55 protein-coding genes (1 of these 55 running past the window's edge) are annotated in these 57671 nt (G+C 55.3%); 46 read left to right on the forward strand and 9 right to left on the reverse strand.

The features are described from left to right. Positions 1-143: 143 nt before the first annotated feature. Positions 144-623 (forward strand): GNAT family N-acetyltransferase, encoded by a 480-nt coding sequence (locus WA429_RS13765; protein ID WP_287464598.1) that lies wholly within the window; start codon positions 144-146, stop codon positions 621-623. 17 nt (positions 624-640) lie between these two features. Here the strand turns inward: WA429_RS13765 and WA429_RS13770 are convergent, their stop codons facing one another. Together WA429_RS13770 and WA429_RS13775 are read right to left on the reverse strand one after the other, a co-directional pair. Beyond that, positions 641-2050, reverse strand: a complete 1410-nt coding sequence (locus WA429_RS13770) for an ATP-binding protein (protein WP_114112151.1) — start codon at positions 2048-2050, stop codon at positions 641-643. Between the two features lie 249 nt (positions 2051-2299). Beyond that, complete coding sequence (locus tag WA429_RS13775) at positions 2300-2881, reverse strand: malonic semialdehyde reductase (RefSeq protein ID WP_114112152.1); 582 nt, start codon at positions 2879-2881, stop codon at positions 2300-2302. 240 nt (positions 2882-3121) lie between these two features. On the opposite strand from WA429_RS13775, the gene WA429_RS13780 reads away from it, so the two are divergent. The 7 genes from WA429_RS13780 to WA429_RS13810 all read left to right on the forward strand — a co-directional run bounded on the left by WA429_RS13780 (position 3122) and on the right by WA429_RS13810 (position 9613). After that, the gene (locus WA429_RS13780; RefSeq protein WP_287464599.1) at positions 3122-4408 is read left to right on the forward strand and encodes a polysaccharide deacetylase family protein; all 1287 of its coding nucleotides are present in this window, start codon (positions 3122-3124) and stop codon (positions 4406-4408) included. A gap of 165 nt (positions 4409-4573) precedes the next feature. Continuing rightward, complete coding sequence (gene coaBC, locus WA429_RS13785) at positions 4574-5791, forward strand: bifunctional phosphopantothenoylcysteine decarboxylase/phosphopantothenate--cysteine ligase CoaBC (RefSeq protein ID WP_287464600.1); 1218 nt, start codon at positions 4574-4576, stop codon at positions 5789-5791. A gap of 69 nt (positions 5792-5860) precedes the next feature. After that, on the forward strand, positions 5861-6325 hold the full coding sequence (gene dut, locus WA429_RS13790) for a dUTP diphosphatase (protein ID WP_101246738.1): 465 nt from the start codon (positions 5861-5863) through the stop codon (positions 6323-6325). 167 nt (positions 6326-6492) lie between these two features. Then, positions 6493-6948, forward strand: a complete 456-nt coding sequence (locus WA429_RS13795) for an RrF2 family transcriptional regulator (RefSeq protein WP_008888834.1) — start codon at positions 6493-6495, stop codon at positions 6946-6948. 202 nt (positions 6949-7150) lie between these two features. Continuing rightward, positions 7151-8101 (forward strand): cysteine synthase A, encoded by a 951-nt coding sequence (gene cysK / locus WA429_RS13800; RefSeq protein ID WP_101247025.1) that lies wholly within the window; start codon positions 7151-7153, stop codon positions 8099-8101. 287 nt (positions 8102-8388) lie between these two features. Continuing rightward, positions 8389-9192, forward strand: a complete 804-nt coding sequence (locus tag WA429_RS13805; protein WP_287464601.1) for a HesA/MoeB/ThiF family protein — start codon at positions 8389-8391, stop codon at positions 9190-9192. After that, positions 9182-9613, forward strand: coding sequence for a DsrE/DsrF/DrsH-like family protein (locus WA429_RS13810; RefSeq protein ID WP_287464602.1), 432 nt, complete (start codon positions 9182-9184; stop codon positions 9611-9613). Before WA429_RS13805 ends, WA429_RS13810 begins: the two co-directional genes overlap by 11 nt. A 47-nt stretch (positions 9614-9660) precedes the next feature. Here WA429_RS13810 and WA429_RS13815 read toward each other — a convergent pair whose 3' ends face one another. Further along, entirely contained in the window at positions 9661-10353 is a 693-nt protein-coding gene (locus tag WA429_RS13815; RefSeq protein WP_287464603.1) for a LysE family translocator, read from the reverse strand. A 102-nt stretch (positions 10354-10455) separates the two neighbouring features. On the opposite strand from WA429_RS13815, the gene WA429_RS13820 reads away from it, so the two are divergent. Continuing rightward, positions 10456-11394, forward strand: coding sequence for a LysR substrate-binding domain-containing protein (locus WA429_RS13820; RefSeq protein ID WP_287464604.1), 939 nt, complete (start codon positions 10456-10458; stop codon positions 11392-11394). A 49-nt stretch (positions 11395-11443) separates the two neighbouring features. Continuing rightward, positions 11444-11989 carry an MgtC/SapB family protein gene (locus WA429_RS13825; RefSeq protein ID WP_101246743.1) on the forward strand — a complete coding sequence of 182 codons (546 nt, stop codon included), beginning with the start codon at positions 11444-11446 and terminating at the stop codon, positions 11987-11989. A 56-nt stretch (positions 11990-12045) separates the two neighbouring features. Here the strand turns inward: WA429_RS13825 and WA429_RS13830 are convergent, their stop codons facing one another. Both WA429_RS13830 and WA429_RS13835 read right to left on the reverse strand, forming a co-directional pair. Next, positions 12046-13086 (reverse strand): LacI family DNA-binding transcriptional regulator, encoded by a 1041-nt coding sequence (locus WA429_RS13830; protein ID WP_101246744.1) that lies wholly within the window; start codon positions 13084-13086, stop codon positions 12046-12048. A 50-nt stretch (positions 13087-13136) separates the two neighbouring features. Further along, positions 13137-14468 carry a GH1 family beta-glucosidase gene (locus WA429_RS13835; protein WP_287464605.1) on the reverse strand — a complete coding sequence of 444 codons (1332 nt, stop codon included), beginning with the start codon at positions 14466-14468 and terminating at the stop codon, positions 13137-13139. 228 nt (positions 14469-14696) lie between these two features. On the opposite strand from WA429_RS13835, the gene WA429_RS13840 reads away from it, so the two are divergent. The 4 genes from WA429_RS13840 (at position 14697) to WA429_RS13855 (ending at position 18924) form a co-directional block, all read left to right on the forward strand. Further along, positions 14697-15941: an ABC transporter substrate-binding protein gene (locus WA429_RS13840; protein ID WP_206926435.1), complete on the forward strand. Its 1245-nt coding sequence runs from the start codon at positions 14697-14699 to the stop codon at positions 15939-15941. Positions 15942-16025: 84 nt separating this feature from the next. Continuing rightward, complete coding sequence (locus WA429_RS13845; RefSeq protein WP_242512671.1) at positions 16026-16982, forward strand: carbohydrate ABC transporter permease; 957 nt, start codon at positions 16026-16028, stop codon at positions 16980-16982. Positions 16983-16984: 2 nt separating this feature from the next. Beyond that, complete coding sequence (locus WA429_RS13850; RefSeq protein WP_101246746.1) at positions 16985-17839, forward strand: carbohydrate ABC transporter permease; 855 nt, start codon at positions 16985-16987, stop codon at positions 17837-17839. 5 nt (positions 17840-17844) lie between these two features. Next, positions 17845-18924 carry an ABC transporter ATP-binding protein gene (locus WA429_RS13855; RefSeq protein ID WP_101246747.1) on the forward strand — a complete coding sequence of 360 codons (1080 nt, stop codon included), beginning with the start codon at positions 17845-17847 and terminating at the stop codon, positions 18922-18924. Between the two features lie 133 nt (positions 18925-19057). Here WA429_RS13855 and ddpX read toward each other — a convergent pair whose 3' ends face one another. Next, positions 19058-19618, reverse strand: a complete 561-nt coding sequence (ddpX, locus tag WA429_RS13860) for a D-alanyl-D-alanine dipeptidase (RefSeq protein ID WP_101246748.1) — start codon at positions 19616-19618, stop codon at positions 19058-19060. Between the two features lie 46 nt (positions 19619-19664). Here ddpX and tsaB point away from each other — a divergent pair, with 46 nt between their 5' ends. After that, positions 19665-20435 (forward strand): tRNA (adenosine(37)-N6)-threonylcarbamoyltransferase complex dimerization subunit type 1 TsaB, encoded by a 771-nt coding sequence (tsaB, locus tag WA429_RS13865; protein WP_287464606.1) that lies wholly within the window; start codon positions 19665-19667, stop codon positions 20433-20435. Continuing rightward, on the forward strand, positions 20435-20965 hold the full coding sequence (gene rimI / locus WA429_RS13870; RefSeq protein ID WP_287464607.1) for a ribosomal protein S18-alanine N-acetyltransferase: 531 nt from the start codon (positions 20435-20437) through the stop codon (positions 20963-20965). The genes tsaB and rimI overlap by 1 nt, the downstream gene beginning before the upstream one ends. 147 nt (positions 20966-21112) lie before the next feature. Here the strand turns inward: rimI and WA429_RS13875 are convergent, their stop codons facing one another. Continuing rightward, positions 21113-21358 carry a sulfurtransferase TusA family protein gene (locus WA429_RS13875; RefSeq protein WP_101246751.1) on the reverse strand — a complete coding sequence of 82 codons (246 nt, stop codon included), beginning with the start codon at positions 21356-21358 and terminating at the stop codon, positions 21113-21115. Between the two features lie 254 nt (positions 21359-21612). Here WA429_RS13875 and WA429_RS13880 point away from each other — a divergent pair, with 254 nt between their 5' ends. From WA429_RS13880 to WA429_RS14025, 30 genes are all read left to right on the forward strand, one after another. Then, positions 21613-22035: a Fur family transcriptional regulator gene (locus WA429_RS13880; protein WP_101246752.1), complete on the forward strand. Its 423-nt coding sequence runs from the start codon at positions 21613-21615 to the stop codon at positions 22033-22035. A gap of 162 nt (positions 22036-22197) precedes the next feature. Beyond that, positions 22198-22992: a GNAT family N-acetyltransferase gene (locus WA429_RS13885; protein ID WP_101247028.1), complete on the forward strand. Its 795-nt coding sequence runs from the start codon at positions 22198-22200 to the stop codon at positions 22990-22992. Continuing rightward, positions 22989-23894 (forward strand): lysophospholipid acyltransferase family protein, encoded by a 906-nt coding sequence (locus WA429_RS13890; protein WP_101246753.1) that lies wholly within the window; start codon positions 22989-22991, stop codon positions 23892-23894. The genes WA429_RS13885 and WA429_RS13890 overlap by 4 nt, the downstream gene beginning before the upstream one ends. Positions 23895-24064: 170 nt before the next feature. Beyond that, positions 24065-25456 carry a tRNA (N6-isopentenyl adenosine(37)-C2)-methylthiotransferase MiaB gene (miaB, locus tag WA429_RS13895; RefSeq protein ID WP_228194926.1) on the forward strand — a complete coding sequence of 464 codons (1392 nt, stop codon included), beginning with the start codon at positions 24065-24067 and terminating at the stop codon, positions 25454-25456. Continuing rightward, complete coding sequence (locus WA429_RS13900) at positions 25453-26556, forward strand: PhoH family protein (RefSeq protein WP_287464608.1); 1104 nt, start codon at positions 25453-25455, stop codon at positions 26554-26556. Before miaB ends, WA429_RS13900 begins: the two co-directional genes overlap by 4 nt. Further along, positions 26540-27130: an rRNA maturation RNase YbeY gene (ybeY, locus tag WA429_RS13905; RefSeq protein ID WP_101246756.1), complete on the forward strand. Its 591-nt coding sequence runs from the start codon at positions 26540-26542 to the stop codon at positions 27128-27130. The genes WA429_RS13900 and ybeY overlap by 17 nt, the downstream gene beginning before the upstream one ends. Positions 27131-27172: 42 nt before the next feature. Beyond that, positions 27173-28153, forward strand: a complete 981-nt coding sequence (locus WA429_RS13910; protein WP_101246757.1) for a hemolysin family protein — start codon at positions 27173-27175, stop codon at positions 28151-28153. Continuing rightward, the gene (gene lnt / locus WA429_RS13915; RefSeq protein ID WP_287464609.1) at positions 28146-29723 is read left to right on the forward strand and encodes an apolipoprotein N-acyltransferase; all 1578 of its coding nucleotides are present in this window, start codon (positions 28146-28148) and stop codon (positions 29721-29723) included. Before WA429_RS13910 ends, lnt begins: the two co-directional genes overlap by 8 nt. Before the next feature lie 107 nt (positions 29724-29830). Beyond that, positions 29831-30301 carry a helix-turn-helix domain-containing protein gene (locus tag WA429_RS13920; protein ID WP_101247029.1) on the forward strand — a complete coding sequence of 157 codons (471 nt, stop codon included), beginning with the start codon at positions 29831-29833 and terminating at the stop codon, positions 30299-30301. Between the two features lie 305 nt (positions 30302-30606). Then, complete coding sequence (gene metK / locus WA429_RS13925; protein WP_101246759.1) at positions 30607-31779, forward strand: methionine adenosyltransferase; 1173 nt, start codon at positions 30607-30609, stop codon at positions 31777-31779. A gap of 170 nt (positions 31780-31949) precedes the next feature. Further along, entirely contained in the window at positions 31950-32669 is a 720-nt protein-coding gene (gene trmB, locus WA429_RS13930) for a tRNA (guanine(46)-N(7))-methyltransferase TrmB (protein ID WP_206926425.1), read from the forward strand. Positions 32670-32962: 293 nt separating this feature from the next. Then, entirely contained in the window at positions 32963-33487 is a 525-nt protein-coding gene (locus tag WA429_RS13935) for an RNA polymerase sigma factor (protein WP_286889065.1), read from the forward strand. A 96-nt stretch (positions 33488-33583) separates the two neighbouring features. Beyond that, positions 33584-34504 (forward strand): FecR family protein, encoded by a 921-nt coding sequence (locus WA429_RS13940; RefSeq protein ID WP_206926424.1) that lies wholly within the window; start codon positions 33584-33586, stop codon positions 34502-34504. A 173-nt stretch (positions 34505-34677) separates the two neighbouring features. Next, a complete protein-coding gene (locus WA429_RS13945; protein ID WP_287464610.1) occupies positions 34678-37425 on the forward strand; it encodes a TonB-dependent receptor in 2748 nt (915 codons plus the stop codon). 179 nt (positions 37426-37604) lie between these two features. Then, positions 37605-38342: a calcium-binding protein gene (locus WA429_RS13950; RefSeq protein ID WP_287464611.1), complete on the forward strand. Its 738-nt coding sequence runs from the start codon at positions 37605-37607 to the stop codon at positions 38340-38342. Between the two features lie 188 nt (positions 38343-38530). Further along, positions 38531-40195, forward strand: a complete 1665-nt coding sequence (locus WA429_RS13955; RefSeq protein ID WP_287464612.1) for a type I secretion system permease/ATPase — start codon at positions 38531-38533, stop codon at positions 40193-40195. Next, complete coding sequence (locus WA429_RS13960; protein WP_287464613.1) at positions 40192-41556, forward strand: HlyD family type I secretion periplasmic adaptor subunit; 1365 nt, start codon at positions 40192-40194, stop codon at positions 41554-41556. Before WA429_RS13955 ends, WA429_RS13960 begins: the two co-directional genes overlap by 4 nt. 105 nt (positions 41557-41661) lie before the next feature. Next, entirely contained in the window at positions 41662-42258 is a 597-nt protein-coding gene (locus tag WA429_RS13965; protein ID WP_287464614.1) for a biliverdin-producing heme oxygenase, read from the forward strand. A 161-nt stretch (positions 42259-42419) separates the two neighbouring features. Further along, a complete protein-coding gene (rimP, locus tag WA429_RS13970; protein WP_228194935.1) occupies positions 42420-42959 on the forward strand; it encodes a ribosome maturation factor RimP in 540 nt (179 codons plus the stop codon). Between the two features lie 9 nt (positions 42960-42968). Beyond that, positions 42969-44525 carry a transcription termination factor NusA gene (nusA, locus tag WA429_RS13975; protein ID WP_101246766.1) on the forward strand — a complete coding sequence of 519 codons (1557 nt, stop codon included), beginning with the start codon at positions 42969-42971 and terminating at the stop codon, positions 44523-44525. An 18-nt stretch (positions 44526-44543) separates the two neighbouring features. After that, positions 44544-45134, forward strand: coding sequence for an RNA-binding protein (locus WA429_RS13980; protein ID WP_101246767.1), 591 nt, complete (start codon positions 44544-44546; stop codon positions 45132-45134). 80 nt (positions 45135-45214) lie between these two features. Beyond that, complete coding sequence (gene infB, locus WA429_RS13985) at positions 45215-47884, forward strand: translation initiation factor IF-2 (RefSeq protein WP_101246768.1); 2670 nt, start codon at positions 45215-45217, stop codon at positions 47882-47884. A gap of 17 nt (positions 47885-47901) precedes the next feature. Then, positions 47902-48321 (forward strand): 30S ribosome-binding factor RbfA, encoded by a 420-nt coding sequence (gene rbfA, locus WA429_RS13990; protein ID WP_101246769.1) that lies wholly within the window; start codon positions 47902-47904, stop codon positions 48319-48321. Then, positions 48321-49247: a tRNA pseudouridine(55) synthase TruB gene (gene truB, locus WA429_RS13995; protein WP_286888937.1), complete on the forward strand. Its 927-nt coding sequence runs from the start codon at positions 48321-48323 to the stop codon at positions 49245-49247. Before rbfA ends, truB begins: the two co-directional genes overlap by 1 nt. Positions 49248-49264: 17 nt before the next feature. After that, entirely contained in the window at positions 49265-49534 is a 270-nt protein-coding gene (rpsO, locus tag WA429_RS14000; protein ID WP_101246771.1) for a 30S ribosomal protein S15, read from the forward strand. A gap of 208 nt (positions 49535-49742) precedes the next feature. Beyond that, entirely contained in the window at positions 49743-51866 is a 2124-nt protein-coding gene (gene pnp / locus WA429_RS14005) for a polyribonucleotide nucleotidyltransferase (RefSeq protein WP_114112169.1), read from the forward strand. Positions 51867-51965: 99 nt separating this feature from the next. Continuing rightward, a complete protein-coding gene (locus WA429_RS14010; protein ID WP_101246773.1) occupies positions 51966-53360 on the forward strand; it encodes an NAD(P)H-dependent flavin oxidoreductase in 1395 nt (464 codons plus the stop codon). Between the two features lie 159 nt (positions 53361-53519). Continuing rightward, positions 53520-55307, forward strand: coding sequence for an SPFH domain-containing protein (locus tag WA429_RS14015; RefSeq protein WP_287464616.1), 1788 nt, complete (start codon positions 53520-53522; stop codon positions 55305-55307). 184 nt (positions 55308-55491) lie between these two features. Further along, positions 55492-55932 (forward strand): iron response transcriptional regulator IrrA, encoded by a 441-nt coding sequence (gene irrA, locus WA429_RS14020; RefSeq protein ID WP_101246775.1) that lies wholly within the window; start codon positions 55492-55494, stop codon positions 55930-55932. A 227-nt stretch (positions 55933-56159) separates the two neighbouring features. Further along, positions 56160-56588, forward strand: a complete 429-nt coding sequence (locus WA429_RS14025) for a rubrerythrin family protein (protein WP_228194937.1) — start codon at positions 56160-56162, stop codon at positions 56586-56588. Between the two features lie 27 nt (positions 56589-56615). On the opposite strand, the gene eutC is transcribed toward WA429_RS14025, so the two are convergent. Beyond that, positions 56616-57389, reverse strand: coding sequence for an ethanolamine ammonia-lyase subunit EutC (gene eutC, locus WA429_RS14030; protein ID WP_287464619.1), 774 nt, complete (start codon positions 57387-57389; stop codon positions 56616-56618). Further along, positions 57389-57671, reverse strand: the 3' portion of a protein-coding gene (locus WA429_RS14035) for an ethanolamine ammonia-lyase subunit EutB (protein ID WP_287464621.1). 1109 nt of this gene lie beyond the right edge of the window; only the last 283 of its 1392 coding nucleotides appear in the window; its start codon lies beyond the right edge, outside the window — the gene reads right to left on this strand; its stop codon occupies positions 57389-57391. The genes eutC and WA429_RS14035 overlap by 1 nt, the downstream gene beginning before the upstream one ends.

Genomic DNA, 57671 nt, shown 5'->3' on the forward strand with positions numbered 1-57671 from the left:
GAAGCCGTGCATCAAAAAGCCAGCGGTATGATCCCGCTGGCTCCATGAAAACTGTCAACGTATTTTAGGACGGCACAAACCCTCGGCCGCCGCAATCTGGCCTATGGTCGTGCCTTGGGAATGTATCGATTTCGGGGGCGCCCATGCCTTATGACGTTGTTTATCTGGCAGACAGACCTGATTGCGTAGACGCCTGTGCAGCTTGGGCATATGGGCGTTGGGGCGTGCAAAAGCCTGACAGCAGCCTTGAAAAAGCCAGAGCGTACTTCGCTCAATGCTGTCAAAAGGATGATCTTCCCCTAACGCTTTTGGCAATCAACAAAGATACCAATTTGCCGATAGGGATGATCAGCCTTTGGCCTCGGGACGGTGAAGGATGGCCGGATAAAACCCCTTGGGTTGCTGCCGTCTATACGCTTTATCGATATCGTGGACTTGGCATTGCAAAAAAGCTTGTAGAAAGCATCCTGCAAGAAGCAAAACGTTTTGGTATCGATATTATTTACCTGCAAGCCGGAAGCGCGGCCGAGATGTATCGAAAATTCGGTTTCCGCGAAATTGATCGAAGAGACACGGATACCGCGGCAGCAGGTCATGAAATCCTGTTTTGCAAGGATATCTGACTGCTATCCAAAGCAGATCAGGCGGAATGCAGTTTCCGCACATTATCGCCGGTTTTGGCCGGCAGATAGACAGTAAAGACCGAACCGACGCCCTGTTCGCTTTCGATCTGCATGGTGCCGCGGTGGCGCTGGACAAGGTGCTTGACGATGGCAAGACCAAGACCGGTACCGCCAACTGCGCGCGATCGTGCGGTATCAACCCGATAGAACCGTTCGGTCAGACGCGGCAGATGTTCGCGCGCAATGCCGTCGGAATGATCGCGGATGGCAACAGCCATGATCCGGTCATGGCGGAACCGGGCCAGTGCGCCGGGCGGGTTTTTGACCAGGCTGATCGAGACTTCGACATCGGTATTGGCATGGCCATATTTGATGGCGTTTTCGACCAGATTGACAAAGACCTGGGTCAGTTCCTTTTCCTCGCCGACCATTTCGGTGTTGTCGAGTTCGCTGGTCACACGGATGTTCATGCCCTTTGCCTGCGCCTTCATGGTCAGACTTTCGGCAACCTTGCCGATGATCTTGCCAACGTCGCATTCTTCGGATGGCGGGGTATGTTCATTCAGTTCGATCCGCGCCAGCGACAGCAAATCTTCGATCAGATGCTGCATGCGCTGGGCCTGATCGCGCATGACCGGCAGGAACTGGTTCAGCGCATCGGGGTCATCCTTGGCCGGGCCTTCAAGCGTTTCGATAAAGCCCAGCAACACCGAAAGCGGGGTACGCAATTCATGACCGGCGTCGGTCGCGAAATCGGCACGCATCTGTTCAAGTTTGCGAAGCTCGGTCAGGTCCGAGAAGCTCAGCACAAAGTTCCGGTCCCCGGTTGCGGCGGGCAGTCGTGCGGTGAGCACGTCGTAATGACGGTGCGCGTCGCTGGCCAGAACAAATTCGGCATGCTTCATGGTTTCGCGGGCATTGGCGACGTCATCAAATGCGTCCAGAAGGATCGGGTCACGGATAAACCGTGTCAGATCGCGCCCGGTTTCAAGATTGTGAAACAGCCCCTTGGCCGCCTGGTTGAAGCCGGTCACAACCCGGTGCCGGTTGACCATCACCACCGGGTTTGGCAGGTGATCAAGGATTTCGGCATCGGTGCTGGTTTGTGCTTCAAGAAGGGCGATACGATCGCGGAAGGCCGCAGCAATCTGGGTATAAAGCGATGAAAGTTCAGCCGCAGCACCAAACGAAATATGTTGCGGCGGGGTACCCTTGAACCGGTCGCGCAAATCCGTGGCATAGCGTGCCACCCGGCGCAGATCCCCGAAATAGATGCGCAGCATTGCGGTGATGCCAAGCCAGGACAGCGTGGCAGACAGGATCGCCGTGCCCCAGCCAAGCAGCTCCATCGCCGCAAGGACGACAAAGACGATGCCCGCCGGAAAGGCGATGGCCAAAGCTGTAAGTATCAATTGGCGGAAGCCCAATTAACGCTCCTGTTTACGGGGGTTGCGGTGATCCGGTGCACGCGTTTGTAAAAGTGGACCTAAAATGGTTATGGGCCAGTAAAGATCAAATAAAAGTTTGATGACAGTTTTCAAGTTGCTCAGCCGATTGAAAAAATCCGTCGAAGCATGGCCCGGCCGTGCCTTATCAGAAAATCACAACCCTGAAATATAAAAAAGGCCCCCGACTGTCGGAGGCCTTCTGGAAGATCGAGGACGGGTTTTGCGAAATCAGATGATTTCAGCCCCCTGATCAAAGGCAAGCCGCGGGCTGCGCGGTGGCAATTTGTCGCGATCGCCATAACCGATATTGATCAGAAGGTTGGTCTTAAGCGGTGTACCGGCAAAAAATTCGCCATCCAGTCCCGCCGCATCAAATCCCGACATCGGACCGCAATCAAGCCCAAGACCACGAAGGGCAAGAATGAAATAACCGGCCTGAAGCGAACTGTTGCGAAAAGCGGTGGCTTTGATCGCGTCATCCTTGCCGGCAAACCATGACCGTGCATCGGTATGGGGAAACAGATCAGGAAGCTTTTCGTAAAATTCCATGTCCTGGGCCACGATCGCGGTCACCGGGGCGTTCATTGTCTTGTCGACATTGCCTTCGGAAAGGAACGGTTTAAGGCGCTTTTTGGCGGCATCCGATTTGACAAAGGTAATGCGCATCGGTTCGCAATTGGCGCTGGTCGGGCCCAGCACCGTCAGATCCCATGCCTGTTTGAGCAAGCCGGTATCGACATCACGGTCCTGCCAGTTATTGAAGGTGCGCGCATTGTGGAACAGAAGACCAAAAGCATCAGAATCAAGCATGGGGCCTCATCAGTTTGGGTTATACGTCTGTTTCAAAGGTAACCCTGATGAACCAATTCGCAACCATCTATATGAAATATGGAAAAACAATTGGTTCGCTGGTATTTTTGCTTTTGCAAAACGATCCCGGCAAACGGGACGCTGCACCCGGACGACGGTGAAAACAGCATGTCCGGTGCACAGGGCCGACCCCCATATGTCGCCCTGATTGGAGTGGTTGGTAGAAGACTGGAAACAATTATGAAATTCGAGACCAAAGGGCAAAGGTCATCATCGGTAACCGATCTGCTTTCCCCCGGCTCCATGCTGCGCGGTATGGTTTTCGGGATGTCGTTTGCTGTTGGGTTAACATTCGGTGTCGGTCAGGGCAGCGCCCAGTCGGTTGAAACCGAAACCACTGCACCGGCCACCATGCCGGTTGCCGAGCCGTCTGCGCAAAGCGACAGTGCGGCTGATCCCGACATGTCGGCACAATCAGCAGCACCCGGGGCACCAGCATCCGAAACAGCGGCTCCTGACGTGCCGCAACCCGAAGCACCGGCCGTTGATCCCATTGTTGCCGAAAAACCGGCAGCAGCACCGGCACCGGCGGGTGATGCCACCTCAGCGGTTGTTTTCATGTATCATCGGTTTGGCGAAGATGAATACCCGTCGACCAACATCAAGATCGACCAGTTCAAGGAACATATCGCCGAACTGACCAGCGGCGGATACACGGTTATGGGGTTGCCACAGATCGTCACGGCGATTGAAAATGGTGGCGGTTTGCCCGATCGTACCATCGGCATCACCATCGATGATGCCTATCGTTCTGTGTATGAACAGGCCTGGCCGATCTTCAAGGCCCACAATATGCCCTTTACGGTCTTTGTTTCGACCCAACAGATCGATGACGGCTTTTCCAATTACATGACCTGGGACATGGTGCGTGATCTGGTAAAGGCCGGGGTGACCATTGGGGGTCACAGCCAGCATCATTCCCACCTGCCTGATCTTGATATCGCCGCCGTCAAGGCCGAGCTGGATCATTCGGCCAAACGGTTCAAGGAAGAGCTTGGCTTTGTGCCTGATATCTTTGCCTATCCCTATGGCGAGGCAAATGCAGACGTGATCAATGCGGTCAAGGAGGCCGGATACAAGGCCGCGTTTGGTCAGCAAAGCGGTGCCATGAGCACGGAATCCGATTTCATGTATCTGCCGCGCTTTGCGCTGAACGAGCATTATGGCGCAATGGACCGCTTCAAATTGGCGGCAAATTCGTTGCCATTGCGGGTCAGCGACGTGACCCCGGGGGACTATACCCTGACGCGCAATCCGCCTGCATTCGGCTTTACCCTTAAGGAGCCGACAGCCAATATTGCCTGTTATCCGTCCGATGGTGACGCAACCATGAGCCGCCTTGGCGATGAGCGCGTTGAAATTCGCCTCGACGGGCCGGTCGCATCGGGACGCTGGCGCATCAATTGCACGGCGATGGGCCCGGATTCCCGTTGGCAATGGTTCGGGATGCTTTACACCGTCCCGTGAAACCTTTGATGCCGTTGCTTTTTGGGATTTCAAAGCACACAAAACACTACGCCGCGATCCTTTCCGGACCGCGGCGTTTGCCATTTCGGTTATGGGCGCTTGCGTCCCATAATGAGACAATGTAGGTTAACCACACTTTTAAACCGTAATTAATTGGTAATCACAGTGTCGGCAGGCAAGAATATCCTTCTGATCATCTCGGGCGGCATTGCGGCCTATAAGGTTCTTGAGGTGATCCGTCGGCTCAGAGACCGCGAAATCAATATCCGCGCAATCCTGACCAAGGGTGGCGAACAGTTCGTGACACCGTTGTCTGTGGCGGCATTGACGGAAAACAAGGTCTATCAGGATCTGTTTTCCCTGACCGACGAAGCCGAGATGGGCCATATCCGTCTGTCGCGTGAGGCCGACCTAGTTCTGGTCGCCCCGGCAAGTGCCGATATCCTTGCAAAAATGGCAACCGGACAGGCCGGTGATCTGGCGACAACCGCGCTGTTAGCGACCAACAAGCCGGTGATGATTGCGCCTGCCATGAATGTGGAAATGTGGAACCATCCGGCGACACAGGCCAATATCGCAACGCTTGAAAGCCGCGGTGTGATCCGGGTGGGGCCATCTGCCGGTGATCTTGCCTGTGGCGAAACCGGTTCGGGGCGTCTGGCCGAACCGGCCGAGATTATCGCAAGCGTGCTTGATTTCCTTGAAGGTCAGTCTGCGCCCAAGCCGCTTGCCGGCAAGAAGGCGGTCGTGACCAGCGGCCCGACCCACGAGCCGATTGATCCGGTGCGCTACATCGCCAACCGGTCATCGGGCAAACAGGGCCATGCAATTGCCCAGGCACTTGCCAATGCCGGTGCGGATGTGACGCTGGTGTCCGGTCCTGTGACCCTGCCCGATCCGGTCGGGGTGACGGTTGTACGGGTTGAAACAGCGCGCGATATGCTTGCCGCGGTTCAAAATGCCCTGCCGGCGGATATTGCGGTTTGTGCGGCTGCTGTTGCTGACTGGCGCACTGCCGATGAAGCCGGTCAGAAGCTTAAAAAGGATGGATCGGGGATTATTCCCGATCTTAAACTTGCGGAAAATCCCGACATTCTGGCAACCATCAGCCAGTCCGGGGCATCGCGCCCGGGGCTTGTGATCGGCTTTGCCGCAGAAACCGAAAAAGTCACCGAACATGCCCGTGCCAAGCGCGCGCGCAAGGGATGCGACTGGATCCTTGCCAATGATGTGGCGCCCGATACCGGGACCTTTGGCGGGGATCTGAACGAGGTCTTCCTGATTTCAGGGGATGATGCGGGCGCTGACGAACATTGGTCACGTCAAAGCAAAACCGGCATCGCCGGGGCACTTTGTGCCCGGATCATCAAACATTTTTCCTGATGTGTCGCGGACACACGGATTGCAAGAACAAACCCGGTCTGACGAGCGGGAAGAAGACAAGGATGGAATATGTCGGCTCTGAGTGTTGATTTGAAACAGCTTCCGCATGGGGCGGATTTGCCGTTGCCTGAATATGCCACCGCCCAGTCGGCGGCGGTCGATTTGCAGGCGGCAATTGACGGCAAGCTGGTTCTTGAACCTGGCAAACGTGCGCTGGTTGAAACCGGCATTGCCATTGCCCTGCCCGCCGGGTTCGAAGCCCAGGTACGCCCGCGTTCGGGGTTGGCTGCCAAGAACGGTGTCACGGTTCTGAACAGCCCGGGCACGATCGATGCCGATTATCGCGGCGAGATCAAAGTTATCCTGATCAATCACGGCGACGTGGCGTTTGAAATTGAACGCGGCATGCGCATTGCCCAGCTTGTGGTTGCGCCGGTAACCCAGGTTTCCTGGCGTGCGGTGGATGATCTGGACGAGACTGCGCGCGGTGCGGGCGGGTTCGGATCGACCGGGACAGCAAGCCCGGTCAAATAAGTTTTTGCCATCAGATCGCAACGCGATCTGATGGTCACATGACGGTTATGGCGGGTGGTTGCCGTGACGGTCATGATTTTGGTTACGAGATTTGATTGCTCTGGCGAAACCAGGTTTGCATGCCGTCTGGGGGGATGGCCGAACCAAGAGGGGAGTAAGATGAAACGATGTTAAAGCTTTCAAAAAAGATGCTGTTTGCGATCGAGGCGGTCGTCGATATTGCCTATAACGCAGCAGGCGAGCCGGTCCAAAGCCGCGATATCACCGCGCGTCAGGGAATCCCGAAACGGTACCTTGAACAAACCCTTCAGCAGTTGGTGCGTGCCGATATTCTGGTTGGTGTGCGCGGCCCGCGGGGCGGGTATCGTTTGGCGCGTGAACGCCGTCGGATCACGCTTGCCGATATTGTTTCGGTCATCCGGTCGATGGAAACATCCGATGATCCGATCGAAGATCCGGCCGGATCGCCGCTGGGCAAGGAAGTCGTGCGTCCCCTTTGGCGGGAATTGCAGGATGAAATGATGAAACAGCTTGAAAAGATCACGGTCGAAGACCTGTGCAACCGGGCACGCGATGCGGGCCTGCGCAGTGGTATCGAAGAGTCCCCGGATTTCATTATTTAGTCTTCTGGGCTGGTGGCGGAGTGATGTATCCTTATTCAACATGATTCCGCTGCAATTTGAATTAAACTACAGGCATCACGAATGCCGCAGGCACCATTGCTTGTAAAAATTTGCGCTATCCATTTGATCTTGTGGGATCGCAGGATAAATACAGGTAGATCATGTGCTTGATGGCAAAAATACAGAAACGTGCGAGGAAAACATGACTGAGTTTCGCGGCAAGATTTACGACAGCATCATCGACACCATTGGCGCAACGCCGCTGGTGCGCCTTTCGCGTCTGGCCGAAGCCGAAGGTGTCAAAGCCGACCTGATCGGCAAGCTTGAATTCTTCAACCCGCTGGCCTCGGTCAAGGACCGTATTGGTCTGGCGATGATTGAAACCGCCGAAAAAGCCGGCAAGATCAAGCCGGGCGCAACCCTGGTCGAGCCGACATCGGGCAATACCGGCATTGCGCTGGCCTTTGTTGCTGCTGCCAAAGGCTACAAGCTGATTTTGACCATGCCTGAAAGCATGTCGCTTGAACGTCGCAAGATGCTGATGCTTCTGGGCGCACAGATCGACCTGACCCCCGCCGCCAAGGGCATGAAGGGCGCGGTTGCCCGCGCAGAGGAGCTGGTTGCCGAAATCGACGGTGCAATCATGCTTCAGCAGTTTGACAACCCGGCCAACCCGGAAGTTCATCGCAACACCACGGCTGAGGAAATCCTCAAGGATACCGCTGGTCAGGTTGATATCTTTGTTGCCGGTGTCGGTACGGGCGGGACGCTGACCGGTGTGGGTGAAGTGCTTAAAAAGCATAACCCGAACATCCAGATCGTTGCCGTTGAACCCGAAGACAGCCCGGTTATTTCCGGCGGCGCGCCGGGTCCGCACAAAATCCAGGGCATTGGTGCCGGTTTCATTCCGGGCAACCTTAATACCGATGTCATCGACACCGTCATGACCATCGGCAACGAGACGGCCTTTGCCACCGCGCGCAAACTGGCAAGCATCGAAGGTCTTCCGACCGGCATTTCGTCGGGTGCTGCGGTTGCCGCCGGTATCGAACTTGGCCAGAAACCGGAAAATGCCGGCAAACGCATCGTTGTCATCGTCCCGAGCTTTGCCGAACGTTATCTGTCGACCGCGCTGTTCGAAGGCCTGCAATAAGCCTTGGTCAGCAGTCCGGATATCCAGACGATCCGTGCAAAAGGTCCGGTGCATTGCGCCGGGCCTTTTTATGTGCGCTGATTTCATTGCGATATCGAAATTTATAAGGCATGCGGCGGGAAAGATCAGCATTCCGATCGCACTTCGGTCCGGATTGATTTTTGTTCGGACGGTGCATCACCCGGACAATTCGGTGGAAAATCAAATCTTTTCCTTGAGAGATCAGACCCGCAAGCTATATCCAGAAGCCAGCACCCTTGTTCCGTTCTGACAGGAAACCCGCCCGCGTGAGTGATTTCGATTTCAGCGAAAATGAAGTACAGCGCTATGTCCGCCATATCGTCCTTAAGGATGTTGGCGGTACCGGCCAGATGAAGCTTAAGCGCGGGCGTGTCTTGATTGTCGGTGCCGGCGGGCTTGGCTCGCCGCTTGCGATGTATCTGGCCGCCGCCGGGGTTGGCACCATCGGGATTGTTGATGCCGATACGGTGGAATTGTCCAATCTTCAGCGCCAGATCGCGCATGGTATGAAGGATCTTGGAACCGCCAAGGTCGATAGTGCAAAATCGACCATGCTTGATATGAACCCGGAAATTACGGTGCACGCCCACAATGACCGCCTTGATGCATCCAATGTGATGGATCTGATTGCCGGGTATGACGTGATTGCCGACGGTTCGGACAATTTCGAGACGCGCTTTTTGCTTAACGATGCCTGCTATCTTGCGGGCAAGACGTTGGTATCGGGGGCTGCACTGCGTTTTGATGGTCAGGTATCGACTTTCAAGGCCCATCTGGGGGCGCCCAATCCGTGCTATCGCTGTATTTATCATGCCCCGCCGCCCGAAGATGCCATCCCGTCCTGTGCACAGGGGGGGGTTCTGGGATCGGTTGTTGGCATGATTGGTGGCATCCAGGCGACCGAGGTGCTCAAGGAATTGATGGGCATTGGTGACGGTCTTTCCGGGCAACTTTTAATCATCGATGCCCTGTCGGCATCGTTCCGCAAAATCCGGGTGCCGCGCGACCCCGGCTGCCCGACCTGTTCCGAAAATGCGACCATAAAGGATCTTTCAATCCATGAGCACTGAGACGGAAAGCCCGAAAAAACTGTCGCTGGTGATCTTTTCCGGCAGCTTTGAAAAGGTTCATTACGCACTCGTAATGGCATCGGCGGCTTTGGCGACCGGGCGCGAAGTCACCCTGTTTTTTACCATGGATGCCAGTCGGGCGCTTTTGGCGCCATCGGGCTGGAGGCATTTGCGCACCGAGGCCGAGGGGGCAACGGCAACGTCAATCGATCTGAGCTTTTCCACCCGCGGTATTGGCAGCTTTGAAGAACTTCTGTCGGCCTGTGCGTCGCTTGGCGCGAAATTCATGGTCTGCGAAATGGGCCTGCGCGCACTTGGTTTGGAAAACGAAGCCACCCGGGATGAACTTTCCATCGAAACCGGCGGCGTTGTGACGTTCCTGAACGATGCCAGACAGAATGGCGAGATGCTGTTTATCTGATCTGCTATCCCGGTTGCCTGTTCGTTCCATTGCCGGGCCATGCAGCCTTAACTTGCCAGAAGTTTGATGCCAAGACCGGCAAGGCACAGCCCGACAGCCCGTTCGATCCAGACCTTGATCGCGGCAATCCGGGCCTGCACGGCCGGAAGCGTAAGTGCAACCGCAACCAGCCCAAACCAGCCCATGTGGCAGGCCGCAATATAGATGCCGTATCCGATTTCCTGAAGGATCGGGGTGCCAGGTGAAATCACCTGACTGAACAGCGATACGATAAACAGCATTGTTTTCGGGTTAAGCGCATTGCAGGCAAAGCCGATCCAGAATGCATTGCGATCAGGGGCGTTCCTGTTTTGATCCGCGCCCGAAGCGGTGCTGACCATGTTAGCGCTAACACCCATTTCTTTCAGAAGTTTACGCCGCGTCATCATGGTACGGATATCCGGCCACAGGGCCGAGATGCCAAGCCAGATAAGATAAGCCGCCCCAAGATAACGCAACGCCGTCAGCACCCAGACATTGCTGGCAAACACCACGCCCAGACCGATCAGGGTATAGGTCAGATGGACGGAAACCCCGCTTCCGATACCGATTGCACATAAAATGCCGGCCCGTCTGCCCCGTGACAGGGCGATGCGCGTGACCATGGCAAAGTCCGGCCCCGGGCTGATAACTGCCAGAATGGTGATAATGGCAACGGCAATGATTTCCATTGATGGCAGATGGGGGGATATTTCCGGCATGGTCTGTGATCCTGAAAGCTGAAAAAAACCGATTGATCTGTGAGCTGATTGAGTATCAAACTGGATCCGTTGCCAGAAAATCGAAAAATTCCGGGAAATATTGTGAGTAATATTCACAAAAAACGCAGCCTGCCCCCATTGGCAGCCCTTCCGGCCTTTGAAGCCGCTGCCCGCCATCAAAGTTTTTCACGCGCGGCCGAGGAATTGCACCTGACCCACGGGGCCATCAGCCGGGCGGTGGCCCAGATCGAAGACCGCCTGGGCGTTGATCTGTTTGTGCGGCGTAACCGCCGGGTCTGGCTGACATCGGCGGGCGAACGGTTGCTTAAGGCAACGACCGGGGCGCTGGACGGTCTTGATCAGGCGATCGAGGATATTCACCGTCACGCCGGAACGTCGCCGATCCTGACGGTGTCGTGCGAGCCAAGTCTTGCCATGCGCTGGCTGATGCCGCGTCTTGGTGATTTCCGGCAAGCCAATCCTGATTTGAATATTGACATGCGCCTTGCCGGCGGGCCGGTTGATTTGCTTTCGGATGGCTGTGATGTGGCCATTCGCCGGGCCGATTACGGCATTTCCGAAGATTACGTTACCACCCGTCTTTGGGCCGAACTTGCGGGACCGGTATGTGATCCGGATTGCTGGGAAAATATCCTTGATCGCGATTTGTCAAAGGCACGCTGGCTGCATAGTCGCACCCGACCTGACGCGTGGGATGACTGGAAACGGGCCAGCGGGCTGGATGTGAGCCCGGCAAGCGAACAATATTTCGACCATTTCTTTTTCGCCCTTCAGGCAGCCGTCAACCGGCTGGGCACAGCGATTGGTCCGTTGCCGCTGGTTTGTGATGATCTGGCCGCCGGGCGGCTGATCGCCCCGCACGGGATGGCGCCGACCGGATGCGATTATGTCCTGATCACGCTTGATCGGCCGGATCGTGATCCGCGCATTGCCCTGTTTTTTGACTGGCTGATGATGATGGCACAGGGGATGGAAAGCCATCTTGGTTCCGGGTCTGTGGTGCGAGAACCGGAACATTGATCGAATGTCGGGCGTTCTGGGAGTCCCTGAAACCTTAAAGGCACCCAGCATGCTGACCGATCTGCCCTATTTCGCGACGGCCGAAAAATATTTCGATATCGGAATTATCGATATGGTGGCGCGTCTGTGTGCAGCCACGGTCATTGGCATGATGATCGGGCTTAACCGGGATGTGAATGGTAAGCCGACGGGGATGCGGACCCTGGCCCTTGTCGCATTGGGGGCGGCCGTCGTTTCAGTGGTGGCGGTTCATTTTCAGGACATGATTGATCATCCCGATGCCCTGTCACGTGTGGTTCAGGGCATTTTGCAGGGCGTTTTGACCGGGATCGGCTTTATCGGTGCCGGGGTGATCTTGCGTCAGCCCAAAAGCATGTCGGTTTCGGGCCTGACAACGGCGGCGACGGTCTGGATAACAGCCGCACTTGGTATTGCCTGCGCACTTGCGGCCTGGCATATCGTGGTGATTGCCACGGTGCTGACCTTTATCGTTTTGATCGTGCTTAAGCCGATCGAGGTGCTTCTGGTCCGGTTGATCGGGGCCGGGGATGCCGAAAACGGTGACAATCCCGAACATCGCAAGGCGCAGGGTTAAGGATCGGTGCCGCGCGTGATCGATCCCGGATTTGTATTGCCGGGGTTTTGGGTGGGCTAAAAGTCCTCCCCCTCGCGGAAGGCAGCCAAATCATCAATCCGCCGATAGGGCAGCAAGGTTTGCAGCTGTTCGACGTCTGATCCGTTCATCAGATCGTGCAGATGGCGGGCAAGGACTTCGCCGACGTGACGCTGGGGCTGATAATAATAGGCCAGCTTCTGTTTGGACAGCATGCGAAACGGCATCCCGCCAAATCCGACAACCCCGATGCCATCGCGGATGGTATCCATACCAAGTTCCATCAAGGCTTCGAGTGCGCCGATCATGGTCATCTGACTGGCGCACACAATGGCGGTCGCATCATGCTGATCGCCAAAAAGCCGGTTGGTTGCGTCACGCGCAGCCCGCACCGAAACGTCCGAGGGCATCAGAACAAGGCTGTCGGGATCAAGCCCGGCATCGACCATGGCGCGGCGCGCCCCGCGTTTGCGATAGCCAAAAAAGGTCAGGTTTTCGGGCGGATCGATCATGGCGATCTTGCGATGGCCGTCTTCGATCAGGCGCGTAATCGCATCATAGGCGGCCTGTTCATCATCGTGATCGACAAAGGCATGTGGCGTCAAAAGTTCTGTCCGGCCAAAACTGACGAACGGAAAATCGTGCTGAAGGCAGTATTTGGCGCGCTTGTCCTGAAGCGTGGTGCGTGAAAACACCACCGCATCGGCCATGCGCTGGGTATGGACCTTGCGCACCGGTTCAAGCGGATCTTCGGCACTGGTCTGGGCCAGCACCACTAGCGAATAATGATCGGCTTCAAGCCCCTGTGCCAGGCTTTCGACCTGGGCAAGGAAGCCCGGATCACCGTAATCGCCGACTTCGGGGGAATACAGGATCGAACAGACCTGCATGGTTTTGCCGGTGCGCAGCATGACGCCCCGTGCATCCGGGCGATAGCCGATTTCCGCTGCTGCTGCCTTGACCTTGGCGACCGTGTCGGGTTTGACCTCGGGTCCGTCTTTAAGGGCGCGCGACACAGTTGTAACCGACAGGCCAAGCCGGTCGGCAATCGTGCGCAAGTTGGGGCGAGAAGCAGGCATGTCAGGTCCGTTCTTATGTTCTTTCGGACAATGTAAGCGTCCGCAGCGTCCTATGGCAATGCGTTCTGTGCAATCACCTTGCGCATGAATTCATAGGATGCCTTCGGGGTGCGTTTTTGGGTGGTGTAATCGACATGGACAAGCCCGAACCGCTTTTCATAGCCATAAGCCCATTCGAAATTGTCCAGAAGCGACCAGGGCATGTATCCCTGCACATTGGCACCTTCGGAAACGGCACGCAAAAGCGCACCAAGATATTCGCGGTAATAGGAAATGCGATCCTGATCATCAATATAGCCGTTATGGCCCGGAATATCGGTAAAGGCACCCCCGTTTTCAGTGACGAAAACCGGCGGATTGCCGTAATTGTCCTGAAGGATTTTCATGGTGCGATAGAAGCAATCCCCGTCAATGGCCCAACCCATTTCCGTCCTGCGGAAATATTTTGGCGGTTCGGCATGCTGGAACGGCCATGCCTTGCCTTCGGCGGCCTGGATATAGCTTGGGAAATACTGGTTCAGCCCCTGAAAATCGACATCGGTTCGGATTGCTTCAAGGTCGCCTGCCCGGATATGGGGTTCCATCCGGTCCATGATCAGTTCCGGATAGTGCCCGTAATAAACCGGATCGAGAAACGCGCCATTCCACTTGGCTTCGAAAAGATCGATCAGATGGGCGTCCTGTTCGCGGCGATGGGGCAATGTGTATCCCTTGTGCATCGGCAAAACGAATCCGACCGGGGCCTTTGGATGGTGCTGTTTGATGATGCGGGTGGCGCGCGCATGACAAAGATTAAGATGATGGGTCACCCGCATGGCGGCACGCGGGTCGGTAATGCCCGGCGCATGGCGGCCTTCTTCGTGGCCGACCCAGGCCACCACATTGGGTTCATTGAATGTGACCCAGGCCTTGACCCGGTCGCCCAGACGGCTGACCAGAAGGTCGGTATAGTCGCCAAACCAGTCGACAATATCGCGATTGGTCCAGCCGCCGCGATCCTGAAGCGCCTGCGGAAGGTCCCAGTGATACAGGCACAGCCACGGATCAATTCCACGTTCAAGCATGCCATCAACCAGGCGGCTATAAAAATCAATGCCGGCCTCGTTAACCCGACCGGTGCCGTCGGGCAAAACCCGCGGCCACATGACAGAAAAGCGGTAATGTTGCGCGCCCAGCCCCTTGATCAGGTCAAGGTCTTCGGCCCAGCGATGATAATGGTCACAGGCAACACGACCATTGTCGCCATTGGCGACACGCCCCGGTGTGGCACAATAGGTGTCCCAGATGCTGTCGCCGCGTCCGTCATCATCTGCGCCGCCTTCGATCTGATAGCTTGAGGTGGAGACACCCCATCGAAACCCGTCGGGGAATGATTTCGTCATGTTTGCTTCCTTACCCTGATCGGATGTTCTTGTTGAATGCATCCAAAATCGTAACGTTTCGAAAATTTTGGCAAAAAAATATATTCGCCACCTGTTTCCCCTATTATCATTGGGTTTTGTTGATTGACAAGGGTGAATAAAGCGCTTATCAAAAAAATCGTAACGTTACAATTTTCCATTCAAGAAGAAGTCGGGCGTGAAGGTATCCATTAGGGAGGAACATCGGTTATGACGAAATTATCCAAAGTCGCAGCCCTTGCGGCGTTTCTGAGCGCAGGTGTCTCTGCCGGTGCGCTTCATGCCCAGACCGCAGAGGTTCTGCATTGGTGGACATCGGGCAGCGAACAGGCCGCCCTTGCCGAGGTTCGCAAGGTGTTCGAGGCAAGCGGTGGCGAATGGGTTGATACCCCGATTGCCGGGGGTGGCAATGCCCGTGCTGCGGCAGTCAACCGGATGCTTGGTGGTGATCCGGCGGCTGTTTTCCAGTTCTCGATCGGTCAGCAATTGCGTGAATTGGCAGATCAGGGACTGCTTGCCAATGTCGATAAGGTCGCAAGCGAAGAAAACTGGGACCAAAAGCTGCCGCCGCTGATCGTCAAGGCAGCGAAATATGATGGTGACTACATCGCCGCCCCGATCAACATCCATGGCGAAAACTGGATGTTCTATAACAAGGCAGCCCTTGAAAAGGCCGGTGTGGACGTGCCTAAAAGCTGGGATGACTTTGTGGTCGCAGCCCAGAAGCTTAAAGATGCCGGTATTATTCCGATCGGTCTGGGCGGGCAGCCCTGGCAGGAACGCATCATGTTCAACAGTGTGCTTCTGGGCGTTGCCGGTCGCGAGTTTTATGCCAAGCTTTACAGCACGCTTGATGATGATCTGCTGGATTCCGATACCATGCGCAAAGTGTTCGAAACCTTTGCCGCGCTTAAGCCCTTTGTTGATGAAGGAAGCCCGGGCCGCAACTGGAACGAGGCCACCAGCATGGTGATCAAGGGCGATGCTGCGTTCCAGTTCATGGGTGACTGGGCCAAGGGTGAAATCATTGCCGCCGGGATCGAGCCGGGAACCACGGTTGGATGCGCCTTCGCCCCGGCGATCGATACCGCCTATATCATGACTGTTGATGCCTTTGCCTTTTCGGCGATGGATGGCGAGGAAGCCACCCCAGCACAGGCCAAAATGGCGCATGTGATGCTTGAACCTGATGTGCAGATTGCCTTTAACAAGAAAAAGGGATCCATCCCGGCCCGTCTGGACGTGCCTGCTGACAGTTTTGACAGCTGTGCACAGACTGCGATCAGGACCCTTCAGGACGAAAAGACCCACCTTGTCAGCACCGGACTTTTCGGTGTGCCAAGTGCGGTTTCGGGGGCAATTGATGACAGCATCTCGAATTTCTGGAACAGTACGGATATGAGCCCGGCAGAGGGCCAGGCGCAGTTCCATCAAGCGATCTCCAACGCCAAATAAGGCGAAATTCCAGAGACTTTGCAGGGATGCGCCGCTGCGGGCCGCTTTGTGCGGTGGCAGCGGCGCCTTTACAAAGAAGCGAGTATGTTCATGCCCGATCCGGCACAAGACGTGTTGCATTATTCCGCGACACCGCAAGATGCGCGTCAAAAAGGCAGGCGGCGCTGGCGTCCGCAATGGACCGCCAGAATGGCGCTGATCCCTGCCATGGCGATCACGATTTTCTGTTTTTATGGCTTTATCATCTGGACCTTTGTGATTTCGCTGACCCGGTCGCGATTGTTGCCGGTCTATAAATTCACCGGGTTTGATCAATATGGCCGGCTGTTTGCCAATGAACGCTGGTGGACAGCGATGCAGAATCTGGCAATTCACGGATTTCTGTTTATCGGCGGCTGTATCGTTTTGGGCTATTTGCTGGCGATTTTGATTGATCGCGGTGTGAAGGCAGAAGGCCTGTTTCGTACTGTTTTCATGCTGCCGCTTTCGATGTCATTCATTGTGACAGGTGTCATCTGGCAATGGGTGATGAATCCGGGGCTCGGTCTTCAGGAAGCGGTGCGTGCGCTGGGATGGGCCGGGTTTGAATTTAACTGGATCGTGCGCCCCGACCGGTCGATTTACACGCTTGCCATTGCCGGGATCTGGCAGCAGGTCGGGTTGTGCATGGCGCTGTTTCTGGCCGGTCTGCGCAATATTGATCCCAATATCTGGAAGGCCGCGCGTGTCGACGGCATTCCGGTCTGGCGGGTCTATTTGCACATCATCACCCCGATGATGCGCACCGTGTTCTTCACTGTTTTCATCCTGATGAGTGCGATTGTCATGAAGGCCTTTGACCTTGTGGTCGCCCTGACCGGCGGTGGGCCGGGCTTTTCATCGGATCTTCCGGCCCGTTTCGTTGTCGACCATATTCTGAACCGGCAGGAATTGGGGCTGGGGGCGGCGGGCGCATTTGTCCTGCTTTGCACGGTGATCGCCGTGATCGCGCCCTATATCTATTTCGAGCTGCAAAAAGAACGCAGCGGTCGGGGGCATTGAGGATGCGCTATAATCGTCTTGCCCTTTACGGATTGCTTGGCATCGCCGCAATCATGATCCTGTCGCCGGTTTTCATCATGATTTCGACATCGCTGAAATCGATGGATGAAATCCGCAATGGCAGCATCTTTACCCTGCCCGCCGATCCCGGTTTTGCCGCATGGGGAAAGGCATGGTTTGGCGATTGTGCCAAGACGCTGGGGGACACTTGCGGTGGTCTGTCATCGTCATTCATGACGTCGGTCAAAATCGTTATTCCCGCGCTGTTTTTGTCAGTCGGGCTTGGGGCGATTACCGGTTATGCCCTGGCGGCCTGGAAGATGAAGGGCGCCAATGTGATGTTTGCGGCCCTTCTGGTCGGCATGTTCATTCCGCCACAGGTGACACTTTATCCCCTGATCATCATGATCCGGGAATTGGGGATATTTGGCACCATCCCGGGATTGATCCTTGTGCATGTGATCTGGGGTGTTGCCTTTACCACCATGATGTTTCGCAACTTTTTCAAAACCGTTCCCGAGGATTTGTTAAAGGCAGCCCGGATCGACGGGGCGGGATTCTGGCCGCTGTTCTGGCACGTGATGTTGCCCTTGTCGCTGCCGATCCTTGGTGTCGCGATGATTTTGCAATTTACCTATATCTGGAACGATTTCCTGCTGGGCCTGACATTTGGCGGGCGTGCGGGGCAGCCGATGACGGTTGCGCTTAACAACCTTGTCGGATCGCAATTCGGCGAGAAGGAATACAATGTTGATATGGCTGCAACCATGCTGACGGCTTTGCCGACGCTTGCGGTTTATCTGCTTTCGGGGCGGATGTTTGTGCGCGGGATTGCTGCTGGTGCGGTGAAAGGGTGACGGGAATGAACGGCGTTGAACTTCGTAATGTAACCAAGGCCTATGCCGGTTTGACGGTGATGGAGAATATCAATCTTCAGATCGCTGACGGTGATTTCCTTGTTCTTCTGGGGCCATCGGGATGTGGCAAATCGACCTTGCTGAACATGATTGCCGGGCTGGAGCCGACCACAGGTGGCAGCATTCATATCAATGGTCGGGATGTCACCGGGCTGGAACCTGATGAACGCGATATCGCGATGGTGTTTCAGTCCTATGCCCTGTATCCGACCATGTCGGTGCGCCGTAATATCGGCTTTGGATTGAAAATGCGGGGCATGGCCAAGGGCGAGATCGAAAAGCGGGTTGCCGAGGTTGGCGAGCTGTTGCAGATCACCCCGCTTCTGGATCGCAAGCCATCGCAGCTTTCCGGCGGGCAGCAACAGCGTGTGGCGATTGGCCGTGCGCTGGTGCGTGAGCCCTCTGTCTTCCTGTTTGATGAGCCGCTTTCAAACCTTGATGCCAAATTGCGTGCTGATATGCGGATTGAACTCAAACGTCTGCATGAACGGCTGGGCCGCACGATTGTTTATGTCACCCATGACCAGATCGAAGCCATGACACTGGCGACCAAGGTCGTGGTGCTTGATAAGGGCAGCATCCAGCAGGTTGATACCCCGGAAAACGTGTATCGGCGTCCGGCAAACCGCTTTGTCGCAAGTTTTGTCGGCGCGCCGACGATGAATTTCATCGATGGCAAGCTGACGCACGATGGCGATGATATCGTCTTTGACAGCGGTTCGGGGTGCCTGCCGCTGATCAATGTTCCGGCCGAAATTCGTGATCTGATCGGGCGCCCGATGACCCTGGGCGCGCGTCCGGAACATATGGTGTTTGATGATGCGGGTATTTCATCGCGCGTGCTTTTGGCCGAACCGACCGGGCCGGATCAATATGTCCGTCTTGCGGTTGCCGGTTCGGAACTGACAGCCCGCAGCGGGCCGGAACAGATTTTCAAATCGGGAAGCGATGCCAGAATTCTGGTCGACGGGGCACGCATGACCCTGTTTGACCCGCAAAGCGGTCAGGCGCTTCTTGGGTCCTGACCGGGCCCGATGGGGCGGGGTTTTCCCGGAAATGCCACAGATCCCTGGGCTGTTTCACGATTGCATCACGTGATGACAGCTTGCAGCGGCGGGGCAGAAATGCTCCGCCGTTTTGCATTTCCGGTTTTAGTGATCAGCGGCGCATCATTGGCTGTGCCAGTGCGCTATCGGAAAATAGCGGGTATTTGCGCGCTGCATCGGGCAGCTGATAATGCCACCATTCATGATCGTAATATTCAAACCCGGCACTGACCATGATGCCCAGCAGCAGCAAACGGTTGGCTTCGGCTTGTTTGGAGATCAGCTCCGAGCCGTGATAGGAGCGGCTATGCATTTCGTCAAACCCTGCCCCCATATCCAGTTCCTTGCCGTTTTGATCAATCAGGGTTAGATCAATGGCCACACCACGACCATGTGGCGATCCGAAATCCGGATTGGCGACGAAATCGGGGTTGGGCGAATGGTTCCAAAGCGCGCGTTGGGCTTCCTGGGGCCGGAATGCATCAAGAATGCGCAGCTTTACCCCCTGACGTTTTGCCATGGCAGCGGCTTTTTTCAGGCAGGCGGCCGCATCCGCGTGAAGATAGCAGGCAGGTCGTGTATAGATTGGTGCCCCGGTGATATTCCGATCCGTGGCATAGACGATATCAATTTCGACATCATATTCTTGTGGCGTAATTTCGACCAGCGCCATCGCCGGAGGCTCCCTGTTCTTGTCGTTCACCGATTACATAAAGAAGATGCTGACTGGACAGTTGCGATCATCAGATAGCGCAGAAAATGACGCATCGCAAACTTCCTCGCCAGATGCAGAAAAGTCCGGACCGACGATTCTGGCCATTGATACGGCCTCGACATCGCTTTCGACCGCGGTTCTGATCAATGGTGTGGTCAAGGGCGAGCTTTATGAAGATATGGAACGCGGTCAGGCCGAACATCTGATCGGATTCATTGGTGAAACCCTTGATAAGGCCGGTGTTACCTTTGACGATATTGATGGCATTGCGGTCACGGTCGGACCGGGCGCCTTTACCGGCATGCGGATCGGTCTTTCAACAGCACGTGCCCTTGGTCTGGCGCGCAAGATCCCGGTTGTTGGTGTCAGTTCGCTTGAAGCCGTGGCCTATGGCGTGTCCGAACGCGATCAGCAGGGGCGCAACATTCTGGTCGCCCTTGATAGCAAACGAAACGAGATTTTTGCCCAGGCGTTTGATGGCAAGAAACGTCCATTGAGTTCACCGGAATGTGTCGCACCGCGCCAGGCGCTTATGATGGCGCCCCCGGGTGATACGCTTCTTGCCGGGGATGCGACCCCGCGTCTTCTGACGGCTGCGGCCCATGCGCCCGATGCCTTTTATGACTGTACAGCGCCCGGTTTACCGCGCGCAGGCAATGTCGCCAGAATTGCTGCCGAACGGTGGGAACGCGGTGAAAATCTGGCGCCGGTTCCGGTGTATCTGCGTGCGCCTGATGCGCGCCGCATCGAAGATCAGGGGCCGCGTAAACAATAATGACCCGGCAATCGTCCCAAATCCCGGCAACGCAAATTGAACTGGTCGCGCTGACGGCGGCCTTTGCGCCGGTTGCGGCAGCCCTGCATGCCGAAGGGTTCGAGGATTGCTGGGATGCCGATTCCATTATCCGGTTGCTTGATGTGCCCGGTGCCTTTGGCATTTTGGCCTATGCCCCCGGGGATGAAGCGGAAAACCGCGATGATGTGCCGCTGGGGTTTGTTCTGATCCAGTCAGTGCTTGATGAGGCCGAGATCAACACCATTGTTGTTGCCAAACAGGCCCGTAAATGCGGTGTCGCCCGTAAATTGCTGGCAGCGGTCTGCGACCGGTTGCGTGAAAACGGCATCGGGCGGCTGCTGCTTGAGGTCGCCGAAGACAATGCCCCGGCCATTGCCCTTTATCAGCAAACCGGATTTGCCGAGATCGGCCGTCGCAAGAATTACTATCGCCGCAAATCGGGGCGGACATGTGATGCGCTGGTGATGGAACGCAGTCTTGGATATTGCGCGCTGGGCTGGGGCGAATAGACAAAATTGTTTTGGACGGCAAATCTATTTTGCCGTCATGCAGTTACGCAAGTTGGACGCATTTTAATCTGGTATATCCACATAAATAGTGTGGTTTTGCGCATCAACCTGTTGTAGTGTAAGCCTGCATTGGAACTGGCGGTTATGCTATGCCTTGCGGATGGTTAACCGGAAAGTACCAGGTGCATCGGCGATTTCGACCAGATCGATGACTTCGTCACCCATCTCGGTGACCGAGCGCGGAACGTTTTTAAGCGGTTCGCCCGCACCCAGGATGACTTCGAGAACCTGACCCGATGTCATGGTTTCAAGTTTCAGCCGGGTACGAACAAATGTCATCGGGCAGACATCGGATGTGATGTCGATTTTCTGGTCGGGGGTGCTGGTGGCCATGTCTGTCTCCGGGCTTGGTGTGCAAGTGTGAAGTAGCGCCCTTGTACGGCGGTGGCAAGTGGTCACGACCAGAAGCCGGTTTTTGGCGATTTCCGGTGCTTTGGCATTGAGGATCGCGGATTGACGAATTTATCGCGAATTGAACCTTGCGATATGTGGCGGATTTTTCAATATTTAGCCACAGAGAGTAGAGAGCCTAGGGGTAAGTCCTGGCTGGGGACAGGCGGAACCGGAAACGGAAACGAGATAAGACAATGCTTGCAGAATCAACCATCGAGCAGAAATGCGTCGACGCGGGCCTTAAAATGACGGGCCAACGCCGGGTTATCGCCCGTGTGCTGTCAGAGTCCGAAGATCACCCGGACGTAGAACTGGTCTATCGTCGGGCAACCGATATCGATCCCAAGATTTCGATCGCAACCGTGTATCGTACGGTTCGCCTTTTTGAAGAGGCGGATATTCTCGAGAAACATGATTTTGGCGACGGTCGCGCCCGTTACGAGGAGCTGACCGAGGAGCATCACGATCACCTGATCGATATGCGTTCAGGCAATGTGATCGAGTTTTCGAACGAGAAAATCGAAAAGCTTCAGGAAGAGATCGCCAAGGAACTCGGGTACAAACTGGTTGGTCATCGTCTTGAGCTTTATGGTGTTCCTTTGAAAGACGAAAAATAAGTCCGGTTTTCAACCGCACTGCTGATCGACGAAAATCAGGGCCACTTGCTCATTCGGGCAAGTGGCCTTCATATTTTTGTTACGCGTTCTTCACAAACCCTTCACTCGCCCTTCACGCAATTCACGCGCAAAATCCGGGCAGATGAACAAAAGGGTGTTGTCATGCGCGACGAAAGACAGCTTCAACGGCTTGAGGTCCGCCTTGCGGAAACCGAGGACGAGATTCTCGCCAGCCAGAAACTCCGCTACAAGGTATTTTACGAAGAACGTGGTGCGAAGCCGACCGCCGAAATGGCCGCGGCAAAACGCGACTTCGATCATTATGACCCGCTATGCGACCATCTTCTGGTGCTTGATCACAATCGCGGTGCCGGGGCGGATGCGGTTGTCGGGACCTATCGCCTGCTGCGCCAGTCGGTTGCCAACGAGCATGGCGGTTTTTACAGTGCCGATGAATATCATATCGAGTCCATGCTCAATGCGGTCAAGGAAACCGGCGAAATCATGGAGCTTGGCCGTTCCTGCGTCGAAGCCGATTACCGCACGATGCCGACCCTTCAGCTTTTGTGGCAGGGTATTGCTGCCTATGTCTTCAAATACGACATCAAACTGATGTTTGGTTGCGCATCGTTCCATGGCACCGACCCGGATGCCTTCAAGGATGTTCTGACCTATCTGCATCACAACCACCTTGCCCCCGAAGACATGCGCCCGCGCGCGATCGAGGAACGTTACGAGCCGATGCTGCGTGCCGAGATCGACGGCATTGACCAGCGTCAGGCGCTGCGTGATCTTCCGCCGCTGATCAAGGGATATCTGCGTCTTGGCGGTTTTGTCGGGGACGGGGCTGTGGTTGACCATCAGTTCAATACCACGGACATCTGCATTGTGTTACCGACGGAAAAGGTAACCGATCGCTATTACAAGCATTACGAACGGACCGCGAGGGTATCGTGAACTGCTATGTCTGCGCCGCAATCCGGCTGATTGCCTATGTGCTTCTGACTGTTGTGCTGCTGCCTGTTCAGGTGGTGGCGATTGCATGCCGGTTGCGTCTGGCAGATGAATTGCCGCGTTTCTATCACGCGCTTTGCCTGCGCATCCTTCATATCGAGGTCCGGGTATCGGGTGTTGATCTGATGGATGGGCCGGGCGTGATTGTGGCCAATCATGCGTCCTATCTTGATATCCCGGTTCTGGGTGCGCTGACCCATGGCAGTTTCATTGCCAAGACCGAAGTCGCCAGCTGGCCGGTTTTCGGCGTGCTGGCCAAGCTTTCGCGCACGACATTTGTCGAACGTCGTGCGGTTCGCTCACGCGAACAGAACGAACAGCTGAGCGAACGTCTGCAAAACGGTGACAAGCTGATCCTGTTCCCGGAAGGCACAAGCAATGACGGCAACCGGGTGTTGCCGTTCAAGTCGACGCTTTTTGCATCGGCTGAACGGGCGATGCCCGATGGATCGCCGGTGAAATTCCAGCCGGTTTCAATTGCCGCGACCCGTCTTGATGGTGCCCCGATTGGCCGCGATTTGCGGGCATTCTATTCCTGGTACGGGGATATGGACTTGGCCCCGCATTTGTGGCAGTTTCTCGCGCTCGGCAAGGTGACGGTCGAGATTGTTGTCCATGCGCCGGTCACACTGGCGGATGCGGCCGGATCGCGCAAGGAACTTGCCCGGATTTGCGAAGCCCGTGTTGCCGAAGGACATCAGGCAGCGTTGCGTGGCTTGCATCAGGGTGTTCCGGTCCAGTTGATCGACAGCGGTCTGTCCGGGGAACTGATCGGGCGGTCGCCCCTGGCAATCATTTCCGAGGATTTTCGACTGTTTGGTCCCGATCGACAGTTCGGCTCCTGATCGTTTTGCCGTATAATGCACCGGTTGATGTGAAATTGGGTTTCACCTGACCGGAAATTCAGATAACGAGATGTCCGAAAGTTCCGGTCTGGCGATTATGCGGAACTCAAGCGCGGTGTGACTTATTCACACCGCTTTTCGGCGTTTTGAGAGAGCGAAACGGATCTTACGTGACTGAACCGAAGAAACTTTTTGTAAAAACCTATGGCTGTCAGATGAATGTCTATGACAGCCAGCGCATGCAGGACGTCCTGGCGCCGCTGGGGTACCAGTCGGTCGACAGCGCCGAGGGCGCGGATATGGTGATACTCAATACCTGTCATATTCGTGAAAAAGCCGCAGAAAAGGTGTTTTCCGATCTTGGACGCGTGCGCAAGCACAAGGAAGCCAAAGAAGCCAATGGCGGTGACAAGATGATTGTTGCTGTTGCCGGTTGCGTTGCCCAGGCCGAAGGGGCCGAGCTGATGCGGCGCGAACCGATGGTCGATATGGTGTTTGGCCCGCAGACCTATCATCGCTTGCCGGAAATGGTGGCACGTGCCAACCGTGCGATTGGCCGCAACCGGATCATTGATACCGATTTCCCGGCCGAGGAAAAATTCGACCACCTGCCCGCACAGGTTTCAAGTCAGGGATATTCGGCGTTTCTGGCCATTCAGGAAGGCTGTGACAAATTCTGTACGTTTTGTGTCGTGCCCTATACCCGCGGGGCGGAATATTCACGCCCGGCCATGGATGTTATCAACGAAGCCCGTCAGCTTGTTGCGCATGGCACGCGTGAACTGACCCTGCTCGGCCAGAATGTGAACGCCTATCACGGTGAAGCGCCGAATGGTGGTGAATGGACGCTTGGACGTCTGTTGCGTGAGCTGGCCGAAATTGATGGGCTTGATCGCATTCGCTACACCACATCCCATCCGCGCGATGTGGATGATGATCTGATTTCTGCGCACCGGGACATCAAAAAGCTGATGCCGTTCCTGCATTTGCCGGTTCAGGCGGGCGGAGATCGCGTTTTGCAGGCAATGAACCGCAAACATACAAACGCCGATTACCGCGAAATTGCCAAACGGCTCAAGGATGCCTGCCCGGATCTGGCATTGTCATCGGACTTCATTGTCGGTTTCCCCGGTGAATCGGACAAGGATTTCGAAGACACGATGGATATCGTGCGCGATGTCACCTTCATTCAGGCTTTCAGCTTCAAATACAGCCCGCGCCCGGGTACCCCGGCATCGGCAATGGAATTGCAGGTGCCCGAAAAAGTCAAAACCGAACGGATCATGCGCCTTCAGGCGCTGCTGGCCGAGCAACAGCTTGAGTTCAACCGCAATTCTGTCGGCAAGGAAATGGATGTGCTGCTTGAACGGCGTGGCAAATATGAAGGCCAGCTGGTTGGGAAAAGCCCCTATATGCAGCCGGTCCATGTTTCCGGCCTGCCGGAATCGGCACTTGGTCAGATCGTTCGGTTGAAAATCACGGAAGCGCTGCCTAATTCCCTTGGCGGCGAACTGGTCGATGCCACCACAAACGGCCAGAAATCGGAAAGGAACGTTGCGTGAGCGGCACCCCGACAAAGAACAATCCCACCACCAAAGTTAAACACGCCCCCAAGGATTCCGATAAGATCGAGTTTCAGGACAATGCGCTGGCCCAGCTTTTATACGGGCCGCAGGCAGAGAACCTGACGCGATTGTCCGAACGCACCGGCGTGCAGGTTTCAAGCCGCGGCCTTGTCGTGATGCTTAATGGTGAACCTGCCAAGGTTGCCCAGGCCAAAAAGGTGCTGTCGCAGCTTTATGCGCGTCTGCGTGACAAGGAAATCGAACATATCGATGTCGAAACAGTCGACGGTGCCATTCGTCTTTCCGAACCTGATGATGCCGATCCCTGGAATGGACAGACCAAGGATATGTTTGGCGGATCGCGCCTGACCATCCAGACCAAGAAGCGTCGTATTTCGCCGCGTTCCAAGCGCCAGAAGGATTATGTCGAGGCGATTCTTGATAACGAACTGATCTTTGGTATCGGGCCGGCCGGTACCGGCAAGACCTATTTGGCGGTGGTGATGGCGGTTCAGGCCTTCATCCTGGGTCAGGTGGATCGCATCATCCTGTCGCGTCCGGCGGTCGAGGCCGGCGAACGGCTTGGCTTCTTGCCCGGTGATCTGAAAGACAAGGTCGATCCGTATCTGCGCCCGCTTTATGACGCGTTGCATGACACGCTTCCGGGGGATGTCGTGATCAAGCGCATGGAAAGCGGCGAGATCGAAGTTGCCCCGCTGGCCTTCATGCGTGGCCGGACGCTTTCGCATGCTTTTGTCATTCTGGACGAAGCCCAGAACACCACCCCGATGCAGATGAAGATGTTCCTTACCCGTCTTGGGGAAGGATCACGCATGGTGGTGACCGGGGACATGACCCAGATCGACTTGCCCGATGGCACCAAATCGGGGCTGCGTGACGCGCTTGAGACCATTGGCGATGTCAAAGGGGTGGCGACGGTCAAATTTGATCAGCGCGATGTTGTACGCCATCATCTGGTGACCAAGATCGTTCAGGCCTATGACGCGGCCGATGCGCTGCGCGATCGGCTGAAAAAGAGCTATCGCGGCGAAAAGGATAGCGCAAACAAGGAAACCGACCATGACGGCACCGCTTGATCTTGATCTTGAGGTCGAAGCAGGCGACTGGCAGCAAGAAGAAATAGCCGCGATCGAGGCTGCGATTATTGCGGCCCTTGATGGCGCGCTTGACGATGGTGCGCTTTGGGATGATGACGCGCATCCGACCGACGGAACCCCTGATGAAGGGGACGGGGCGTCGCTTTTGTCTGTGGCCCCGGTGATCGAGGTCGGGGTGCGTTTATCTGATGATGCGTCGGTGCGCATCCTTAATCGCGACTATCGCGACAAGGACAAACCGACCAATGTTCTGTCCTTTGCCGCCCTTGAAAGTGCCGATGATGCGGATGCTTTCATGATGGCCCCGGATATGCCGCTGATGCTTGGTGATATTGTGATTGCACGGGAAACCTGTGCGCGCGAAGCGGTCGAGCAGAACAAGTCGCTGAAAAATCATCTTGTTCATCTTGCCGTTCATGGCACGCTGCATCTTGTCGGCTACGATCATATGGTTGATGATGAAGCCGAAGAGATGGAAGAACTTGAACGTCAAATTCTTGCCGGACTCGGGATTGATGATCCCTATGAACCGATTGAAGACGAGCCGGTTTAGCCGTAAGGCTTTTTTTGAATCAAAGGATGTCGAAACCGACCCATGAACGACATAAGTCAACGCGACGACGACCACGACAGTACGCGCCCTCGCAACGGCGAGGATGCAAATCAGGAGACCGAGAACGGCTCCTTATGGGATAATGTGGCCTCTGCCCTCGGGCTCCGGCGTGGCAAGCCGCGCAATGGCGAGGCCTCTCTTTCCGATACGCTTGAAGAACTGGCTGAGCGGACCGAAGAAGACGACGAACCGGTCTCGCTGCACGAACGTTCCCTGTTTGAAAATATCATTGCTCTGCGTGACATGACGGCAGAAGACGTCATGATTCCGCGTGCCGATATTGTGGCTGTTCCCAAAACCATCGAACTTGAAGCGCTGGTCGAGGTGATGGTCAAAAAGGCCCATTCGCGCCTTCCGGTCTATGGGGATACGCTCGACGATATTGCCGGCATGGTTCATATCAAGGATGTTCTGGGCTGTGTTGCAGCGGGTCGTGAATTCAGCCTTCAGGCGCTTTTGCGCCGGGTTCTGTTTGTGTCGCCCGCAATCCGCGTTCTTGATCTTTTGTCGGAAATGCGGTTGTCGCGAACGCATATGGCGCTGGTGGTTGATGAATTTGGCGGGATCGACGGCCTGATCACCATTGAGGATCTGGTTGAGGAAATCGTTGGCGAAATCGATGATGAACACGATATCGACCAGACGCCGAAACTGATCCGGCTCTCGGACGGCTGTTACATCGCCGATGCACGGTTTGAGGTCGAGGATCTGGAAGAAAAACTGTCTTTCAGTCTGCTGGACGAGGATGAAGACGAAGATATCGATACGCTTGGCGGGCTTGTCTTTTCGCTGGCCGGGCGGGTTCCCGCGCGTGGTGAGCTGATCGAACATCCAAGCGGCATTCAGTTCGAAGTCCTTGATGCAGACCCGCGCAGAATTCGCCGGTTGCGAATCCATATGGTGCGCCGCGAAGTTCAAGCCCCGGCCGAAGACACCAAAAATCAGGAAAAAACGGATGATTAAGACGATGGCGACGCGCCTGGCCGGACTTTCAGGCTGGCGCAGGCGTTTTGTCTGGTTGCTTTCCGGGGCGGTTGCGGTTTTGGCGCTGCCGCCCTTCTTTTTTATTCCGGTTTTGCCGATCAGTTTTGCCATTCTGTTGTGGAGCCTGGAAGGGGTCCGTTGCAACAAAGGCGCGCTTTCGGCGGGCTGGTGGTTTGGCACCGGGCATTTTGCCGCCGGGTTTTATTGGGTCAGTCACGCGTTTCTGGTGCAGCCGGAAATTTACGGCTGGATGATCCCCTTTGCACTTGCGGGGCTTGGTGGCGGACTGGCGATCTTTCCGATGGTTGCGGTCTGGGCTTCGTGGCGCCTGACAGACGGGCTGGTGCGTCGTGCGGTATTGCTTGCCGTGTTCTGGGCGGTGGCGGAGTATTTGCGCGGGCATCTTTTGACCGGATTTCCCTGGAATCTTCTGGGTCACGTCTGGGCAATTGATGCTGCGCCGATGCAATTTGCATCGGTTGTCGGGGTCTATGGCCTTTCGTTTGTGACGGCGCTATTTGCGACCCTTCCTGCCGCGGTGGTTGGCGGGCGCCGTGGCAAAATGGCCGCTTTTGGTGGTGTTTTGATTGCTGTTTTGCTGTGGGGCGGCGGTGCTGTGCGCCTGTCACTTGCGGGGCCGGACAGCTCGACCCTGCCATTGTCGGAATTGCCGTCTGACGTGCCGGTTGTTCAGATCGTGCAACCAAACATTCCGCAAAAAGACAAATGGCGTCCGGAATTGCAGCGTCAGCATTTCACCAAGCTGGTTGAAATGTCGCGCCGTCCCGCGGGTTTGGATCCGGCGCGCAAACGCATTGTGATCTGGCCGGAAACAGCGGCAACGTTTTTTGTCGAAACCCAGGATGTCGCGCGCATGCAGATGGCCGAGACTCTTGGGCCTGATGATATCCTGATCACCGGTGCCCCGCGCACCTATCCGCGCGATACCGATGAATACAAGGTCTGGAACTCCATTCAGGTGATTGATGCATCGGCGCGCATTGTTGCAAGTTTTGATAAATTCCATCTTGTGCCGTTTGGCGAATATGTCCCGTTCCGATCGATCCTGCCATTTCCCAAGCTGACGGCCGGACGGACGGATTTTTCAGCCGGACCCGGTCCGCAGACCTTGTCCGTGCATGGCCTGCCGGGATTTTCACCGCTGATTTGCTATGAGGTGATTTTCCCCGGTGCGGTGACCGATCCTGATAATCGTCCCGACTGGTTGTTGAATGTTACCAATGACGGTTGGTTTGGCAAAAGCGCGGGCCCATATCAGCATATGGCAGCCGCACGTTTTCGTGCGGTTGAAGAAGGGCTTCCTTTGGTGCGTGCGGCCTATACCGGAGTATCGGTTTTCTTCGACTCCTACGGGCGTAAACTGGCCGACCTGCCCTTAAGTGCAAGTAATATCATGGTTCACCCACTTTTGAGTGATAAAAACCATACTACAGTATATTATTTGTGGCGTGATATTCTATTTTACGGTATTGTTACCTTCTTTGCCGTTCTCGTTATGGGATATAATCGTCGATTAAAATCCCTCTAGGCGGCTGTTAAAGGCACCGAACCGTCCACAAATTGTCCCTGTTAATAAGGACGGGTAGGTCGGAGTGAGAGAAGGAAAAAACAATGTCGCCCAAGGATGATAGCGCGATGGTGAAAAACACCCGTGGTCGCGGTCGTGGCCGGACTGCCAGTGGTAAACCGAATCCTGTTGATATTCACGTTGGCGCACGCGTCCGTCTGCGTCGTACCCTGCTTGGCATGAGCCAGGAAAAGCTGGGTGAGGCAATCGGCCTTACATTCCAGCAGGTCCAGAAATATGAACGCGGTGCAAACCGTGTTGGCGCATCGCGCCTGTATGATTTGTCGCGTGTTCTTGAAGTACCGGTTTCGTTCTTCTTTGACGATATGCCTGATGAAATTTCATCGAAATCGGTCCATGAACGTCGCGAAATGTCCGAAAGCCCGGATCCGTTTGACAATGATCCGATGAACCGTCGCGAGACCCTTGAGCTGGTTCGTGCCTATTACCGGATCACCGACCCCAACCAGCGCAAGAAAATCTTCGAACTGGTCAAGTCGATGGGGGCCTTGCAGGCCGGCGATGCCGACCAGAAATAATCGCGCTTTGACAAGCCGTTAAAGAAGGCGCATTTCGTGGATGACGGGATGCGCCTTTTCTTTCTGCGCAATCGGGTGGTCTGGCTATGCAATTTTCCGGTTACCATTTTGCGTCAATGATGCTTGACCTGTAAAAACCGATCAGGCAAAAGCGTCATGCAGCCGTCATAGCGGCAGAGATTTGTGGACGGATTTGGACCGCTTGCCACCACACAAAAAAAGGCTAAGTGGGCGCTATCGACACCAACCCGGTGTTGAGAGCCCTCCGGTCCAGTTTTGGAAACCCATTACCGGAGAAGGTCTTAATGTCTCTTTCCGAATATCTTTTTACCAGTGAATCCGTCTCGGAAGGTCATCCGGACAAGGTTTGTGACCGCATTTCCGATTCCATCGTTGATGCGTTCCTTGCTGCTGATGAAGATTCGCGCGTTGCCGTTGAAACGCTTGCGACCACCAACCGTGTGGTTCTTGCCGGTGAGGTGCGCGGTCCTGAAAGCGTGACCAAAGACGTCATGATCGAAAAAGCGCGCGAAGCCATCCGCGCGATCGGTTATGAGCAGGACGGTTTCCATTGGGAAACAGCCGAAATCGAATGCCACGTGCATGAACAGTCTGCTGACATCGCACAGGGTGTGGATTCCGCTGGTGAGAAGGACCTTGGCGCCGGTGACCAGGGCATCATGTTCGGTTACGCATGTAACGAAACCGATGAACTGATGCCGGCACCGATCCAGTTCTCGCACCGTATTCTGCGCGCAATGGCCGAAGATCGTCATTCCGGCAAAGCAGCCCAGTTCGGCCCGGATGCCAAAAGCCAGGTAACCCTGCGTTACGTCGATGGCAAACCGGTTGGCGCAACGTCGGTTGTGGTTTCGACCCAGCATGCCGAAGGCCTGTCGCAGGAAGATGTCCGCGGCCTGGTTCTGCCCTATATCGAAGCTGCCCTTCCGGAAGGCTGGATGCCGGCTGCTGATGAAATCTATATCAACCCGACGGGTCGTTTCGTCATTGGTGGTCCCGATGGGGATGCCGGTCTGACCGGACGTAAAATCATTGTCGACACCTATGGCGGTGCCGCACCGCACGGTGGTGGCGCGTTTTCGGGGAAAGACCCGACCAAGGTTGACCGTTCGGCAGCCTATGCTGCGCGTTACCTTGCCAAAAACGTGGTTGCTGCCGGTCTGGCAGAACGTTGCACCATTCAGCTTGCCTATGCGATTGGCGTGTCCAAGCCGCTGGCTCTGTATGTCAACAACCACGATACCGGCAATGTTGACGAGCTTAAGCTTGGCGCGACCTTGCGTCAGTTGATGGATCTCAGCCCGCGTGGCATTCGTGAACATCTTTCGCTGTGCCGTCCGATTTACACCCCGTCCTCTGCTTATGGTCACTTTGGCCGTCAGCCGACCGCAGATGGTGGCTTCTCCTGGGAGCGTACCGACCTTGTGGGTGAACTGAAATCGGCATTCGGCGCCTGATCATCAGGCAGCAGCATTGCAAAAGTGCGATTTGCCAAATGCGCACGACATGATATGAGGCGGGCGACCCGGATGTTCGGGCCGCCCGTTTTGATTTACGTGACATGTTTCGCCTTGCGGATCTGTCACTTTGACCGAGTTTGTCCCGACCCTGATCAACTGATACGACCATGCGCAACAAAGAACGCCCGATTCCGACACCTGATCGCCCGAATTTCTATGGCCGCCGCGGAAGCCGACCGCTCAAGGATTCCCGCAAGGCGCTGGTTGACACCATGCTGCCGAAAATCGGGATCAGCTATCCGGACGTCGCAGGGGTCGATCCCAAAAGCTATTTTGATGGTGATCCGGATCAGCTGTGGCTTGAAATCGGATTTGGCGGCGGCGAGCATCTTGCCGGTCAGGCCGAGGCCAATCCGAATATCGGGATCATCGGGGCGGAACCCTTCATGGATGGGGTTGGCAGCCTGCTGCGCCATCTGGATGAGCGCGGCCTTGGAAATGTCCGTGTGGTGGCCGATGATTCGCGCCCGCTTCTTTATAAGCTGGTTGATGCCTGCTTTGATCGCGCGTTTCTGTTGTTCCCTGATCCCTGGCCAAAGAAACGTCACGCCGAACGTCGCTTTATCGGGCCCAAAAACCTGGCACTTTTGGCACGGTTGTTAAAAGACGGCGCGGAATTCCGGGTGGCCAGTGACGATATGCAATATATCTCGTGGACCTTGCAGCATATGCACAACCATCCCGACTTTGAATGGTTGGCCGAAGGCCCGGATGACTGGCGCAGCCCGCCCGAGGACTGGGTCAAAACCCGTTACGAACAAAAAGCCCTTCGCCAGGGCAAGAAATGCAACTATCTGCGGTTCCGTCGCAAGCCGCGTCAGGTCTGACATACAGGTTTGCCTGCTGATCCGGTTCGGATTTGATCAATGCCCGGCGTTCGTAATCGATGCGTCGGGCATTTCCATATCCAAAGGCCGGACGCCGATGATGATCGGAAAAGCGGCAATCTTAAATTGCAGTTTTGACTTATACTCACGTACAGAAATATAACAAAATATTGCGAATGATTGTCATGTGCGATAAAACAAGTGCGTTAATGACTTGAAGTCACAACAATGCCGCGCCAAACGCCGCACTTTTCCGGCGCATATACAGGCGAAAACAGCCAGAGGTCCAGGCCGTGACACACTGGGATGTCAATACATTGTTCAGAACCTATCGGCGCCGGTTGCATCAATTTGTCCAGCGCCGAAAATTGTCGTGGCATCTTGCCGATGACATTGTTCAGGACACCTTTTTACGCGTCGTGGCAACGCCATCTTTGCCCGAACAGCGTTTTGCGCAGTCTTACCTGTATCGGACTGCCAATAATCTGGTGATCGATCATTTCCGCCGTGAACGGATCCTGTCATTTGTGTCCGATCCGGATATGGCGTTTGAACTGATTGCAGATGACGCCCCAAATCCGGAACAAATCGCTTGGTCAAGGCAGGAGCTCCGCCGGTTGCAGACCGCTCTTGATGCTTTGCCGCGCCATTTGCGTGACGTTTTCATCCTGGCGCGTGTGGGCGGGGAAACCTATGTCGATATCGGCAAAAAACTCGGCATTCCAAGCCAGACAGCGTTCAGCCGCATGGTCAAGGCGCTTACCATCGTAAAGGAAGCGATGGAGCAGGACGAAAAAAACAGATCTGCAATCAGATAAATCCAAATCCCGTTCGTCCTATGATTGAGCCCGTCTCTTTGCCCATGGATTCTGGACGGGATCATCCGCATTCATGTAATTGACAGACATGCTGATATGACCCGTTTTCCAAACCCGGACAGTGGCTTCCAGACGCCTACAGAACAGGCTGCGTACTGGTTTGCGCTGCTTCTTGATGGCAGTGAAACCGAAGAAGACCGCCGCGCATTTGCGTCCTGGATTGAAAAAGACCCACGCAACATGACGGCCTTTAACGAGGTGGAGCGGCTGTGGAGCGGCAGTTCAAGTCTGCATCTGGCGGCCAATAACAAGGTCGGACGGCGCGCCTTTTTGGGCGGCACTGTCGTGGCCGGTATTCTGGCGACCGGTTGGGGTGTGCAGCGTTATCATCCAGCAGCCGATTTCCGAACGGCAACCGGTGAACGGCGGGAACTCACTTTACCCGGCGGCATGAGGGCACTTTTGGCAAGCGGGACAACCATGTCGCTTGTATCGGGACAGGGTCTTGCAGGTGTTGAACTGCATGAAGGCGAAGTCTGGTTTGATCACAGCAAAGGCAATCGTGATTTCTTTGTTGCTGCGTCCGGTGCAAGAAGCTGGTCGCGTGGCGGCAGTTTTGATGTGGCCCGATACGATGATCAGACGACTGTCACAGTTGAACAAGGCAGTGTTGCGGTGAAACTCGCCGATCAGGCCCGACTGGTATCGGGGGGACAGGCGGTCACTTATCATGATGGAAAAATGGGCGCGGTTCATGATGTCAATATCGCCAATGCCCTTGCCTGGCGTGATGGCCGGCTTGTCTTTGTTGGCGACAAGCTGGGGGATGTGGCGCGCATTCTTGAACGCTGGCAATCAGGAAAGATCATTGTCATTGGCGACCATGTCGCCAGTCGCAAGGTAACCATGAGTGTTGATCTTGATCGCACCCGCGACGTATTGCCAACCCTTGCAGGTGCCTTGTCGCTAAAGATTGACCAGTTTACCGACTATCTGACGGTTATTCGCGCCGCCTGACGTCGTGGTGTGTCTCTTTGCGTGCCTCTTGGCGCAGGCTATTTAATGCGAATAAAAATTATTTTCATAAAAAACCATTTATTTTCAGATAAATGAATTTTCACTTCGTCTCAGAAAGTAACGAAAAACGAATGCGATGCATTTGCATTTCGTGAAATCAGGAGAAGAATGAAATGCTGTCTAACGGGGGCGGTCGCACGATGTTCGCGGCCAACAAAAAACTGCCTGCTGCTACTTCCTTGGGGGGAGTACGTTTTGTCACTGCCACTGCAATCGGCAGTGCCATGATCGCGATGATGTCTGTCGGAGCAATGGCGCAAATGCAGGATAATGCGACAGTTGTGCAGACCGAGGAAGTCGCACAGGTCAAGCTGTCTTCCGAAATCTATGACTTCGATATTGCAGCCCAGCCGATAGGTGCGGCGCTGGTTGCCTTTTCGCGTATTTCCGGGATTGATGTTGTTGTTGATGGCGTATTGCCCGAAAGCACAATCAGCCCGGCCGTAAAAGGCGCCATGTCGCCATCTGCTGCGCTTGATATCCTGACATCGCAGACCCCGTTTCAGTGGGTCGTGCTTAACGGTACAACCATCTCGGTAATTATCCCGGCATCGGACATATCGGGGGAAAATGGCGCGCAAACCTTGCCGGTGATCGTCACTGCCACAAATCGTGCATTGGGGCCAAACGGGGTTCCCGATGAAGTGTACTCCACCCCGGGTTCGGTATCGGTCATCACCCAGCAAAGCATGCGCAAAGCGCCAGTACGTGAAGCACGCGAGATTTTCAACAATGTTGCCGGTGTGGATGTTGCAAACGATGCGCAAGATCCTGGTCTGACAGTCAATGTGCGTGGTCAGCAGGAAATGGGCCGGGTAAACGTCAATATTGATGGTGCGCGTCAGAACTACAATCAGCTGACCCATGGCACGGCATCACGTGTTTATGTCGATCCGGCACTTCTGGCCCAGGTTGAGGTCGAGAAGTCTGATTTGGCCAAGAATGGTGGTGCGGGTACATCTGCCGGTATCGTTACCATGCGGACGCTCAATACGCAGGATATTGTCGATCCAGACGAGGAATGGGGCGGCAAAGTCAATCTTAGCCGCGGTACAAACCAGTATGACTTTGCGGGTGATGTTGCCGTTGGTGCACGTGTTTCGCCAAAGTTTGATCTATCTGCCGCAGTGAGCCGAAAAGTCGTCGGAGACTATCGCCCGGGGACGCATAACCCGGGCCTTTATCAGGAAATCGATAGCACACCAAAGTATGTCGATGTTTACAGTTCGCGTCCGGAATACAGTTATGTCCGGCAAACATCGGGTCTGGTGAAGGCGAACCTTTTTCTGACGGAAGATCAGGAGATAAATCTTGGTTACGTCGGAAGCAGCACTTCATACACAAAGTCGAGTGATTCGACGAACAACTATCAGGACCACAATAAAACTGACGTTCATACCGTAACCGCTAAGCATGTCTGGAACCCGGAATCAGACCTGATTGCCATGAATAGCGGCGTCTACTGGACAAGGACACAGAACCATCAGTTCCGACCAGCGCGATACAATGCCGGCGGTGCCGTCACGACGGACTCCTTTGATAACCAATATACGCTCGATACGTTGGGTGGTGAGGTGTCAAACAGCAGCAGCTTTGACTTTGACCTGAGCAGCGATGTCTCCAGTCATCTCGGTCTTGATTACGGTGTCGAGTATTTTCAGGACAAGGCCAAAACAAGTGCCGAGCTTGGCGGTCTTGGTGGCGCGGGTGCTGCATATGAAATTGAAGGTGGCACGCCAGCTGGCGAACGCGACGTTTCCGGGGGCTTTGTCGCCGCCACTTATGACTTTGACAACATGTTCGAGCTCCGGGGCGGCCTTCGCTATGACCGGTACTCACTGACCGGCGATTCCTATTGGTGCGAGGAACAGAACTCCGCCAACCTGTGTGAGGATGGTGGCACACCACTGAACATTGATCTCAGCGAAGATGCGTTTTCGCCATCGGTTGGCGCCAGTTTCAATGTGACTTCGGGAATTCAGCTATTTGCAAATTATCGCCGGAACATGCGTGCCCCAACCATCATGGAATCAATGATCAAGGGCGATCATATCGGTGACAATGCCGGGTTGCCGTTTTACTCCAACGCAAACCTGAAGCCCGAAGAAAGCGAGACGAAAGAAGTTGGTGTCAACTTCAGCTTTGACAATGTGCTTCGCCAAGGCGACGGGTTCAGGGCAAAGGTTGCTTACTATCGGACCGCAATTGATAACTACATCACCTTGGCCAATGTCCCGCAGCCAACTCCAAAAAGGACGAACCTTGGGGTTATCACGAATACTTCTGTCGAGGCCGAGGCAATCGTCAATTTGACTGACCCGGTATATATCAATGGTACCGAAGCCGAGCTGTCTTACGATGCTGGAGAATTCTATCTCGGTGGTACGATTTCGATCTCCGATACCGATCTGTCAGGCAACCACAACCCATATGTTCTCGACACAGCATATGATCCCTTTGCTGCGGTAAACTATACGCAATTGGGTGCAACCTATCTTTCCTACAGCGATGTAAATTACGGGACCGCTGATCGGCTTTTCGGGATTTATGCAATTCCAAAGCGAAAATACACGGTTGATGGCGGGTTCAGACTGTTTGATCAGGACCTGGTTCTTGGAATGCGAGCTTCATTTGTTTATCCGCAGGATAACTTTGGCAGCAGCAACTCGTCCTCGATCGTCTCGAAGTATTTCAAGTACCGGGTGTTTGATTTCTACAGCTCATATGAAATCAACGAAAACCTCACACTGAGATTTGCGGTGAACAACATGCTTGATGAAGCCTATGTGCAGGGGACAGGCGGAACATTCGCCCCGGCACCAGGACGAACCGCCATACTGACTTTTAGCGGCAATTTCTAACGTAACGCCGCATCGGCTGGATATTGAACCCAACCAGGCATACGTCTGGTTGGGCTTTCGCACTTGTCAGTTTAACTTATTGATAATAAACAATTTTTCCATTGACTCGTAAAGATAATAAGAGTCATTCTCATGATGCTATTCGCTAAATGGGTAGCTTAATGACAGGAGAAACTGACATGACTATTACGATTGATCTCAACGCGGCATCTTCGGGTGCTGGTGTGGACCTGCATGGTGTTATTGAAGACTTCAACAACAACTTTTCGCTTGGTTCGGGCAACCACGGTACTTTCTATGATGGCTTTGCTCCGTCGAGCTATTACGGTGGTTCGCAGTTCCTGGCGACCGACCAGGATAGCAGCAGCAGCTACACCGGTTCTGTGCTTGCGACTGCGGGAAGCTCTGACTTTGCCTACGACATCAACACGCACACGATCACGGGCAATCTCGACAAACTGTCCTTTGGCACCACCCTTGGTGTTGCGGACAACGGAACCGAATTTGACTTCACCGATTCGCCTGTTGATATCTCGGGACTGAACCTGTCGAACAGTGACACCAATGGCGTCCTTGTTGACATCTATTCGGGCAGCACCGACACGCTGGAATCTGTCCTTGATTCCGGTGTCGAAATCAACGGCAGCGCCGGCGCTGACGTCATCGGCGGCTGGGCTGGTGATGATGTTCTTACCGGCAATGGCGGTGCGGATATCTTTGAATTCGATAGCGCGTCGGACTTTGGCGATGACACTGTTACCGATTTCACCGATGGCACGGATCTGATTGATCTTGATTACAGCGAAGTGACCGTCTCTGACGACGGTGCAGGCAATGCTCTGATCACCCATGCCAATGGCACCGTGACGCTGACCGGTGTCGATTACACCGACATTGACCAGAACGACTTCGTTTAACGAAGACGGCCCATCCCGCAAGGTGCGGAACGGGCACAAGGTCTTTGATCCAGGGTGCTGCGCAACAGCAGCACCCACCTCACCCTACCCGATTTTTCTGGAATATAAAAAGCGTGTTTGGACAGGCATCTTCGAAATCAGATATGCGAACCGGCAAATCCCGGCCGCTCTCTGAAGCAATTTCATCCTTGCGCCGTGCGTTTGTTGCAGTCGCAGCGCTTAGTGGTGTGTCCAATATCCTGATGCTCACAGGCCCGCTTTTCATGCTTCAGGTTTATGACCGGGTCCTGGCCAGTCAGAATGTCCCCACACTGGTCGCATTGAGCGGGCTTGTGGTTTTTCTGTATCTGTTCCTGGGCAGTGTTGACGCCCTTCGAGCCCGCATGCTGATCCGGATTGGCTGGCGGGTTGATGAAAAAATAGGTCCGGACGCATTGATGCAGACCTTTGACCTTGGACTGCGCAATGCCCGCGCCAATAATCAGCCATTGCATGATCTTGATCAGATCCGGCAATTTCTGGGGGGTGCCGGCCCGGTGGCAATTTGCGATTTGCCGTGGATGCCGGTATTTCTGGCCATTGTTTTTGTTTTCCATCCCTGGCTTGGTGTTCTTGCACTTGTCGGCGGGGCGTTGCTGGTTGTCCTGACCCTGATCAGCGAAGTCGTAACCCGCAAAAAGGTCGCCACCATGAACAGTCAGACCGTCCAGCGTGATCGTCTGGTCGAAGCCGGTCGGCGCAACGCCGAAGCCTTGCGGGCCATGGGTATGGAAAAGGCCTTTTCCCAAAGCTGGGCAAAACTCAATAATCGCTATTTGCGCGACAACACTGCGGTTGGCGACGTCAATTCTACCTTTTCGGCCTATATCAAGGTCATCCGTCTGGCCTTGCAGTCCGGGGTGCTGGCGCTGGGGGCGTATCTGGCAATCCATCAGGAAGTCACACCGGGCACAATGATTGCGGCCTCGATCCTGACTGCACGTGCCTTGTCGCCGGTAGAACAGGCGATTGGCAACTGGCGCGGTTTTGTCGCAGCCCGACAGGCCCGGCGGCGTCTTGATGAAATGCTGGTCACACAAGGACAAAGCGAAGATACGCGTACCCGTCTTCCTGCGCCGTCGCGAAATCTGACGGTATCCAATCTTGTGGTCGGAACGCAGGACGGAAATGCACCGGGCCAAAGCAAGGTGTTGTTGCGGATCAATGCCCTGACGCTCAGTGCCGGGGACGGATTGGGTGTTATCGGGCCAAGCGGATCGGGGAAATCCACCCTGGGCCGTGCACTGGTCGGGATTGGCAAGATGCGTGGCGGCAAAATCCGTCTCGACGGGGCGGAATTGTCTCACTGGGATCGGGACGAACTGGGCAAGCATATCGGCTATCTGCCACAGGATGTCGAACTGTTTGACGATACGGTGGCCCGCAACATTGCGCGATTGCAGAACGGCGCATCGTCGAGTGACATCGTTCAGGCCGCAAAGTCGGCCGGTGTTCACGATATGATTCTGTCGCTGCCCAACGGGTATGACACGCGTATCGGGGTGGGTGGTGTTGTTTTGTCGGGCGGCCAGCGCCAGCGGATCGGCCTGGCACGGGCGTTGTTCGGGGATCCTTTCCTGATCGTGCTTGATGAACCGAATGCCAGCCTTGATAGCGATGGCGAACAGGCATTGTTGCAGTCCGTGCAATCCGCACGTGCCCGCGGGGCGATTGTTGTGCTGATCGCCCACCGTCCCAGCGCCCTTGCCACGGTCAATCTGGCCACCGTGATTCAGGATGGCCATCAGGTTGCCTTTGGCAAACGTGACGATATTTTGCGCCGAACCGTCCGCCAGGTAGGAGAATCCGCATGACCAGCTTGCAACTCCTGTCACGCGGGCGCATGGCACCATCCATCAGACCCGGTCGTGATGCGCGTTTATCCGCCGCCCAGGCAACTTTGCGCCGCCATATCATCATTGGTTGCGGTGTGGTGGTGGCCCTGTTTGCCGGATTGATGCTTTGGCTGACATTTGCCGAGCTGTCCGGTGCGGTGGTCGCATCGGGCAAGCTGGTTGTCGAAAGCAACGTCAAGGATGTCCAGCATTCGGACGGCGGTATCGTTGGTGAAATCCATGTCCGTGACGGTGATCGGGTGTCGGCCGGTGATCTTTTGATCAGGCTTGATGACACCATGGCACGCGCCAGTCTTGGGATTGTCGAGACGCAATTGTCGTCTTTGACGGCACGGCGCATGCGCCTGACCGGGGAAAGGGACAATCTGACGGAGCTTCGCATTCCGGATGCCTTTGCGGATCGTCTTGATGATCCGGCGATTGCCGAACTGATTGCCGCGGAACGCAATTTGTTCAATGCCCGCCGCGAAAGTCTTGAAGGTGAAAAGCAGCAGCTTGTTCAGAAGCGCGCCCAGCTTTCAGAAACCATTACCGGCCTGACCGCCCAGAAAACAGCCAACGAAGAAGAACGTCGCCATATCGTAGATGAATTGACCGGGCTGGAAGGTCTGTTTGCCAAGCAACTGGTTCCGATTACCCGTGTGGCGGCCCTGCGCCGTGAACGGGCAAGCCTTGACGGGACGCATGGGGAACTGACAGCCGAGATTGCCGCAACCCGGATGCAAATATCGGAAACGGAAATGCAGATATTGCAGCTTGATCGTGTGCGCCAAACCGAAATTCTTGGCGAACTGACCGATATTGATCAGCAGATCGCCCAGTTGATGCAGCAACAGATTGCCCTGCGCGACCAGCTGCGTCGCATTGACATTCGCGCACCTTATGACGGAACGGTCTATCAGCTTGCCGTGCATACAGTCGGGGGTGTGATTGGTGCGGGCGATCGCATTATGGGCATTGTGCCTGATCAGGATGAGCTGGTGATCGAAGCCCATATCAATCCGCGCGACATCGAACAGGTCGTTCCCGGTCAGGAAGCGGTATTGCGATTCACCGCCTTCAATCAGCGAACCACGCCTGAGCTGTTCGGGCGGGTTTCTTTCGTGGCGGCCGATCTTGAACGCGACGAATTGACTGGTGATACATATTATATCGTGCGCATCAGAATCGGGGCAGGCGAAGTTGCCAAGCTTGATGGTCGCGATCTGGTGCCGGGAATGCCGGTGGAAACCTTCCTTGCGACCGGCGAGCGCACGGCGCTCAGCTACCTTCTTAAGCCGCTTTCCGATCAGTTTGCCCGCGCGTTTCGCGAAGATTGATCAAATTGAAATCCGGACATTTTCGGATATCGGGCGGTGTTGATCGTTTCAGACTTAATGAGTCGTGTCCGATATCGGCACGAACTGACCAGGAACGAGGTAGCAATGAACGCAATTCACGGGGCAGACACCGCCACTGTGACCCGGATGGAAGACCTCCGGCAATCCACACGCAGTGCGCATCAGTCGGTTGACGATATGGTCATGGAAATGGCGCCGTTCGATAACCGCAACAACTATAAGCGCTTTTTGACCCTGCAATATGTCTTTCACGCCCGGATGAAACCGCTATATGACGCCGAGGACCTTAACCGTGTCATTCCGGGGCTGGCCGCGCGCAGCCGGTATAAGGCCGTTTGTGACGATCTTGCAGATATGGAATGCGCATGCCCCGAAATCGGGAGTCGCTTCGAGATTTCCGCACAGGATGCCGAACGGATCGGCTGGCTTTATGTCTGCGAGGGGTCATCGCTTGGCGCGGCATTCCTGTTGAAGGCTGCTGCCAATATCGGGCTTGGGGATGCATTCGGGGCTCGTCATCTGGCCGGTCATCCGGATGGCCGGGGCAAGCATTGGCGCGAATTTGTCGAACAGGTCAATGACTTGGAGCTGAGCGACGACAAAGAGATCGCTGTGCGCAATGGTGCGGTGGCGGCCTTTGCCTATTTCCGGAATCTGATGGGCAATCTGCCATTGCAGTAAGGTCTTTGTGAATCCTTGGGTTGAATGGCGCGGGAGCCCTGTATCCTCACTTGATTTCTGCGCAAACCGGCTGTATAAAGCCGCCAAGCTTTTTGTAAATTCTGACAAAGAGTGGGCCTCGCGCCCGCTCTTTTGTGCTTTTTGGGGTATGGCATCGCTTTATGGCTGAGCTGATTGGACAACAGTTGAAAGACCCGTTGATGGCGAAAATCACGGCAATTATCGAGCCGTCGATCAATGCGCTGGGGTTCGAGCTGGTCCGTGTTTCCATGACGGGACAGGACCACAATATCCTGCAGATCATGGCAGATCGCCCGGACGCGAAAGGCAGCATCAATGTTGAAGATTGCGCCGAAATCAGCCGTACGGTTTCTGCCCTTCTGGATGTCGAAGATCCGATTTCGGGTGCCTATCACCTTGAAGTCAGTTCTCCGGGGATCGACCGCCCGCTGACCCGTGCCACGCATTTTGAAGTGTGGAAAGGTTTCGAGGCAAAGGTCGAACTGGTGATGGCCATCAATGGTCGTCGCCGTTTCAGCGGTTTGCTGGATGGGATTGAAGATAATGCGGTCGCCCTGATTGTCGATGGCGAACGTGTCTTGTTGCCGTTGGCCGATATCGCAAAGTCGAAATTGGTTCTGACGGATGAATTGATCGCGCATGTCACCGGCAATCGCCGCTCTGACGACAACGCAGAATAGAGGTTGGATATGGAAGCAACTTCGGGAATGCCGCGGCCGGAACTCTTGCAGGTCGCTGATGCCGTTGCCCGTGAAAAGGGCATTGATCGTGACGAGGTTCTCGGCGCAATGGAACAGGCCATCCAGAAGGCTGGTCGTTCCAGATATGGCCATGAGCACGACATTCGTGCCCATATCGACCGCAAAACCGGCGAAATCAAACTTGCACGTTTCATCGAAGTAACCGATGAGATCGAGAACGATTTCACCCAGATGTCGCTCGAACAGGCGCGTATTCGTGATGAAAACATCAATCTGGGCGAATTCCTGATTGATCCGCTGCCGCCGATCGACTTTGGCCGTATTGCTGCACAGACCGCAAAACAGGTTATCGTTCAGAAGGTCCGCGACGCCGAGCGCGAACGTCAGTTCGAAGAATACAAAGACCGCACCGACGAAGTCATCAACGGCGTCGTCAAGCGTGTCGAGTTTGGCAACGTTCTTGTTGATATCGGCCGTGCCGAAGCAATTCTGCGCCGCGAAGAACTGATCCCGCGTGAAACCGTCCGTCAGGGCGATCGCGTTCGTGCGCTGATCCTTGATGTACGTCGCGAACAGCGTGGTCCGCAGATCTTCCTGTCGCGTACCCATCCGACCTTCATGGCAAAACTGTTTGCCCAGGAAGTTCCGGAAATCTATGACGGCATCATCGAAATCAAATCGGTTGCCCGTGATCCGGGTTCGCGCGCCAAGATTTCGGTTCTGTCGTCAGACAGCTCGATCGATCCGGTCGGTGCCTGTGTCGGTATGCGCGGTTCGCGTGTTCAGGCCGTTGTTGCCGAACTGCAGGGCGAAAAAATCGATATCATCCAGTGGTCGGAAGACCCGGCAACCTTTGTTGTGAACGCACTGGCCCCGGCCGAAGTCACCAAGGTTGTTCTGGACGAAGAAACCAACCGTATCGAAGTTGTCGTTCCGGACGATCAGCTTAGCCTCGCCATCGGCCGTCGTGGTCAGAATGTGCGTCTGGCATCGCAGCTGACCGGTTGGGATATCGACATTCTGACCGAGGAAGACGAAAGCGAACGTCGTCAGGAAGAAGCACGCAAGCGTGCGGAAATGTTCATCAAGGCCCTTGATGTTGACGAAGTTATCGCCCATCTCCTGGTCGCCGAAGGCTTTACCTCGATCGAGGAAGTCGGTTACGTGCCGCTGGCAGAACTGGCCGAGATCGAAGGCTTCGAGGAAGAAATCGCCGAAGAACTGCGCAACCGCGCACGTACCTTCCTTTCCGAAGAAGCCGAACGTCTTCAGAAGCGTCGTGAAGAGCTCAAGGTTGCCGATGATCTGGTCGAATTCAATGGCCTGTCGCTGGCAGTTGTTGTTCGCCTTGGTGAAAACGACGTCAAAAACCTTGAAGATTTCGCCGATCTGGCAAGTGACGAGCTGATCGAATATATCGGTGATGCCGACAACATGACCATGGATCAGGCCAATGATCTGATCATGGAAGCGCGTCGCAAGCTGGGCTGGTTCGATGGTCTTGAAGAAGAGACCGAAGAAGCAGCCGAAGGCGAAGAGGCTTAAGGCCGATCGGAGGACACCATGTCGCATCGCAAAGGCGGCAAGGTAGCCGAGGTTCCGGAACGCCGGTGCATTGTCACCGGCGAGACCCGGAACAAGGAAGATCTTCTCAGGGTTGTGATCGGGCCGGATGGTTCGGTTGTACCCGATCTTGAGGAACGGCTACCGGGACGGGGATTATGGTTGTGCCCGTCGCGGGATGTGATAAATACCGCCTGTGCAAAAAACGCTTTTGCCAAGGCGGCGCGGCAAAAAGTCGTGGTCGACGCCGCGCTTGCAGACCGGATCGAACAGCTGCTGACGCAGAAATGTCTTGATCTGTTGTCGCTTGCGCGCCGCGCCGGTCAGGCGGTTGCCGGATTTGAAAAGGCCCGCGCCCAGATTGCCGAGGGTGCGGCTCTGATATTGGCAGCACGCGATGGTGCTGCGGACGGAAAATCCAAGATCGAGGCCAAGGCCCGGGATCTGCCGATTTATTCCGTTCTGGATGCTGCTGAAATCGGCGCGGCCTTTGGTCGTGAAAAAGCAGTACATGTGGCTGTTGCGCCAGGTGGTCTGGCCAAACGGCTGGGCCGTTCCCTGAAGCGGCTGCAAGGATTTCGCGCAGTCTGACATCAGACAGGCGCCGGACGGACAGGACAGGGTCGGCATTGGAAGTCGATCCCGCAGGAAATGAGGAAGTTGGACGGATTATGAGTGATCGCGATCAGGAGAAGAAACCGCTGAGCCTCAACAGATCGAAGCTTGAATTGAGCAAGACGGTCGAGGCAGGGCAGGTTCGCCAAAACTTCTCGCATGGACGGTCCAAATCTGTGACCGTCGAAGTGCGTAAGAAGCGTACATTCGAAAAGAACGAATCCGGTCGCTTCCGTGAAGTGAAGAAGGATATCGTTGCTGAACAGGCACCGGCTGAAACGCCGGCACCGGAAGCCAAGAAGGAACCGGTCGAAGAGCCGAAATCGCGCCCGGCTGCCGAAGATCACGGCAACCTGACCGATAGCGAGCGTGCTGCCCGTATGGCTGCTTTGAAGGCTGCTGAAGAGCGCCGCAAGCAGGAAGAGGCCGACGCCGAAATCCGTGCGCGTGAAGAAGCTGCCCGCAAGGCCGCCGAGGAAGAAGCCCGCAAGGCCGAGGAAGCCAAGGCTGCAGAAGCAGCCAAAGCGGCAGAAGCGGAAGCCAAGGACAAGGACGAAGTTTCTGTTGAAGATGTTGAAAAACAGCTTGCTGCCTCGACTGCCAAAGGCAAGACCTCGAAGCCGAAACCGGCTGCTACGCCGAAAGCCAAGGAAGACGATGTGATCATGGGCGAACCGGCAGAACCGCTGGTTCCCGAAGAACGTCGTCGCGCTGCCCCTGCGACTGCCAAGCCGAAAAGCCGCAAGGAGCAGGACGAGGAAGATGCACGCAAGGCCGCGCGCAAGCGCGCCGAAGAAGAAGCCCAGGGCCGTGCAAACCGTGGCAAGGCTGATGATGGTCGCCGTCGTGGCAAGCTGTCGATCGCCAATGCAATGACCGGTGACGAAGGTGGCCGTCGTCGTTCCATGGCATCGATCAAGCGCCAGCAGGCCAAAGCCAAAGCCCGTGCAATGGGCCCGCAGAAACCGAAAGAGAAAATCGTGCGTGACGTGACCATCCCGGACGTTATCACCGTTCAGGAACTGGCCAACCGTATGGCTGAACGTGCAGCCGACGTGATCAAGACTCTGATGAGCATGGGCGTCATGGCGACCATCAACCAGAGCCTGGATCCCGATACTGCACAGCTCGTGGTCGAAGAATTCGGTCACAATGTAAAACGTGTTTCCGATGCAGACGTCGAAGAAGCACTGGTTGTTGCAGATGACAGCGAAGAGCAGCTGGTCGGTCGCCCGCCGGTCGTGACCGTCATGGGCCACGTTGACCATGGTAAAACCTCGTTGCTTGATGCACTGCGTTCAACCGACGTTGCCGGCGGCGAAGCCGGTGGCATTACCCAGCATATCGGTGCCTATCAGGTCACCATGGCAACCGGTTCGAAGATCACCTTCATCGATACCCCGGGCCACGCCGCATTTACCGAAATGCGTTCGCGCGGTGCGAAGGTCACCGATATCGTGGTTCTGGTTGTTGCTGCCGATGACTCGGTCATGCCGCAGACGATTGAGGCCATCAGCCATGCCAAGGCCGCTGGTGTTCCGATGATTGTCGCGATCAACAAAATCGACAAGCCGGGTGCCAACCCGTCCAAGGTCAAGACCGAACTGCTTCAGCACGAAGTCGTGGTCGAGGAAATGGGTGGTGACGTTCAGGCGGTTGAAGTTTCGGCCAAACAGCGCACCGGTCTGACCGAGCTGGAAGAAGCAATCCTTCTTCAGGCAGAGGTTCTTGACCTTAAGGCCAACCCGCAGCGTGTTGCCGACGGTGTTGTTGTCGAAGCCCGCATGGAAAAAGGCCGTGGTTCAGTCGCAACCGTCCTGGTTCAGCGCGGTACCCTGCGCACGGGTGACATCTTTGTCACCGGTCCGGAATGGGGTCGTGTCCGTGCGCTGGTTGACGATCACGGTACCCGTGTCCAGGAAGCAATTCCGGGCATGCCGGTCGAGGTAACCGGTCTGAACGGTGTTCCGTCTGCCGGTGATGACTTTGTGGTCGTTGAAAACGAAGCGAAGGCCCGCGAAGTTTCCGACTTCCGTCAGCGCCGTATTCGTGAAACCCAGGCTGCCGCGATGAAGAAATCCGCACTTGAGAACATGTTCTCGCAGAGCGGTGACGTCAAAGAACTGCCGATCGTCATCAAGGGTGACGTGCAGGGTTCTGTCGAAGCCCTTATCGGGACGCTTCAGAAACTCGGTAACGAGGAAGTATCGGTTCGCGTTCTGCATAGCGGTGTTGGCGGTATCAACGAATCCGACGTGACGCTGGCCCGTGCATCCAATGCACTGATCATCGGCTTTAACGTTCGTGCAAACCAGCAGGCCCGTGAACAGGCCCGCCGCGACAACGTTGATATTCGTTACTATTCGATCATCTATGATGTTGCTGATGACATCAAAAAGATGCTGTCGGGCATGCTGTCTCCGGAAGTTCGCGAGAAGTTCCTGGGCTATGCGGAAATCCGCGACATCTTCACCATCTCTGGCAACAAGATCGCCGGTTGTATGGTCACCGAGGGTATTGTCAAACGCGGCGCGGGTGTCCGCCTGCTGCGCGACGATGTCGTTATTCACTCTGGCGAGCTGTCCACGCTCCGTCGCTTCAAGGACGAAGTCAAAGAAGTCCGCGAGGGCTATGAATGTGGCATGTCGTTCGCCAAATATAACGATCTCCAGGTTGGCGATATGATCGAGTGCTTCGAGAACGAGGAAATTGCCGTCGAACTGTAAGACGGTGAGGAACTGAAATGGCGAAGCAACCAGCCAAAGCACCAAGTCAGCGACAGCTCCGAGTGGCGGAAGAAATCCGTCAGGCGCTGTCGCAGGCGCTGGAGCGTGGAGATATTTACGATCCGGACCTGACCCGTCGCCCGGTAACCATTACCGGCGTCAATCTTTCACCGGATATGCGCAATGCTATGGTATCCTTTACCCCGCTTGGCGGCGGTGAGGCCGAAACGTCGCTCAAGGCGTTGACGCGTCAGAAAGGACACCTGCGCAACCATGTGGCCCATACGGTGCACATGAAATACGTGCCGGCATTGCGTTTTGTCGAAGACAAAAGTTTTGATGTCGCCGACCATATTGGCGCCCTGCTGCGTGATCCGCATGTCGCGCAGGATCTGGTGGATGGCCGGTCTGGTGACCAGGAAGATGAGGACGACTGATGGCGCGTCGCCGTCGCGGTAAAAGCATTAATGGCTGGCTGGCGGTCGACAAGCCCCTGGAGATCACCTCGTCAACGGTGGTCAATCAGGTGCGTCGCCTGCTGGATGCCAACAAGGCCGGACATGGCGGAACGCTTGATCCGCTGGCATCGGGCGTTCTGCCAATTGCCTTTGGCGAAGCAACCAAAACGGTTGCATATGTCATGGATGGCAGCAAAAGTTATCGTGTGACGCTGAAATTCGGCGAGGCACGCAGCACGGACGATGCAGAGGGCGAGGTTATCGAAACCTCCGACCACCGTCCGACTGAAGACGAAATCAAGGCTGTGCTGGGTGAATTTATCGGTGAAATCCAGCAGGTGCCGCCAAAGTTTTCGGCGATCAAGGTCAATGGCAAGCGTGCCTATGATCTTGCGCGTCGCGATGAAGACGTGGTGTTGAAGCCGCGTCCGATTCTGATCAAGGATCTTCGACTGGTCGAAATGCCGGATCGCGATCACGCCGTGTTCGATGTTGTATCGGGCAAAGGCGCATATATGCGATCACTGGCGCGTGATATTGCGCTGCGCCTTGGCACTGTCGGCTATATCGCCGCGCTTCGCCGGACATCGGCGGGGCCGTTTTCGGAGGAAAGCGCCATCCCCCTGCAGGAATTGCTGGAGATGGACCCCGAAGAGGTGATGAAGAAAATGCTTCCGGTTGAGACCGCGCTGGACGACATCCCGGCGCTGGCCTTGACCGAAGTCGAGGCGCAACGCCTTTCGTCTGGCCAGCCTGTCGGGCTGTTGCCGGTCGCAAAGCGCAATGCTCTCGAAAACCCCGTCGTGCAGGACGAAATCGTCTGTGCCATGCTCCATGACCGCGCGGTTGCGTTGGCGGAGATCAATGGTGGCGAAATACGGCCTGTGCGTGTTTTTAATCTCTAAAGGCGAAAGGATGCCTGATGTCGATTACTGCTGAACGCAAAGCTGAGCTGATCAAAGAATACGCTCAGAAAGACGGTGACACCGGTTCCCCCGAAGTCCAGGTTGCAATCCTGAGCGAGCGGATCAAGAACCTCACCGAGCACATGAAAGAACATAACCACGACTTCCATAGCCGTCGTGGTCTTCTCATGATGGTTGGTCAGCGTCGCCGCCTGCTGAAGTATCTGCAGCGCAAAGACCAGTCGCGTTACGAGAGCGTTATCGAACGCCTCGGTATTCGCCGCTGATTTCAAACTGCGGCGGAGGGTGACCTCCGCCGTCGTTTTTTATTGTTCCGGTGGATCGGGACACGAGAAGCAGGGTCGGATGGGCCGACCCGATGCTTACGCCGGACCCATTAATTATGACGCTGTTATGAAAGCCTCATAATTAATGTGTTCGGAACTCGTGTAGTATTCCGGGTCCGCCAGAGGTTTGTAAGAGGAAGAGAAAATAATGTTTAATGTCGTCCGTAAGGAAATGCAGTGGGGCAATGCCAAACTGGTTCTCGAAACCGGTAAGATTGCCCGTCAGGCCGATGGTGCCGTCAAGGTAACCTATGGTGAAACCGTCGTTCTTTGTACTGCTGTTGGCGCCAAGCAGCCGCGCCCGGATGTCGACTTTTTCCCGCTGACCGTCAACTATCAGGAAAAAGCATTTGCCGCTGGCAAAATCCCGGGTGGTTTCTTCAAGCGTGAAGGCCGTCCGTCGGAAAAGGAAACCCTGGTTTCGCGTCTGATCGACCGTCCGATCCGTCCGCTGTTCCACCCGCAATACCGCAACGACACCCAGATCGTTTGTACCGTTCTGTCGCACGACATGGAAAACGATCCGGACGTGGTTGCGATGATTGGTACCTCGGCCGCACTGACCATTTCCGGTCTGCCGTTCCTCGGTCCGATCGGTGCCGCGCGCGTTGGTTACAAGGATGGTGAATACCTTCTGAACCCGTCGACCGAAGCCATCAAGGAAAGCGACCTTGATCTTGTTGTTGCCGGTACCCGCGACGGCGTGATGATGGTTGAGTCCGAAGCATCCGAACTGTCCGAAGAAATCATGCTTGGCGCCGTCAAGTTTGGTCATGACCAGTTCCAGGGCGTTCTTGACCTGATCATCGAACTGGCAGAAGAAGCTGCCAAGGAACCGCGCGAAGTTGCAGAACTTCCGGACGGTTACGATGCGCTGGTCGAAAAAATCGCAGCCCTTGGCACTGATAGCCTGACCGCTGCCTATGCCCATGTCGTCAAGCAGGAACGCTCGGCCGCTGTTGCCGCTGCCAAGGCAGAAATCGTCGAGAAACTTGGCGATGAAGTTCCTGATGAACTCAAAGGCAAGGTTTCCTCGATCATCAAGGATCTGGAAAAAGACATCGTTCGCGGTGCGATCCTGAAAACCGGCAAACGTATTGATGGACGTACCGGTGCTGACGTTCGTCCGATCATGGGCGAAGTTTCGGTTCTGCCGCGCTCGCACGGTTCGTCGATCTTCACCCGTGGTGAAACCCAGGCACTGGCTGTTGTTACCCTTGGTACCGGTCAGGACGAGCAGATCGTTGATGCGCTTGACGGTGAATACCGTGAAAGCTTCATGCTGCATTACAACTTCCCGCCCTACTCGGTCGGTGAAGCTGGTCGTATGGGTTCGCCTGGCCGTCGTGAAATCGGTCACGGTAAACTGGCATGGCGTGCCCTGCATCCGCTGATGCCGAGCAAGGATGTCTTCCCCTACACCACCCGTATCGTTTCCGAAGTCACCGAATCGAACGGTTCTTCGTCGATGGCAACCGTTTGCGCAAGTTCGCTTGCCATGATGGATGCCGGTGTTCCGCTGGCACGTCCGGTTGCCGGTATCGCCATGGGCCTGATCAAGGAAGCTGACGACTTTGCCGTTCTGTCCGACATCATGGGTGACGAAGATCACCTTGGCGACATGGACTTCAAGGTTGCCGGTACCGAAAACGGCATCACCTCGCTTCAGATGGACATCAAGATCACCTCGGTGACCGCAGACATCATGCAGATCGCGCTGAAACAGGCCCGTGACGGTCGTCTGCATATTCTTGGCGAAATGGCCAAGGCCCTTCCGGAAGCACGCGGTGAAGTTTCGGGCAATGCGCCGACCATCACCCAGTTCTCGATCCCGAAAGACAAAATTCGTGACGTCATCGGTTCGGGCGGCAAGGTCATTCGTGAAATCTGCGAAGAAACCGGTGCAAAAGTCGACATCGAAGACGATGGTTCGATCACTGTCGCACATACCGACGGTGCAAAAGGCAAGCAGGCTGTGGATTGGATCAAATCCATCGTTGCAGAACCTGAACTGAACCATATCTATGACGGTAAGGTCGTTAAGGCTGTTGATTTCGGTGCGTTCGTTAACTTCTTCGGCGCCCGCGACGGTCTTGTTCACATCTCCGAACTGGCACCTGAGCGTGTCAAACAGGTTTCGGATATCGTGAAAGAAGGCGACCAGGTTAAAGTCAAGGTCATCGGTTTCGATGATCGCGGCAAAATCAAGCTGTCGATGAAGCGTGTCGATCAGGAAACCGGTGCCGACCTCGAAGCAGGCGACGCCGAATAAGCTGAACGGTATGCCGGGCGACGATAAAAACAAGACGTCGCCCGGCACTCTGAGCGATACCGTGGTGTCGCTGGCAAATGCCGAATGGGAGAGACGAAGTTGAAAGCCCTTAATCCGCTCGTCATGTCGGGTAAAGAAGTCTTGCCGGTTATCGAAGGTGGCAAAGGCGTTGCTGTATCGACGGGTAAAAGTTCCGGCGCATGGGCTGCTGCCGGCGGTATCGGGACTTTTTCCGCTGTGAATGCCGACTCGTATGACGAGAACGGCAATCTGGTTCCGATCGAATATGCAGGAAAAACCCGCGGTGACCGCCATCAGGAACTGATTGCCTATGGTATCCGCGGCGGTATTGCACAGGCCCAGATCGCACATGAAATGCGCAATGGCGAAGGCCGTTTGCATATGAACGTGCTGTGGGAAATGGGTGGTGCCGAACCGATCCTTCATGGTGTTCTTGAAGGTGCGAAAGGCCTGATTCACGGGGTAACCTGTGGGGCGGGCATGCCATACAAGATTGCCCAGATTTCGGCCCAGTATGGTGTCCATTACTATCCGATCGTGTCATCGGCCCGTGCCTTCCGTGCATTGTGGCTGCGGTCATACAAGAAGACCCCGGAATGGCTGGGCGGCGTGGTCTATGAAGATCCGTGGCGTGCCGGTGGCCATAACGGCCTGTCGAATTCCGAAGACCCGTTGGTGCCCGAAGATCCGTTCCCGCGTGTCGCGGCACTGCGTGAATTCATGAATTCTGTTGGTCTGAATGATGTTCCGATCATCATGGCCGGCGGCGTCTGGTTCCTGCGTGATTTCGAAGACTGGATCGATAATCCGGAAGTTGCCCCGGTGGCCTTCCAGTTCGGGACCCGTCCGCTTCTGACCCAGGAAAGCGAGATTTCCGACGAATGGAAACAGCGTCTGACCCGTCTTCAGAACGGTGATGTGTCGCTGCATAAATTCAGCCCGACGGGCTTCTACAGCTCGGCTGTGCGCAACGACTTCCTTGAAGATCTGCATCAGCGCTCCGATCGTCAGGTCCGTTATTCCCGTACGGCTGAGGCCGACCTGCATGTCGGCATTCCGCTGGGTCGTCGTGGCCGTCCGATTTATGTGCGCGAAGACGATGCGGATAAGGTCCGGGCATGGCTTGACGCCGGGTACACCGAAGGCATGCCGACCCCGGATGACACCATGGTCTTTGTCACGCCCGAAAGCGCATTGACGATCAAAAAAGACCAGATCGATTGCATGGGGTGCCTGTCACAGTGCCAGTTCTCCAACTGGGAACAGCATGAAGGCACGACCGGCAAGCGCGCTGATCCGCGGTCCTTCTGTATTCAGAAGACGCTTCAGAACATCGCCCATGGCGCAGCGGTTGAAAACGAACTGATGTTTGCAGGTCACAATGCCTACAAGTTCGGCGAAGACCCGTTCTATGCCAATGGTCACATCCCGACCGTCAAGGAACTGGTCGATCGGATCATGACTGGCGACTGATTTTCCTGACTGCAAAACAAACCAAAAAGGGGCCGGATTTCCGGCCCCTTTTTGCTATTTGTGCGAAAAATCACATGCCTGCCTTGCAATCTTGGGTAACATAGCAAACCGAAGCTGCATTAACCGGGGATATTGCAGCGTTCTGTTTGGGAGATATGTATGATTTGGCTCGTTCTTGGTCTGATTTTTCTGCTTGTTGCAGTCGTTATATTTGTTAAAGGGCTTCCGCCACGCCGTCCGGTGATCGGTAAAGTGGCATCAGTGACGTTGCTTTTTATTGCTCTTATTTGTTTTGCTTCGACGTCTTATGTGTATGTCGGGGGTAATCAGGTTGCCCATTTAAAACGCATTTATGGTGGCAGTTCGCTTCCAGCAGGCCGTTTGATTGCACTTTCGGGAGAAAACGGCTTTCAGTCCAGAATTCTGTCTCCGGGCTTCCATTTTGAGCCGCTCCTGACTGTTATCAACGATGTCAGTGTTCTTCCGATGGTTGAGGTTCCACCGGGATTTTACGGGTTGATAGAAGCGCGCGACGGGAACCCGTTGCCGTCCGGTGCGGCCTTTGCTGCCCCTTGGCCTGAAGATGAAGTCAAGGACATGCTTGATGCGTCATACTTTCTGCAAAATGGCGGGCAGAAAGGTCTACAGACGACAGTCCTGAAACCGGGTGTTTATCCGCTTAATCTTTATCTTTTCAGGGTGAAAATAGGTGAGGGAAATGTCGAGGTTACTTATGACCTTGAAGGTCGTGCCGATGCAGACGGGTCAACCGACACCCTGATTACTGAAATCCCTGCCGGGTTTGTTGGTGTGGTCAAATCAAACGTTCAGGAACGTCCCGGATCTGAATGCAAGGAGATCACAAATAGCGATGTAAGTGCTTTGAGCGTCGCGTTGGTACCTCGCGGATGCAAGGGAATCTGGGAGTCCGTTCTCAACCCTGATGCTTATTACATCAACCGCGAGGCCTATGATGTGACCCTCGTTGATACGAGGGTTCAGACATGGAAATATCGTGGCGGTTACGTCAAGCGTTCCATCAAGCTGAATGTCGATCAACAAGGCAAGATCGGTCAGACTGAAACTACAGACAAGGTTGTATTTAACCCAAACGATGACGCTGACCGTGCAATTGTGGTGAAGGTCGAAGGTTGGGAAATACCGCAGGAAGTTCGCGTGCTTGTGCAGGTAACACGTGAAAATGCGCCTTATGTTGTCGCGTCTGTTGGCAGCTTGCGCGAAATAGAAGATCGGGTCCTAACCCCAACAATTCGTTCGATTGTACGCGATGTTGCTGGTGGATCGATCCAGTTGCCAAGGGTCGATGGCGGCAGCGGATACGCCGTTCGAAAAACACGAGTTCTTGATCTGATTGAAAATCGAGAGGCTTTGCAAAATACCATTGAGCGGAAGGTTCGTGTCGAAGGCGACAAGGCAGGCATCAACATCAAGGAAGTACGGCTTGGCGAACCGGTTATCCCGCCCGAGCTTCTGGTCGCACGTCAGCGAGAGCAGCTGGCAAGCCAGCTTGCGGCGGCCTACCAGCAGGAAAAACTGTCGCAGGATGAACGGATCAAGACAGAAAAATCCCGTGCTACAGCCAATCAGCAGTCAGAGCTGGTCAAAGCAGAGATTGATGTTGAGATTTCAGAAAAGCGAAAGCTTGAGCGCAAAAACCTTGGCGAAGCAGAAAAAAGCTATCTGACGGCTTTGGCTGATGGGCAGATGGCCCAAGCACAGGTTTTGGGCGAGGATCGCGTGGTTATGTTGCAGGCTCTCGAAAAGTTCCTGGCGACACTGGAACGAAAACCTCAGCTAGTTGAGCTGGTATCAAAGCTTGTCCCCGAAGTGTACGTTTCGGGTGATGGCGCTGACGGTTTGGGTGGTGCAGCCGCGATTTTGCGGGGGACAGGTATGTTCAGCGGTTCTGAAAAATCTCCGAATTGATTTCGCGATAACATCTGAAAAGGGCCGGTTTTCCGGCCCTTTTTTTTGGTTGGGAAGGGCTGATTTCTCCATCTTATTGGAGTTGATCAAAATCAAGGAATCGTGCGCCCGGGTTCTCTAGTCTGATCGTGGGAATTAACGGAACAGGTGTGGACCTGTTCCCGGGAAACTATAGGGGCAGACTATGAGAACCACATCGCGTCCATTTACCGACGCCCTGAACCGGCTTAAAGATGCCAATTTGCGTCCGACGCGTCAGCGTCTGGCACTTGCGCGGCTTTTGTTTGAAAACGGGCATCGCCATGTCACGGCCGAACAGCTGCATTCCGAAGCCATGAGCAACAGCATCAAGGTGTCGCTGGCAACCGTTTACAATACATTGCATCAATTTACCGATGCCGGACTGCTGACCGAAATCGTGATTGATCCGGGCCGGTCCTATTTCGATACCAATACCGCGCCGCATTACCATTTCTATTGCGAGGAAGACGGGCTTTTGTCCGACATCCCAGCGGAAACGGTACAGATCGAAGGCATTCCGAACATGCCAAACGGCACCGAACTGGCATCGGTTGATCTGGTTTTCCGGCTGCGGCGCAATTGTTCTGCACAGGATGCGGCATAGGCCGGCTGATACCGGAATTTTGATCTGTTGGCAGGCACAATCCGGTGCGTAACAGGCAGATGAAATCCGCATTCTGACCGGTGCAAATTGCCCCTGTAGCGGTTGACGATGTCGAATTTCAAGACACATAAGAAGGCGGCGGGATGCCATGTCCCGCCGCCTTATTTTTACGCCTTTCGCGTGGTTAGTTCACAACCGATCGCCAACAATAAAAAAGGACAGCGCACATGGCGCTCAAGGGTACACGGACCGAGAAAAATCTGCGTGCGGCCTTTGCCGCAGAAGCCCAGACAAACCGTCGTTATCTGTATTTCGCCCAGCAGGCCGATATCGAAGGCCAGAGCGACGCGGCAGAACTTTTCAGAACTGCGGCCGAGGCCGAAACAGGCCATGCTTTCGGCCATCTGGAATTTCTTGAAACCTGTGGGGACCCGCTGACAGGCAAGGAGCTCGGGACGACCAAACTCAATCTTGAGGCTGCCCTGATGCAGGAAAAGGACGAAGCCGAAAAACACTATCCCGAAATGGCCCGGATTGCCCGCGAGGAAGGGCTCGACGACATTGCAGCCTGGTTTGAAAGTGTGGCACGTGGCGAGGCCGCCCATGCCGAACGCATTGAACGGTTGCTCGAACGGATGTCGGGTTCGGGGACCTGATCGCGTAGGGTTGCCGTGCCGTTCAGTTTATCCGTCGATCAACGCCGGATTGGATGAATTATCCTTGAGCGCCACACCGGAAAGGCCGAGTTTGCGAGCTTCAAGCATCAGATAGGCAATCTTTTCAGCGGCCTTTTTCGGGACCAGCCCGGCCGGGCGAATATTGGACACACAATTGCGATCCGCGTTGGATTTGCCGCGTTTTGGCCCCCAGGTCAGATAGGCGCCAAGCGAATCCGCACTTGATAATCCCGGCCGTTCCCCGATCAGCATCACGGTCAGTTTGGCGCCCAGTGCCGCGCCGATTTCATCGCCCAGCCCGACCCGGGACTGGGTTGCCAGGGTTATCGGGGCAATCGACCAGCTATCCCCCAATCGATCAAGGATCAGCGACAGGGTGTCGGCACCATGATCATGTGTGGCGCGTGCCGAAAGACCGTCTGCCAGAATGAAGGCAACATCATACGTACCCTTGTGGCCTGACAGGGTGTCGCGCGACGCATCATCAAGCAACCGGCCTAGGTCGGGACGCTGCAAATAGGTCGCCCGATCCGGGGCCGCGGAATGGACATCAAGAACGGGCAGGTCAAGCGATCCAAGCTTACTGCGTACGCGGTCTGGCTCAAACGCCATATGAACGGAATCACGGGCCCGCGCATGGGCCATCTGGAATTCAAGCAACCGGGCTGTTGGCAACCCGTCACCGACCCGGCCAAGACCGATCCGTGCATCGGTATGAACCCGCAAGGCGTTCCAGGGGTCGAGGCCGCTTGGAATTTTTTTGTTGGCAAGCTTGCTCATCACGCGGCCCCCGACCATGCCAGAAGATTCTGGGCGGCCTGCCCGTCAAGCTGCGGACGCGTACGGCCATTCTGATCAAGAATTTCCATCTTGCGCAGCCATGCGGCAAATTCCGGTGCCGGTTCGAGTCCAAGAACCGAACGCAGATACATCGCGTCATGGAAACTGGTGCTTTGATAATTCAGCATGATGTCATCGGCCCCGGGGACGCCGATAACAAAGTTGCATCCGGCAACGCCAAGCAGGGTCAGAAGGTTATCCATATCATCCTGATCGGCTTCG

Source organism: Thalassospira sp. CH_XMU1420-2 (assembly GCF_037029325.1).
GTDB lineage: Bacteria > Pseudomonadota > Alphaproteobacteria > Rhodospirillales > Thalassospiraceae > Thalassospira > Thalassospira povalilytica.

Excerpts from the sequence above, each read along its gene's own strand:
- WA429_RS13765 (WP_287464598.1), top strand. The coding sequence starts at position 144 with ATGCCTTATGACGTTGTTTATCTGGCAGACAGACCTGATTGCGTAGAC.
- WA429_RS13775 (WP_114112152.1), bottom strand. The coding sequence starts at position 2,881 with ATGCTTGATTCTGATGCTTTTGGTCTTCTGTTCCACAATGCGCGCACC.
- WA429_RS13780 (WP_287464599.1), top strand. The coding sequence starts at position 3,122 with ATGAAATTCGAGACCAAAGGGCAAAGGTCATCATCGGTAACCGATCTG.
- dut (WP_101246738.1), top strand. The coding sequence starts at position 5,861 with ATGTCGGCTCTGAGTGTTGATTTGAAACAGCTTCCGCATGGGGCGGAT.
- WA429_RS13795 (WP_008888834.1), top strand. The coding sequence starts at position 6,493 with ATGTTAAAGCTTTCAAAAAAGATGCTGTTTGCGATCGAGGCGGTCGTC.
- cysK (WP_101247025.1), top strand. The coding sequence starts at position 7,151 with ATGACTGAGTTTCGCGGCAAGATTTACGACAGCATCATCGACACCATT.
- WA429_RS13810 (WP_287464602.1), top strand. The coding sequence starts at position 9,182 with ATGAGCACTGAGACGGAAAGCCCGAAAAAACTGTCGCTGGTGATCTTT.
- WA429_RS13815 (WP_287464603.1), bottom strand. The coding sequence starts at position 10,353 with ATGCCGGAAATATCCCCCCATCTGCCATCAATGGAAATCATTGCCGTT.
- WA429_RS13825 (WP_101246743.1), top strand. The coding sequence starts at position 11,444 with ATGCTGACCGATCTGCCCTATTTCGCGACGGCCGAAAAATATTTCGAT.
- WA429_RS13830 (WP_101246744.1), bottom strand. The coding sequence starts at position 13,086 with ATGCCTGCTTCTCGCCCCAACTTGCGCACGATTGCCGACCGGCTTGGC.
- WA429_RS13835 (WP_287464605.1), bottom strand. The coding sequence starts at position 14,468 with ATGACGAAATCATTCCCCGACGGGTTTCGATGGGGTGTCTCCACCTCA.
- WA429_RS13840 (WP_206926435.1), top strand. The coding sequence starts at position 14,697 with ATGACGAAATTATCCAAAGTCGCAGCCCTTGCGGCGTTTCTGAGCGCA.
- WA429_RS13845 (WP_242512671.1), top strand. The coding sequence starts at position 16,026 with ATGTTCATGCCCGATCCGGCACAAGACGTGTTGCATTATTCCGCGACA.
- WA429_RS13850 (WP_101246746.1), top strand. The coding sequence starts at position 16,985 with ATGCGCTATAATCGTCTTGCCCTTTACGGATTGCTTGGCATCGCCGCA.
- WA429_RS13855 (WP_101246747.1), top strand. The coding sequence starts at position 17,845 with ATGAACGGCGTTGAACTTCGTAATGTAACCAAGGCCTATGCCGGTTTG.
- ddpX (WP_101246748.1), bottom strand. The coding sequence starts at position 19,618 with ATGGCGCTGGTCGAAATTACGCCACAAGAATATGATGTCGAAATTGAT.
- tsaB (WP_287464606.1), top strand. The coding sequence starts at position 19,665 with ATGCTGACTGGACAGTTGCGATCATCAGATAGCGCAGAAAATGACGCA.
- rimI (WP_287464607.1), top strand. The coding sequence starts at position 20,435 with ATGACCCGGCAATCGTCCCAAATCCCGGCAACGCAAATTGAACTGGTC.
- WA429_RS13875 (WP_101246751.1), bottom strand. The coding sequence starts at position 21,358 with ATGGCCACCAGCACCCCCGACCAGAAAATCGACATCACATCCGATGTC.
- WA429_RS13880 (WP_101246752.1), top strand. The coding sequence starts at position 21,613 with ATGCTTGCAGAATCAACCATCGAGCAGAAATGCGTCGACGCGGGCCTT.
- WA429_RS13885 (WP_101247028.1), top strand. The coding sequence starts at position 22,198 with ATGCGCGACGAAAGACAGCTTCAACGGCTTGAGGTCCGCCTTGCGGAA.
- ybeY (WP_101246756.1), top strand. The coding sequence starts at position 26,540 with ATGACGGCACCGCTTGATCTTGATCTTGAGGTCGAAGCAGGCGACTGG.
- WA429_RS13910 (WP_101246757.1), top strand. The coding sequence starts at position 27,173 with ATGAACGACATAAGTCAACGCGACGACGACCACGACAGTACGCGCCCT.
- lnt (WP_287464609.1), top strand. The coding sequence starts at position 28,146 with ATGATTAAGACGATGGCGACGCGCCTGGCCGGACTTTCAGGCTGGCGC.
- WA429_RS13920 (WP_101247029.1), top strand. The coding sequence starts at position 29,831 with ATGGTGAAAAACACCCGTGGTCGCGGTCGTGGCCGGACTGCCAGTGGT.
- metK (WP_101246759.1), top strand. The coding sequence starts at position 30,607 with ATGTCTCTTTCCGAATATCTTTTTACCAGTGAATCCGTCTCGGAAGGT.
- trmB (WP_206926425.1), top strand. The coding sequence starts at position 31,950 with ATGCGCAACAAAGAACGCCCGATTCCGACACCTGATCGCCCGAATTTC.
- WA429_RS13940 (WP_206926424.1), top strand. The coding sequence starts at position 33,584 with ATGACCCGTTTTCCAAACCCGGACAGTGGCTTCCAGACGCCTACAGAA.
- WA429_RS13945 (WP_287464610.1), top strand. The coding sequence starts at position 34,678 with ATGCTGTCTAACGGGGGCGGTCGCACGATGTTCGCGGCCAACAAAAAA.
- WA429_RS13950 (WP_287464611.1), top strand. The coding sequence starts at position 37,605 with ATGACTATTACGATTGATCTCAACGCGGCATCTTCGGGTGCTGGTGTG.
- WA429_RS13960 (WP_287464613.1), top strand. The coding sequence starts at position 40,192 with ATGACCAGCTTGCAACTCCTGTCACGCGGGCGCATGGCACCATCCATC.
- WA429_RS13965 (WP_287464614.1), top strand. The coding sequence starts at position 41,662 with ATGAACGCAATTCACGGGGCAGACACCGCCACTGTGACCCGGATGGAA.
- rimP (WP_228194935.1), top strand. The coding sequence starts at position 42,420 with ATGGCTGAGCTGATTGGACAACAGTTGAAAGACCCGTTGATGGCGAAA.
- nusA (WP_101246766.1), top strand. The coding sequence starts at position 42,969 with ATGGAAGCAACTTCGGGAATGCCGCGGCCGGAACTCTTGCAGGTCGCT.
- WA429_RS13980 (WP_101246767.1), top strand. The coding sequence starts at position 44,544 with ATGTCGCATCGCAAAGGCGGCAAGGTAGCCGAGGTTCCGGAACGCCGG.
- infB (WP_101246768.1), top strand. The coding sequence starts at position 45,215 with ATGAGTGATCGCGATCAGGAGAAGAAACCGCTGAGCCTCAACAGATCG.
- rbfA (WP_101246769.1), top strand. The coding sequence starts at position 47,902 with ATGGCGAAGCAACCAGCCAAAGCACCAAGTCAGCGACAGCTCCGAGTG.
- truB (WP_286888937.1), top strand. The coding sequence starts at position 48,321 with ATGGCGCGTCGCCGTCGCGGTAAAAGCATTAATGGCTGGCTGGCGGTC.
- rpsO (WP_101246771.1), top strand. The coding sequence starts at position 49,265 with ATGTCGATTACTGCTGAACGCAAAGCTGAGCTGATCAAAGAATACGCT.
- pnp (WP_114112169.1), top strand. The coding sequence starts at position 49,743 with ATGTTTAATGTCGTCCGTAAGGAAATGCAGTGGGGCAATGCCAAACTG.
- WA429_RS14015 (WP_287464616.1), top strand. The coding sequence starts at position 53,520 with ATGATTTGGCTCGTTCTTGGTCTGATTTTTCTGCTTGTTGCAGTCGTT.
- irrA (WP_101246775.1), top strand. The coding sequence starts at position 55,492 with ATGAGAACCACATCGCGTCCATTTACCGACGCCCTGAACCGGCTTAAA.
- WA429_RS14025 (WP_228194937.1), top strand. The coding sequence starts at position 56,160 with ATGGCGCTCAAGGGTACACGGACCGAGAAAAATCTGCGTGCGGCCTTT.
- eutC (WP_287464619.1), bottom strand. The coding sequence starts at position 57,389 with ATGAGCAAGCTTGCCAACAAAAAAATTCCAAGCGGCCTCGACCCCTGG.